This is a genomic window from Streptomyces sp. NPDC046716 (assembly GCF_040645755.1).
GTDB lineage: Bacteria > Actinomycetota > Actinomycetes > Streptomycetales > Streptomycetaceae > Streptomyces.
In genome coordinates, this window is sequence record NZ_JBEYYU010000065.1 from 1 (window position 1) to 44,884 (window position 44,884).

The 44,884-nt window shown below is 71.0% G+C and carries 43 protein-coding genes and 1 rRNA gene; 30 read left to right on the plus strand and 14 right to left on the minus strand.

From position 1 onward, the window contains the following. The first annotated feature begins 239 nt into the window (after positions 1–239). The 4 genes from ABZ930_RS34125 to ABZ930_RS34140 are packed head-to-tail and all read left to right on the plus strand — an operon-like array spanning position 240 to position 3,747. The gene (locus tag ABZ930_RS34125; protein WP_361556804.1) at positions 240–1,304 is read left to right on the plus strand and encodes a trypsin-like peptidase domain-containing protein; all 1,065 of its coding nucleotides are present in this window, start codon (positions 240–242) and stop codon (positions 1,302–1,304) included. Positions 1,305–1,345: 41 nt separating this feature from the next. Further along, on the plus strand, positions 1,346–1,519 hold the full coding sequence (locus tag ABZ930_RS34130; protein WP_361556807.1) for a hypothetical protein: 174 nt from the start codon (positions 1,346–1,348) through the stop codon (positions 1,517–1,519). A gap of 45 nt (positions 1,520–1,564) precedes the next feature. Then, complete coding sequence (locus tag ABZ930_RS34135; RefSeq protein WP_361556810.1) at positions 1,565–2,305, plus strand: response regulator transcription factor; 741 nt, start codon at positions 1,565–1,567, stop codon at positions 2,303–2,305. Further along, positions 2,302–3,747 carry a HAMP domain-containing sensor histidine kinase gene (locus ABZ930_RS34140; protein ID WP_361556813.1) on the plus strand — a complete coding sequence of 482 codons (1,446 nt, stop codon included), beginning with the start codon at positions 2,302–2,304 and terminating at the stop codon, positions 3,745–3,747. The genes ABZ930_RS34135 and ABZ930_RS34140 overlap by 4 nt, the downstream gene beginning before the upstream one ends. Before the next feature lie 3 nt (positions 3,748–3,750). Here ABZ930_RS34140 and ABZ930_RS34145 read toward each other — a convergent pair whose 3' ends face one another. The 5 genes from ABZ930_RS34145 to ABZ930_RS34165 all read right to left on the minus strand — a co-directional run bounded on the left by ABZ930_RS34145 (position 3,751) and on the right by ABZ930_RS34165 (position 10,409). Next, positions 3,751–3,948, minus strand: a complete 198-nt coding sequence (locus tag ABZ930_RS34145) for a hypothetical protein (RefSeq protein WP_361556816.1) — start codon at positions 3,946–3,948, stop codon at positions 3,751–3,753. Between the two features lie 31 nt (positions 3,949–3,979). Next, complete coding sequence (locus ABZ930_RS34150; RefSeq protein WP_361556819.1) at positions 3,980–4,564, minus strand: helix-turn-helix domain-containing protein; 585 nt, start codon at positions 4,562–4,564, stop codon at positions 3,980–3,982. 60 nt (positions 4,565–4,624) lie between these two features. Then, complete coding sequence (locus tag ABZ930_RS34155; protein ID WP_361556821.1) at positions 4,625–5,893, minus strand: DUF2993 domain-containing protein; 1,269 nt, start codon at positions 5,891–5,893, stop codon at positions 4,625–4,627. A gap of 82 nt (positions 5,894–5,975) precedes the next feature. Next, positions 5,976–8,486 (minus strand): hypothetical protein, encoded by a 2,511-nt coding sequence (locus ABZ930_RS34160; protein ID WP_361556824.1) that lies wholly within the window; start codon positions 8,484–8,486, stop codon positions 5,976–5,978. Between the two features lie 114 nt (positions 8,487–8,600). After that, a complete protein-coding gene (locus ABZ930_RS34165) occupies positions 8,601–10,409 on the minus strand; it encodes a bifunctional metallophosphatase/5'-nucleotidase (RefSeq protein ID WP_361556827.1) in 1,809 nt (602 codons plus the stop codon). Between the two features lie 137 nt (positions 10,410–10,546). Between ABZ930_RS34165 and mshD the strand changes: the two genes are divergently transcribed. From mshD to pstB, 13 genes are all read left to right on the plus strand, one after another. Further along, a complete protein-coding gene (mshD, locus tag ABZ930_RS34170) occupies positions 10,547–11,479 on the plus strand; it encodes a mycothiol synthase (RefSeq protein WP_361556829.1) in 933 nt (310 codons plus the stop codon). 138 nt (positions 11,480–11,617) lie between these two features. After that, positions 11,618–12,013 carry a GntR family transcriptional regulator gene (locus tag ABZ930_RS34175; protein WP_353947131.1) on the plus strand — a complete coding sequence of 132 codons (396 nt, stop codon included), beginning with the start codon at positions 11,618–11,620 and terminating at the stop codon, positions 12,011–12,013. After that, positions 12,010–12,903: an ABC transporter ATP-binding protein gene (locus ABZ930_RS34180; protein WP_361556832.1), complete on the plus strand. Its 894-nt coding sequence runs from the start codon at positions 12,010–12,012 to the stop codon at positions 12,901–12,903. Before ABZ930_RS34175 ends, ABZ930_RS34180 begins: the two co-directional genes overlap by 4 nt. Beyond that, on the plus strand, positions 12,900–13,910 hold the full coding sequence (locus ABZ930_RS34185) for a hypothetical protein (protein ID WP_361556835.1): 1,011 nt from the start codon (positions 12,900–12,902) through the stop codon (positions 13,908–13,910). Before ABZ930_RS34180 ends, ABZ930_RS34185 begins: the two co-directional genes overlap by 4 nt. Further along, the gene (locus ABZ930_RS34190) at positions 13,907–14,851 is read left to right on the plus strand and encodes a hypothetical protein (protein WP_361556838.1); all 945 of its coding nucleotides are present in this window, start codon (positions 13,907–13,909) and stop codon (positions 14,849–14,851) included. Before ABZ930_RS34185 ends, ABZ930_RS34190 begins: the two co-directional genes overlap by 4 nt. Before the next feature lie 85 nt (positions 14,852–14,936). Next, positions 14,937–15,917, plus strand: a complete 981-nt coding sequence (locus ABZ930_RS34195) for a hypothetical protein (protein WP_361556841.1) — start codon at positions 14,937–14,939, stop codon at positions 15,915–15,917. A 397-nt stretch (positions 15,918–16,314) separates the two neighbouring features. Then, positions 16,315–18,630: an RNA degradosome polyphosphate kinase gene (locus ABZ930_RS34200; protein WP_361556844.1), complete on the plus strand. Its 2,316-nt coding sequence runs from the start codon at positions 16,315–16,317 to the stop codon at positions 18,628–18,630. 88 nt (positions 18,631–18,718) lie between these two features. Further along, positions 18,719–19,645 (plus strand): CHAD domain-containing protein, encoded by a 927-nt coding sequence (locus tag ABZ930_RS34205; protein WP_361556898.1) that lies wholly within the window; start codon positions 18,719–18,721, stop codon positions 19,643–19,645. Next, entirely contained in the window at positions 19,642–20,109 is a 468-nt protein-coding gene (locus ABZ930_RS34210) for an NUDIX hydrolase (RefSeq protein WP_361556847.1), read from the plus strand. Before ABZ930_RS34205 ends, ABZ930_RS34210 begins: the two co-directional genes overlap by 4 nt. A gap of 220 nt (positions 20,110–20,329) precedes the next feature. After that, positions 20,330–21,463: a phosphate ABC transporter substrate-binding protein PstS gene (gene pstS / locus ABZ930_RS34215; RefSeq protein ID WP_361556850.1), complete on the plus strand. Its 1,134-nt coding sequence runs from the start codon at positions 20,330–20,332 to the stop codon at positions 21,461–21,463. A gap of 109 nt (positions 21,464–21,572) precedes the next feature. Further along, the gene (gene pstC / locus ABZ930_RS34220) at positions 21,573–22,580 is read left to right on the plus strand and encodes a phosphate ABC transporter permease subunit PstC (RefSeq protein WP_361556853.1); all 1,008 of its coding nucleotides are present in this window, start codon (positions 21,573–21,575) and stop codon (positions 22,578–22,580) included. Further along, positions 22,577–23,641, plus strand: a complete 1,065-nt coding sequence (gene pstA / locus ABZ930_RS34225; protein WP_361556855.1) for a phosphate ABC transporter permease PstA — start codon at positions 22,577–22,579, stop codon at positions 23,639–23,641. Before pstC ends, pstA begins: the two co-directional genes overlap by 4 nt. Before the next feature lie 46 nt (positions 23,642–23,687). Beyond that, on the plus strand, positions 23,688–24,464 hold the full coding sequence (pstB, locus tag ABZ930_RS34230; RefSeq protein WP_361556857.1) for a phosphate ABC transporter ATP-binding protein PstB: 777 nt from the start codon (positions 23,688–23,690) through the stop codon (positions 24,462–24,464). Between the two features lie 228 nt (positions 24,465–24,692). On the opposite strand, the gene ABZ930_RS34235 is transcribed toward pstB, so the two are convergent. Together ABZ930_RS34235 and ABZ930_RS34240 are read right to left on the minus strand one after the other, a co-directional pair. Further along, the gene (locus ABZ930_RS34235; RefSeq protein ID WP_361556859.1) at positions 24,693–25,691 is read right to left on the minus strand and encodes an inorganic phosphate transporter; all 999 of its coding nucleotides are present in this window, start codon (positions 25,689–25,691) and stop codon (positions 24,693–24,695) included. A 9-nt stretch (positions 25,692–25,700) separates the two neighbouring features. After that, on the minus strand, positions 25,701–26,321 hold the full coding sequence (locus ABZ930_RS34240) for a DUF47 family protein (RefSeq protein WP_111665497.1): 621 nt from the start codon (positions 26,319–26,321) through the stop codon (positions 25,701–25,703). 182 nt (positions 26,322–26,503) lie between these two features. Here ABZ930_RS34240 and ABZ930_RS34245 point away from each other — a divergent pair, with 182 nt between their 5' ends. Then, positions 26,504–26,848, plus strand: a complete 345-nt coding sequence (locus ABZ930_RS34245; RefSeq protein ID WP_353943795.1) for a metal-sensitive transcriptional regulator — start codon at positions 26,504–26,506, stop codon at positions 26,846–26,848. 40 nt (positions 26,849–26,888) lie between these two features. Here ABZ930_RS34245 and ABZ930_RS34250 read toward each other — a convergent pair whose 3' ends face one another. Next, positions 26,889–27,074 (minus strand): hypothetical protein, encoded by a 186-nt coding sequence (locus ABZ930_RS34250; RefSeq protein WP_361556861.1) that lies wholly within the window; start codon positions 27,072–27,074, stop codon positions 26,889–26,891. A gap of 119 nt (positions 27,075–27,193) precedes the next feature. Next, a complete protein-coding gene (locus ABZ930_RS34255; protein WP_361556901.1) occupies positions 27,194–28,042 on the minus strand; it encodes a hypothetical protein in 849 nt (282 codons plus the stop codon). Between the two features lie 178 nt (positions 28,043–28,220). Between ABZ930_RS34255 and ABZ930_RS34260 the strand changes: the two genes are divergently transcribed. Together ABZ930_RS34260 and ABZ930_RS34265 are read left to right on the plus strand one after the other, a co-directional pair. Beyond that, positions 28,221–28,385, plus strand: coding sequence for a hypothetical protein (locus ABZ930_RS34260; RefSeq protein WP_361556864.1), 165 nt, complete (start codon positions 28,221–28,223; stop codon positions 28,383–28,385). 97 nt (positions 28,386–28,482) lie between these two features. Next, entirely contained in the window at positions 28,483–30,054 is a 1,572-nt protein-coding gene (locus tag ABZ930_RS34265; protein ID WP_361556904.1) for an FAD-binding oxidoreductase, read from the plus strand. 73 nt (positions 30,055–30,127) lie between these two features. Here ABZ930_RS34265 and ABZ930_RS34270 read toward each other — a convergent pair whose 3' ends face one another. Both ABZ930_RS34270 and ABZ930_RS34275 read right to left on the minus strand, forming a co-directional pair. Continuing rightward, positions 30,128–30,850, minus strand: a complete 723-nt coding sequence (locus tag ABZ930_RS34270; protein WP_361556867.1) for a phosphatase PAP2 family protein — start codon at positions 30,848–30,850, stop codon at positions 30,128–30,130. A 193-nt stretch (positions 30,851–31,043) separates the two neighbouring features. Next, positions 31,044–32,054: a bifunctional lytic transglycosylase/C40 family peptidase gene (locus ABZ930_RS34275; protein WP_361556870.1), complete on the minus strand. Its 1,011-nt coding sequence runs from the start codon at positions 32,052–32,054 to the stop codon at positions 31,044–31,046. Positions 32,055–32,406: 352 nt separating this feature from the next. Between ABZ930_RS34275 and ABZ930_RS34280 the strand changes: the two genes are divergently transcribed. From ABZ930_RS34280 to ABZ930_RS34305, 6 genes are all read left to right on the plus strand, one after another. Beyond that, entirely contained in the window at positions 32,407–32,715 is a 309-nt protein-coding gene (locus ABZ930_RS34280) for a hypothetical protein (RefSeq protein ID WP_351455226.1), read from the plus strand. 214 nt (positions 32,716–32,929) lie between these two features. Then, complete coding sequence (locus tag ABZ930_RS34285; RefSeq protein ID WP_361556907.1) at positions 32,930–33,745, plus strand: hypothetical protein; 816 nt, start codon at positions 32,930–32,932, stop codon at positions 33,743–33,745. Then, positions 33,735–35,087, plus strand: a complete 1,353-nt coding sequence (locus ABZ930_RS34290) for a hypothetical protein (protein ID WP_361556874.1) — start codon at positions 33,735–33,737, stop codon at positions 35,085–35,087. The genes ABZ930_RS34285 and ABZ930_RS34290 overlap by 11 nt, the downstream gene beginning before the upstream one ends. Beyond that, positions 35,084–36,643 carry an SCO6880 family protein gene (locus ABZ930_RS34295; protein ID WP_361556876.1) on the plus strand — a complete coding sequence of 520 codons (1,560 nt, stop codon included), beginning with the start codon at positions 35,084–35,086 and terminating at the stop codon, positions 36,641–36,643. Before ABZ930_RS34290 ends, ABZ930_RS34295 begins: the two co-directional genes overlap by 4 nt. A gap of 15 nt (positions 36,644–36,658) precedes the next feature. After that, positions 36,659–38,077 (plus strand): ATP-binding protein, encoded by a 1,419-nt coding sequence (locus tag ABZ930_RS34300; protein WP_361556879.1) that lies wholly within the window; start codon positions 36,659–36,661, stop codon positions 38,075–38,077. Positions 38,078–38,079: 2 nt separating this feature from the next. Continuing rightward, positions 38,080–39,642, plus strand: coding sequence for a type IV secretory system conjugative DNA transfer family protein (locus ABZ930_RS34305; protein WP_361556882.1), 1,563 nt, complete (start codon positions 38,080–38,082; stop codon positions 39,640–39,642). On the opposite strand, the gene ABZ930_RS34310 is transcribed toward ABZ930_RS34305, so the two are convergent. Then, positions 39,639–40,292 (minus strand): TetR/AcrR family transcriptional regulator, encoded by a 654-nt coding sequence (locus ABZ930_RS34310; RefSeq protein ID WP_361556885.1) that lies wholly within the window; start codon positions 40,290–40,292, stop codon positions 39,639–39,641. The two genes, ABZ930_RS34305 and ABZ930_RS34310, sit on opposite strands and share 4 nt — an antisense overlap. Before the next feature lie 108 nt (positions 40,293–40,400). Between ABZ930_RS34310 and ABZ930_RS34315 the strand changes: the two genes are divergently transcribed. Continuing rightward, positions 40,401–41,879: an MFS transporter gene (locus ABZ930_RS34315; protein ID WP_361556888.1), complete on the plus strand. Its 1,479-nt coding sequence runs from the start codon at positions 40,401–40,403 to the stop codon at positions 41,877–41,879. Positions 41,880–41,904: 25 nt separating this feature from the next. Continuing rightward, complete coding sequence (locus ABZ930_RS34320) at positions 41,905–42,510, plus strand: NAD(P)H-dependent oxidoreductase (protein ID WP_361556891.1); 606 nt, start codon at positions 41,905–41,907, stop codon at positions 42,508–42,510. On the opposite strand, the gene ABZ930_RS34325 is transcribed toward ABZ930_RS34320, so the two are convergent. Continuing rightward, positions 42,507–43,052, minus strand: a complete 546-nt coding sequence (locus tag ABZ930_RS34325; RefSeq protein ID WP_361556894.1) for a GNAT family N-acetyltransferase — start codon at positions 43,050–43,052, stop codon at positions 42,507–42,509. The genes ABZ930_RS34320 and ABZ930_RS34325 overlap by 4 nt on opposite strands. Before the next feature lie 128 nt (positions 43,053–43,180). Between ABZ930_RS34325 and ABZ930_RS34330 the strand changes: the two genes are divergently transcribed. Beyond that, positions 43,181–43,588: a YciI family protein gene (locus tag ABZ930_RS34330; RefSeq protein ID WP_361556910.1), complete on the plus strand. Its 408-nt coding sequence runs from the start codon at positions 43,181–43,183 to the stop codon at positions 43,586–43,588. Between the two features lie 27 nt (positions 43,589–43,615). Continuing rightward, complete coding sequence (locus ABZ930_RS34335; RefSeq protein ID WP_361556912.1) at positions 43,616–44,755, plus strand: DUF6596 domain-containing protein; 1,140 nt, start codon at positions 43,616–43,618, stop codon at positions 44,753–44,755. A 47-nt stretch (positions 44,756–44,802) separates the two neighbouring features. Here ABZ930_RS34335 and rrf read toward each other — a convergent pair. After that, a 5S ribosomal RNA gene (gene rrf / locus ABZ930_RS34340) occupies positions 44,803–44,884 on the minus strand; the annotation flags it as partial.

Consider the following 44,884-nt stretch of genomic DNA (forward strand, 5'->3'; position numbering starts at 1 on the left):
GGGCCTCCGAGCATCGCTCGCAGTGGCGCAATCGGGCCCCTGAAGGCATGCGCTGCGCGCGCCTTCCCCTGCCCCTGAGCGAGCGCAGCTCGCTTCAGGGGCGCGGGGAACTGCGCGACCAGCCCCCACCGGGCCGCAGATCATCGACGGCCCGTCTTTATTTCGGGCAAACAGGGTTCTGCCGGGACTCTCAGGGCACGCTCAGGCGGCTCTCATGAACGCGGCTCAGGCTTACCGACATGACCGAGAGCTTCCGCCGCGACGGCGAGTACCCCCAGGGCCAGCAGCAGTCCCCGTACTCCGAGACCCCGCAGCAGAACCCCCCGCACTCCACCCCGGTGGACAGCGCCTGGCCGCCCCCTCCGGCCTACGAGCCGATCCCCCACCCGGAACCCGAACCCCGGGCCGGGAAGAAGCGGCTGCGCGGCCCGGTAGGGCTCCTCGCGGCGGTGGCCGTCGCGGCGGCAGTCGTCGGCGGCGGCACCGCGTACGCCTTCCAGGAGCTGACCGGCTCCTCCACCACGGCGTCCTCCTCGACCAGCACCAACGTCGTGCCCAGCAGCAAGAAGGGCACCGTCTCCGGAGTGGCGGAAGCGGTCAGCCCGTCGATCGTCGAGATCAACGCGACGCTGAGCAACGGCTCGTCGACCGGCTCCGGCGTCATCATCACCAGTGACGGCGAGATACTCACCAACAACCACGTCATCTCCGGCGCCTCCTCCGTGAAGGTGCAGACGAGCGACGGCAAGTCGTACACCGCCGAGGTCGTCGGCACCGACGCCAAGAAGGACCTGGCGCTGATCAAGCTGAAGAACGCCTCCGGCCTCAAGGCCGCGACGCTCGGCGACTCCGCCAACGTCGGCGTCGGCGACGAGGTCGTCGCGATCGGCTCTCCCGAGGGCCTGACCGGCACCGTCACCAGCGGCATCGTCTCCGCGCTCGACCGCGACGTCACCGTCTCCACGGACGAGGGCCAGCAGGAGCAGCAGCAGCAACAGCAGGGCGGCAGCGGTCAGTGGCCGTTCGAGTTCGGCGGCCAGGAGTTCAACGGCGACACCGGCTCGTCCACGACCACGTACAAGGCGATCCAGACCGACGCGTCCCTCAACCCGGGCAACTCCGGCGGCGCCCTGATCGACATGAACGGCAACATCATCGGCATCAACTCCGCGATGTACTCGGCCAGTTCGGACTCGTCCTCGTCGTCGTCGAGCGCGGGCAGCGTCGGCCTCGGCTTCGCCATCCCGATCAACACCGTCAAGGCCGACCTCGACTCGCTGCGCGCCGGGGGCTCCGACAGCTGACCCGCCACCGCGCCGAGCACCGACGAACAGGGAGAACCCTCATGATCAGTACCGTGCACCGTCACCCCGGGGCCACCACGGGCCCCGCCGACATCCGGCTCGCCCTCGCCGTCGCCTCGACGCTCTCCCCGCCGGTCACCCGGGCCCCCGAAGTGGCCCCCGCCGCGGCGCCCCGCCGGGTCGCACGCGGGCGCCGCGCCGCCGTGCGAGGCTGATGGTCCGCCGCAGTACTCAATCCCGTACGTAAGGAAGCCCACGCCATGAGCCCCGCCGAAGGCGACCGCGAAGACCGGCACCGCATCCTCATCGTGGACGACGAGCCCGCCGTCCGCGAGGCCCTGCAGCGCTCCCTCGCCTTCGAGGGCTACGGCACCGAGGTCGCCGTCGACGGCGCGGACGCGCTGGAGAAGACGGCCGCCTACCGGCCGGACCTGCTGGTCCTGGACATCCAGATGCCGCGGATGGACGGCCTGACCGCGGCCCGGCGGCTGCGCGCCACCGGTTCCACGACCCCGATCCTGATGCTCACCGCCCGCGACACGGTCGGCGACCGGGTCACCGGTCTCGACGCGGGCGCCGACGACTACCTGGTCAAGCCGTTCGAGCTCGACGAGCTCTTCGCCCGGGTCCGCGCGCTGCTGCGCCGCAGCTCGTACGCGTCGGCGGCGGGCGCTGACGGCCCCGACGACTCCGACGTCCTGTCCTTCGCCGATCTGCGGATGGATCTGGCGACGCGCGAGGTCACCCGCGGCGACCGCACGGTGGAACTGACCCGCACCGAGTTCACCCTCCTGGAGATGTTCCTGGCCCACCCGCGCCAGGTCCTCACCCGCGAGCAGATCCTCAAGGCGGTCTGGGGCTTCGACTTCGAGCCCTCGTCCAACTCGCTCGACGTGTACGTGATGTACCTCCGCCGCAAGACCGAGGCGGGCGGCGAGCCCCGGCTCGTGCACACGGTGCGGGGTGTGGGGTATGTGCTGCGATCGGGGAGCGCTGAGTGAACACCCTGGTCCGGCGGCTGCGCACCCTGCCGCTCAGGTCCCGGCTGGCGCTGCTGGTGTCGGTGGCCGTCGCGGTGGCGGTGGCGGCGGTGGCGGTGACGTGCTGGTTCATCACGCAGAAGCAGTTGGCCGAGCAGATGGACAACGACCTGCGGCACCAGGTCAGCTCGGTGAAGTCCGACCAGATCGTGGCCATCGCCCGGAGCTGTCAGTCCGGCTCCCCCTCGGACACCCGCTCCTTCCCCGGCCCGACCATCCAGGTGATCACCACCAGTGGCCAGGTGTGCACGTCGCAGGGTGACGCCAAGATCCCGGTGCAGTCGTCCGATCTGGCCGTCGCGGCCGGCACCGAGCAATCGGCCCTCCACACGACGGACGACGTGGACGGCAAGGCCATGCGGGTGTTCACCGTGCAGGTCGTCAACCAGGTCAACCAGGACCGGGTCCGGATTCCGGACACAGCGGTGTCGATCGCCAGCCCGATGGAACAGATCACCCAGCCCCTCACCACCCTCGCCTGGGTCCTCCTCGCCGTGGGCGGCATCGGGGTCATCGGCGCCACCGCGGCCGGGCTCTGGATCGCCCGGACCGGGCTGCGCCCCGTCGACCAGCTCACCGAGACGGTCGAACACGTGGCCGCCACCGAAGACCTGACCGTCCGTATCCCGGTGGAGGGCGACGACGAGATCGCCCGGCTTTCGGCCTCCTTCAACTCCATGACGGCGTCACTCGCCTCCTCGCGCGAGCTGCAACAGCAGCTCATCGCCGACGCGGGCCACGAGCTGCGTACCCCCCTGACCTCGATGCGGACCAACATCGAACTGCTCACCCGCAGCGAGGAGACCGGCCGCGCGATCCCCCCGGACGACCGCAAGGCGCTGATGGCGTCGGTCAAGGCACAGATGACCGAACTGGCCGCGCTCATCGGGGATCTGCAAGAGCTGTCGCGGTCCGGACTGAGCGGCACCGAGGGCCCCCTGAAGGTCGTCTCCTTCCACGAGACGGCCCGCCAGGCCCTGGAGCGCGCCCGGCTGCGCGGCCCCGAGCTGAAGATCGTCTCCGAGCTGGCCCCCTGGTACGTCCGGGCGGAACCGGCGGCGCTGGAGCGCGCGATCATCAACCTGCTGGACAACGCGGTGAAGTTCAGCCCGCCCGGCGGCACCGTAGAGGTCCGTCTGATGCGCGGCGCGCTGACGGTGCGCGACCACGGCCCCGGCATCCCGGCCGACGAACTCCCGCACGTCTTCGACCGGTTCTGGCGCTCTCCGACGGCCCGCGCGCTGCCGGGCTCCGGCCTGGGCCTGTCGATCGTGGCCCGCACCGTGGAGAGCTACGGCGGCGAGGTCACGCTCGCCGCGGCGGACGGCGGCGGCACCGTGGCGACGATGCGACTGCCCGGCGCGCCGACCCCGCCCCCGGACCAGCCGGCCGAAGCGCCCTAGCAGTCACGCGGGAGCGGGCGCCGTCCCCTTCGCCGGGGCGGCCAGCCGCAGCCCGACCTCGACGAGGGTCCAGCCGAGCCGGGTGCGCAGGGCGACGGGGTGCCGGTCCCGGACGGTGGCGGCCAGCCGGTCGGCGTCGGCCTCGGCGCGCAGGCCGGCGGCGCGGCCGTCGTGCAGGGCGAGATGGATCTCGGAGTGCATGGCAAAGCCTTTCGGTCCGTCGCTGCTGATGTCAGTCGCTGCTGATGGGGAACGTGTGCGTGTGGACGCGGACCCGCTCGGCCCGGGAGTCGTTCTCGGTGACGGCCAGATCGCGGTACTCGGAGACGAGGGCGTGCATCTTCTCCACCAGTTCCTCGGCGAGCTCCGGCGTGAGCCGCAGGGTGTCGCTGCTCATGTCCGCGGCCCGGGACCACTCCTCGGGCCAGGTGCGGCGGCTGCCGAGCCAGGTGGACAGATTGCGCATCTGCGACGTGGCGACCTCGTGCAGATAGAAGTCGGCGGCGCCGCGCACCTCCGGGTCCTGGTCCTCCAGCAGGGCGTTGTCGACGGTCAGGCCGCGATAGACCGCCCCCCACCACCGCTCCCGCCCCTTGCCCCGCTCCGGCACGTCCTCGACGAAGCCGTGCGCGGCGAGCTGGCGCAGGTGATAACTGGTCGCGCCGCTCGACTCGCCGAGCTTCTCGGCCAGTTGGGACGCGGTGGCCGGCCCGTCGAAGCGCAGGGCGTCGAGCAGCCGCATGCGCAGCGGGTGCGCGAGCCCGCGCAGCGAGCGGGCGTCGAGATCACGGACCTTGGGCGGGGTGGGCTCCTTCATGCGTACAAAGATAGCTATGCAAAGAAACCCTTGCAAGTGTTTCTTTGCAACTCCCCTCGGTCAGCCTCCGACCGACAGCCCCGCCCCCGACAGATCCACCCGGATCCCGCCCTTCTCGACCTTCACGTCCCGCAGCCGTACGTACCCGTGGTCGCCCGGCAGCCTGGGCAGCTGGAAGGCGAGCGAGAGGCGGTCGGCGAGTTCGGGGCGGGTGAGCTCGGTGAGGCCGTCGAGCAGACGGGGGTCGATGCCCAGCTTCTGGAGCAGCCAGGGGTTGTCCATGGCGATGTCGATGAGGTTCATCCCCATCACCTTCTTCACGAAGCGCGGGGACCCGGTCAGCTCGCTGAGCTTGTCGTCGCTGCGCTCGGCCTGCCGCACGGCGCTCGCGGGCACCCCGACGCGGTGCACGATCGCCGGGATGGACAGCATCCGGCGCGCCTTGTCGGTCTCGGCGGTGAGCCGGGCGACGGACTTGGGCGTCAGATGCAGGCCCTGGTCGGCGCCCGTGCCGGGCCGGTAGGTGGCGAGGTCGCCGATCGCGAGGCTCATGTTGTCGATGTCGGTGGAGATGCCGGAGGCGCCGAGCCGCTGGATCGTGGCGTCGGCGCGCACCTTCAGGTCGTGCCCGGCGACGGGCAGCGTGCCGCGCGCGAGGACCCGGTTGTCGCCGTGCCCATTGAAGGTGACCTGGGAGGCGCCGAGCTCACGGTTGAGGTCGGCGAAGCTGAGCAGCACCTCGCCCTGCATCCGGTCGACGGTCGCGCCGCTGATGCCGGTGAGCCCGTCGCCCTCGATGCGTACGTCCTGCGCGGTCGCCTGGACCTTGGCGAGGGTGATGCGGTCGGCGGCGACGTCGGGGACCGTCACCTTCAGCTCGTCCACGCGGCGGTCGGCGAGCTGGGTGAGGAAGGGGAAGCCCTGGATCTCGACCTCGGGCGCGGCCGTCAGCTTCAGCTCCTTCTTGAGCTGCTGGGCGGCGCGATGCTCCGCGTACAGGACGGCCCAGCGGTCGGCGAGGGCGAGGAACGCGGTGAGGACGAGGACCGCGACCACGCCCTTGACCGCGAGGGAGAGGCTGCCGAAGCGGCGCCGGCCGCGGCTGCGGTGGTCGGGCGGCGACCACTCCTCGTCGTCCCGGTACGCCGGGTCCTCGTGGAGGACGTCGTCGAGCGGGTTGTCGGCGCGCCGGTCGCCGTCGAGGTCGGCCAGTTCGTCGTACGGACTGGCGTACCGGCCGGGGGCGCCGGCCGGCTGCTCGGGAACCGATTCCTCCTGCCAACCATCAAACGGAACGCGGTCGTTGGATATGCGGTGGGGGGTACGCATCAGCCGATTTCACCATACGTACCGACCCCGTTCGCAAGCCGTGCACACCGCAGGCACGGTAACGCGCCACTTCAGCGCGGCCTCAGCGCCTCCGCCGACGCCGCGTCACCAGCACCGTGCCCGCCGCCACGAGCAGGGCGGCAGCCGTCGCCGACCACGCGGTGGGCCCGAAACCGGAACCGGTGTCGGCGAGTTCGCCACCGTGATCCTTGTCACCCGGCGGGACCGTCGGGGTGGACGGGACCGGCTGCGACGGAGTCGGAGGCGGCGTCACCGTCGGGGTCGGCGTGGGCGTCGGAGTGGGCGTGGGCGTCGGGGTGGGCGTCGGGGTCGCCGCCGCCCGGTCCGTGTTCGTCACCGTGCAGGTCACATCGGCGCCGGGTGCCACGGCCACCTCGGCGTCCGTCACCGGCACCGCGGCGCCCCCGGCTGACTCGCATGCCCAGTCCCCGGCGTCATATGCCTCCGGCCCATCCGATTCGGCGAGCGTGTACGTCCCGGCCTCGACCTCGGCGTTCGTCACCGCGTCCGCGCCGGTCACCCCGGAGAGGTCGTCGGGGCCGTCGGCGCCGAGCGTCCAGTCGGCCGGGGAAGCGGTGCCGCCGTGCTCGTTCACGACCTTCTTCACCAGGGTCAGCCGGGCTTTGCAGGTGACCTTGTTGAGAATCCCGAAGGTGTTGTGCTCCTCGGTGAGTTCGGCGCGGTACGGCAGCGCCTCGTCCGCCTCCGTGCCGTTGGCGTCGGTGACGCGACTGCCGGTCAGCGTGCAGGAGTCGGGCAGCGTCGTGGTCTCGGCGACGGTCGTGGTGTCGCCGACGGTGTAGCCCTCGCGGGCCGTGCCCCACGGCTGGGCCTGCGGGGCCGTGCCGGAGGGGCCGGTGAGGGTCGCCGCGGCGTCGAAGCCGTCGGGCCGGTCGGCGTGCTCGTAACGGGTGCCGTCGATGTCCCACACCTTGTCGACCCGCACATCGGCGGTCTGCGGTGGCTTGTTGTAGACGGTGCAGGTGACGGCGCCCAGGCTCGGCACGTCCACGGTGAAGGCGGGCGCCGCGGCGGTCCCGGTGTTCGTGACGGTTACGTCCGCGCCGGTGTCGAGGTTGGTGCACACCGCGTTCTTGCCGCCCTGGGTGACCAGGTCGTAGCCGCTGTGCTGCTGCTCGGCCACCGTCACGTCGGCGTGGGTGGTCCCGGCGGGATACGCGGGATGGAAGACGACACCGCCGGTGCCGTCGTCCTTGGTCGTCTCGCTGTCCGGCAGGCCCTCGATGCCCGCCGTGGTGGTGGACGCGTCGAACTGCCAGCCCGCTTCCGCGTTCTCGGCGCCGGTCACGTCCTCGCCCTTGTTGCCCGCGGGCACGATCTGCTTGATGACGGACAGCGTGCCCTCGCAGTGCGACAGCGCCAGGTCGTGCAGGGCCTGGCCGGCCGCCGCGAAGTCGTCGGTCTGGTAGTAGTCGGCGGTCGCCGTGTTGTCGCCGGTGAACGCCTCCTGGCCGGAGATCGCCCGCAGGTTGAGCCCGGAGATCCCCTCGACGCCCTTGCCGACGCCCACCGCGACGACCCGCTCGCCCTTCGCCTTGACGGCGTTGGAGGCGAAGATGCCGCCCTCGACGTCCGCGAAGTGGGTGTTGGAGCCGTCACCGGTGTACGGGTTGCTCCACCGCGTCGGGTTGCCGTCGGTCAGCACGATGACGAGGTCGTAGACCGGCGCGGCCTTGGCGACCGCGTACTGGGCCTGGTCCCAGTTGGTGCCCGAGCCCAGCGTCCAGTCCGCGTAGAGGGACTTGAAGGAGTCGGCGCCCGCCTTCGTGGAGACCGACATCAGGTCGGGGTGGTTGGCGGAGGTGCCGGTGGTCGGCGGCGAGGTCTTGTCGAAGGAGAACAGCGCCATCCGCGAGGGCGTCCCGCTCAGCGTGTCCGTCAACTGGTCGGTGGCCGCCTTGAGCTGCGGCAGCGCGCTGCCCACGGACGACGACAGGTCGAGCACGACGGCGACGTCGAGCCCGCAGGACTCGGGCAACGGCGGGTTCGTACGGGACTGCTGCCAGATGCCGCCCGAGGCGACGTAGGGGGTCGACGACCAGCTGGTGCTCTTCATGAAGTCGCCGGTCGAGCGGTACGTCTGCCCGTCCGCCAGGGCCGGCGTCCGGAACTGGTACGTCGACTCCACCGAGCCGGAGCCGCTGCCCTTGCCGGTGCGCAGCGTCGGATTGGTGTACCAGCCGGCGGGTACGCCCCCGGCGAGCTGCCGCACCCAGTACCGCTGCCCCTCGTTGGCCCCGCCGCCGCCCGTGTCCGGCACGGTGAAGCTGCAGTCGCCGTCCGCGTCGGAGGTGCACCGCGCCCAGGCGTCGGGCAGCGGCTCGGTGGCGGTCTCGCTCGCGTACAGGGCGAGCCGGACTCCGGCGAGCGGCGCCACCGTCGCGTCCCCGTTCCGGTCGCCGCCCGTCTTCACGGTGACGACGGACTCCCCGGCCGCGGGTGACGGCACGTCGGCTGCCACCTGGCCGGGCCAGGCGGCGACCGCGGTGAAGGTGAGCGCGGCCGCGGCGCCCAGGCCCCGCAGCCGCACCCCCCATGGACGGTGACGCATCATCAGACTCCCGGACGGCACGGACAGCAAGGACAGACCTTTGCCCGAATTTATCCGATAAGAGCCTTATGGCCGCCTATTTCGACGGGCGTGCCCCGTCCGCCTCTCGTACGGTCACTTCACGATCGTGATCCGGTCCGCCTTCGGCGGCGCGATCGGGTTCGCCGCGGAGGAGTTGGCCGTCAGGTAGTCGTTGAACGCCTTCAGGTCGTCCGCGCCGACCAGCGGGTTCTTGCCCGCGCCGAGCGCCGCGAAGCCGTCGCCGCCGCCCGCGAGGAAGGAGTTCATCGCGACGCGGTAGGTGGCGGCCAGGTCGATCGCCGCGCCGTTCAGCCTGATGGAGTCGGTGACGACGCGGGCCGCGCCGGACTTCGTCATGTCGAGCGTGTACGTGAGCCCGGCGGACGGCTGGAGGATCTTCGGCGAGGCCTCGTTCGAACCGCTGACCTGCTGCTGGAGCGCCTGCACGACCTGCGCGCCGGTGAGGTCGACCAGGTTGACCGTGTTGCTGAAGGGCTGCACGGTGAACGCCTCGCCGTAGGTGACGACCCCGTCGCCCTCGGCGCCGCTCGCCTTGTACACGAGGTCGGAGCGGACCCCGCCCGGGTTCATCAGGGCCAGGCTCGCCTTCGGGTCGAGCGACGTGGCGTGCGCGAGCTGCGCGTCGGCGATGAGGTCGCCGAGCGGCTCCTCCGGCGTACCGGCGCCGCGGCCCGCGATGTCCCCGGAGATGTAGCCGACGGCCTGGTTCGCGACGGGCGCGGCCAGCTTGTTCCACTTGCCGATCAGGGCCGTCATGTCGGCGGCCTTGTCCTGCGTACGGGACACGACGTGGTTCGCGGACTTCACGGAGGTACGGACGATGTCCTTGGTCCTGCGGTCGTAGGTCAGCGTGGTGTCCGTGTAGAGCTTGCCGTACGAGGACGCGGAGGTGACCATGCGCGGGTTGCCGGACGGGTCCGGGATCGTGCACACGTACGCGTTGTGCGTGTGCCCGGTGACCAGGGCGTCGACCTTCGGCGTGATGCCCTTGGCGATGTCCACGATCGGGCCGGAGACGCCGGAGCCGGCGCCCGCGGAGTCGCAGTCGTAGTTGTACGCGGACGAGGCCGGGGCGCCGCCCTCGTGGATCAGGGCGACGATCGACTTCACGCCCTGCTTGTCGAGGATCTTCGCGTACTTGTTGACCGTCTCGATCTCGTCGTGGAACTTCAGGCCCTTGACGCCGGATGCCGAGACGATGTTCGGGGTGCCTTCGAGGGTGACGCCGATGAAGCCGACCTTCACGCCCTTGTGCTTCCACACCCAGTAGGGGGCGAGCACCGGCTTGCCGGTCTTCTCGTTCGTCACGTTCGCGGCGAGGTAGGGGTAGTCGGCACCCTTGAACTTCTTGCCCGCCTCGTAGCAGCCGTCGGTGGGGTGGCAGCCGCCGTTCTGCATCCGCGCCAGCTCGGTGGCGCCCTCGTCGAACTCGTGGTTGCCGACGGAGGTGACGTCCAGGTCCAGCTTGTTCATGGCCTCGACGGTGGGCTCGTCGTGGAAGAGGCCGGACAGCAGCGGGCTGGCGCCGATCAGGTCACCGGCGGCGGCCGTCACGCTGTAGGGGTGGTTCTTGCGCGCCGTGCGCAGGGAGGTGGCCAGGTACTCGACACCGCCCGCGTCGACCTGCTTCGTCGTGCCGTCGGCCTGCTTCTCGGTGACCTGGCCCGACGAACCGGCCGGCGCCTCCAGGTTCCCGTGGAAGTCGTTGAACGACAGCAGCTGTACGTCCTGGTAGCGGCCGCCGCCCTGGCCGTGACCGTGGCCGTGGCCCCGGTCGTGGGCCGCGCTCGCGGGCATGGCGGCCATCAGCGCCCCCGCGGTGGCGAGGGTGGCGACGGCGCCGAGCGCGGTTCTCAGACGCCGGTTCGTCCTGGTGGGCATGGAGGATCCCCTTGGGTGCTCTACGAAGACTGCGACTGCCGGGCAGCCTAGGGTCAACGCGCGTAGCACAACAGGGGATTGCAGGTTACGAGCTGGTTGCCGACTCCCCGCGGGGCCCCCGCCGTACCCTCGTAACCATGACCACGGACCCCGCGAACATCCCCGATCCCGCCCTCCCGGGCCGCCGTATCGACACCCTGACCTCGCTCTCCGCCGAGCAGTCCGGCGCCGTGCTGGCCCTGCTCGCCGACGCGGCCCGCGCCGACGGCCAGCAGGCCGTGTCGGAGCAGGGACGGCTCCATCTGCGCGGCGAGCGCGACGGCGTCACGCATCTGCTGCTCTCGGTCGACGGGGGCCTGGTCGGCTACGCCCAGCTGGAGGACACCGACCCGGTGGAGGCCCCGGCGGCCGAGCTGGTGGTGCACCCGGCGCAGCGCGGGCACGGGCACGGGCGGGCGCTCGGCGCGGCGCTGCTCGCGGCGTCGGGCAAGCGGCTGCGGGTGTGGGCGCACGGCGGGCACAGCGCGGCGCGCCATCTGGCGCAGGTGCTCGGCCTGACGCTCTTCCGTGAACTGCGGCAGATGCGGCGGCCGCTGACCGATCTCGAGCTGCCCGAGCCGGCGCTCCCGGCGGGCGTCAGGATCCGCACCTTCGTGCCCGGCCAGGACGACGCGGCGTGGCTGGCGGTGAACGCGGCGGCGTTCGCCCACCACCCCGAGCAGGGCTCCCTGACCCAGCGCGACCTGGACGACCGCAAGGGCGAGCCGTGGTTCGACCCGCGCGGCTTCTTCCTCGCGTTCAAGGGCGAGGAACTGGTCGGCTTCCACTGGACGAAGGTGCACGCGGAGGAGCGGCTCGGCGAGGTGTACGTGGTCGGAGTCGCGCCCGAGGGCCAGGGCGGCGGCCTCGGCAAGGCGCTCACCGCGACGGGGCTGCGCCATCTCGCGGCGGCCGGGCTCCCGACGGCGATGCTCTACGTCGACGCGGACAACAAGGCGGCGGTGAGCGTGTACGAGCGGCTCGGCTTCACGACGTACGAAACGGATCTGATGTACCGAACCGAGTCATAACACCCGGGACCCGGCGCACATATCGGGCGAGGGGGCGGCGTCACTTGACGCCGCCCCCTCTCTTGCATCACCCTTTCACTACTTGATTAGTGAAAGGGGGGTACGCCAGTGGCCAAGGACGACCGGCCGGCCGCGCCGATGATCGAATTCCGCATCGACCGCCACAGCGGCGTCGCCACCTACCTGCAGATCGTCCACCAGACGGAGCAGGCGCTGCGGCTCGGCATGCTCGAGCCCGGCGACAAGCTGCCCACGGCCCGCGAGGTCGTCGAGGCGACGGCCATCAACCCGAACACGGTGCTCAAGGCGTACCGCGAGCTGGAGCGCGAGGGCCTCGTGGAGGCCCGCCGGGGACTCGGCACGTTCGTGCGCAAGTCCCTGGGCTCCGGCCCGGGCGACTCACCGCTGCGCAGCGAGCTGGAGGACTGGACGAGACGGGCGAGAGAGGCGGGACTGGACCGCGAAGACGTCGCGGCCCTGTTCACCGTCGCACTGGAAGCACACTTCAGCACCACCACCAAGGGGACTTCATGAGTACGGCGATCGAGGCGACGGGCCTCGCGAAGCGCTACGGCCGACTGGGCGCCGCGGCCCTCGACGACTGCTCGTTCCGGCTGCCCACGGGCCGGATCAGCGCCCTCGTCGGGCCGAACGGCGCGGGCAAGTCGACCCTGCTCTCGATAGCGGCCGGGCTGCTGCGGCAGAGCTCGGGAGAGCTGCGCGTGCTCGGCGCCGCCCCCGGCGAGAACCGCGCCAAGGTCGCCTATCTCCCCCAGGACAAGCCGCTGCACCCCCAGCTGTCCGTCGCGGACACCCTGCGCATGGGCGCCGAGCTGAACAAGGACCGCTGGGACGCGGCCTACGCGACCCAGATCGTCGAGGCCGGCTCGCTCGACCCGAAGGCGAAGATCCGCTCGCTCTCCGGCGGCCAGCGCACCCGCGTCGCCCTCGCCCTCGCCCTCGGCAAGCGCCCCGAGCTGATGCTCCTCGACGAGCCGATGGCCGACCTGGACCCGCTGGCCCGGCACGAGCTGATGGGCACCCTGATGGCGGACGCCGCCGAGCACGGCACGACCGTACTGATGTCGTCCCACATCGTCTCCGAGCTGGCCGACGCCTGCGACCACCTGCTGCTCCTGGGCGACGGCCGGATCCGGCTCGGCGGCGGCATCGACGACCTGCTCGGCGCGCACAGCCTGGTCACCGGCCGCGGCGAGCTGTCCGGCCACACCGTCATCGAGTCCCGCGCCTCGGGCCGCGGCGTCACCGCCCTGATCCGCAGGGACGGACCCGTGGGCGACGACTGGCAGGTGCAGGAGCCCTCCCTGGAGGAGCTGCTCCTGGCCCATCTGCGCGCCCCCGAGGCCCCGGCCCTGCTCACCCCGAGCACCGCGGCCGCGCACCGCTCGGCGGTGACCGCATGAGCACCACGCTGGACAAGCCCGCCACGACCTCCGGCAAGCCCCCGCTCCGGCGCACCCCGCCCGGCGCCGACGGCCTGGTCTGGACCGTGCTGCGGCTGCACCGCACCGCCCTGTGGGTGTGGACCGGTTACCTCGTCATCAGCGTCGGCCTGCTGCTGTGGCTGTGGGGCCCCGGCGCCTCGACGGCGCAGAAGGCCTTCGACGCGTTCGGGTACGCGGGGGCGCAGGACATCGCCTGGGACGGCAAGTCCGTCTCCCTGCCCTCCTTCGGCACCTCCTTCGACTCCCTCTTCTACGACCCGGCGACCCTCACCCAGCTGGCCACGGTCGCCGTCGCCGTCTTCGCGGCGGGCCCGCTGATCGCGCGTGAGCTGGAGACGGGCACCGCGCGCCTCGCCTGGACCCAGTCGGTCTCCCCGGCCCGCTGGCTCACCGCCAAGCTGGGCCTGCCCGCGATCGCGGTCACCGTCGGCACCGGCCTGGTCGTCGCCGTGTACGAGCGGGTGTGGCACTCCCACAACCATCTGCTGATCGCCGGGATCGGCCCGCGCTCCTACTACTTCAACATCGGCCCGGCGACGGTGGCGAACGTCCTGTTCGGCCTGGCCCTGGGCGTCTTCGCCGCGCTGGTGATCCGCCGCACGCTGCCCGCGATCGTCGTCGCCGGGACCGGCACCTATCTGGCCGGTGCGCTGCGCGCCAACTCCTGGCCCTTCCAGGGCGCTTACCAGCAGCCGGAGATCCCCGTGCACAACAAGGCGATCACCTCCACGGGCGCGGAGATCCCCGACCCCGGGTGCTATATGGACCAGAAGTGCCTCGCCGCGCACCACGTCACCGGCTTCGACCGGCACTACCTGCCCTCGCCGGACTTCTGGCCCCGCCAGCTCACCGAGACGGGCATCCTGCTCGCCCTCACCGTCGTGCTCGTCGCCGGAGCCTTCCTGGTCCTGCGCCGCTACCAGCCGAAGAAGTCCCGGCAGCTCCAGAAGGAGGCCACCGCGTGAGCACCCTCTCCCTGTCGCCCCGGTCGGGACTGACCTGGACCGTGCTGCGACTGCACCGCGGCAGCCTGTGGCTGTGGACCGCGTACGTCGTCCTTCTCGCGGGTGTGCTGCTGTGGGCCTGGGGGCCGGGAACCTCGGGGCTCGGCCTCGCCGGGGACTGCAACCCGGCGGTGGCCAACGAGTGCGTCGCGAAGGGGGCGACCGCGAGCAGCTTCCACTACGCCGTGTCGTTCGCGGACACCTTCCTCTCGCTCCTCCCGCCGGCCGTCGCCGTGTTCGCGGGCGGCGCCCTGATCGGGCAGGAACTGGAGCGCGGGACCGCCCAGTTGGCGTGGACCCAGTCCGTGTCACCGGTCCGCTGGCTGACCATGAAGCTGGCGCTGCCCGCCATGGCCCTGGTCACCGGCACCGCCCTGCTGGTGGTGCTGCGCCGCCAGGTCGCCGCGGCGGCGCCCGACCTCCCGCAGAACCGCTGGTTCTCCGGCGCCTTCGACGTCCTGGGCCCCGTCACGGTCGTGCTGCCGCTGCTGGGCCTCGCCTGTGGCGCGCTGATGGCGCTCGTCCGGCGGCGGTCGCTGGCCGGGGCCGGTCTCGGCCTGGCGCTCACCGTGGCACTGTCCGCGGCCGTCGCGCTGCTGCGGCCGTACCTGTGGCCCACCGAGACCCGGGTGGGCACGGTCGCGCAGAACTACCTCGAGTTCACCGGTGAGGTCATGAGCGAGGGGGCGGTCACCTCCTCCGGCGCGCACATCGCCGACCCGCTGTGCGTGGGCGACCGCGCCTGCGTCGCCGAGCACCACATCACCGGCTACTACCGCGAGGGCCACCCGCCCTCCCACTTCTGGCCCCTCCAACTGGTCGAGACGGGCGTGCTGCTGGCCCTGACCGCCCTGATCGTGTTCATCGCCTACCGCGTCCTGCGCAGGAGCGTCGCACGATGAGTTCCGTTCACCCCTGGTTCCCCGGCACCGTCCAGCCCGCCCCGGCGCTCCACGCGCCGCGGCCCCGCGGAAAGAGATCCGGCTCATGACCCAGACGCTCCCGGCACTCCCGCGCGGCCCACGCGGCCTGCGCACGCTGCGCCCGACCGGCACCGTGTGGGCGGCGCTCCGACTGCACCGGATCGCCCTGGGGGCCTGGTTCGTGGTGGTCCTGGCCACGACCGTCCTGCTGCTGTGGCTCCACGGGCCGGGGGCGGACGCGGCCGCGCGGCATCTGGCCGCCTGTGCCACCCCGCACTGCGAGCTGGCCGGGAGCGCATACGCCCGCTACGACCAACTCCTGCGACTGGTCGGCACGTTGATCGGCGCGACCCCGTACATCGCGGCGCTCTTCATGGGTGTCGTCTGTGTGGGGCGCGAACTGGAGCGCGGCACGGCGCAGTTGGCCTGGGTGCAGTCCGTCAGCCCGACCCGCTGGCTGGCCACGACGCTGGCCGTGCCCGCCGCCTGGTTCCTCGCCGGGACGGTTCCGCTGGTCGTCCTGCACCGGCTCGCGTGGGCGGCCGGGCCGAGCCCCCTCACCCCCTGGTACGACACGGACCTGTACGTCGGTACCGGTCCGGTCGCCCTCAGCCGGGTCCTGCTGGGCCTCGCCGTCGGCGCGCTCGGCGGAGTCCTCTTCCGCAAGGCGCTGGCCGGTGGCGTCGCCGGGGTCGCCGCGCTCCTGGTGACCGGCTGGCTGAGCACGCGGTACCGGGTCAGCCTGTGGCCCACGGTCACCGACCACGGCCGGACGCCACAGACCGGGCCCCCCGACGCGCAGGCACTCCGGTACGACGCGGTGACCAAGGACGGGGAACTCGTCACGAACAACATGGCCTGCGCCGACGCGGGAAACGGAGCGGAGCTCAAGCACTGCGCCCGCGGCTTCCAGGACTTCTCGGTCACCTACCACCCGTCGTCCCACTACTGGCCCCTCCAGCTGACGGAATCGGCACTGATCCTGACGCTGACCGCACTGGCCGCGGCGGCAGCCTTCACGATCCTCCGCCGCCGCACCCGGTAGCCGAGGGCCTGGGAGGTGGCCCCCTCCAGGGGAAGGCCGCGCGCAGCGCATGCCTTCAGGGGCGCGGGGAACCGCGCGAGAAGCCCCACCGGGACGCAGCCGAACGACAACCAGGCGATCACCGCCCCGCGCCGAGAACCCCGCCCCGCCGAACCCCGGCCCCCAATAGACGCCGGGGAGCCGCCCGCCCATATCCCGCACGTCATATCGCCGTAACCAGTGATTCAGACACGGTTGCGACCCTCACGGAATGCAGCCCCCCGCGTCGGACACCCCCTCTCCCCCGCCGGAACCCCCCACCCCGCAAGCGCCCACCCCCGGCAGGCTCCGCCTCGCCCCCGCGCTCAGCGACCTTCCCGGCGCGCCCGAGACCGTCTCCGCGCGGAAGAATGGGCCCATGAGCCAGCCGAACGCCGCCCAGGACCAGTCCGCAGCCGAGTCCGAGCCCTCCCCGGCCCCCTCGGCATCGCACCCGCAGCCCTCCGTGGGCTCCCTAGCCGCGCACCGCCCGCACCCGGTGGCCAGCGGCGACTACGAACGGTCGGCCGCGAAGCTGGCCGGCATCGTCGCGGACATCGACGCGGACCCGGACGACTACGAGGAGGACTACGCGAGCCAGGACGGCGCGGAGCTCCCCCAGGGCCGCTTCCTGGACCGGGAGCGCAGCTGGCTGGCGTTCAACGAGCGGGTCCTGGAGCTGGCCGAGGACCCGGCCACGCCCCTCCTGGAGCGGGCGAACTTCCTGGCGATCTTCGCGTCGAACCTGGACGAGTTCTTCATGGTCCGCGTGGCCGGCCTCAAGCGCCGCATCGCGACCGGCGTCGCCACCCGTTCGGCCTCGGGTCTCCAGCCCCGTGAAGTGCTCGAACTGATCTGGAACCGGTCCCGGGAACTCATGGCCCGGCACGCCGCCTGCTACCAGGACGAGGTCGCCCCGTCCCTGGCCGACGAGGGCATCCACGTCGTGCGCTGGAACGAGCTGACCGACAAGGAGCAGTCCCGGCTCTACACGCTGTTCATGCAGCAGATCTTCCCGGTGCTCACCCCTCTGGCGGTGGACCCGGCGCACCCCTTCCCGTACATCTCGGGCCTGTCCCTGAACCTCGCGGTCGTGGTCAGCAACCCGGTCTCCGGCCACCGCCACTTCGCCCGCGTCAAGGTCCCGCCGCTGCTCTCCCGCTTCCTGGAGGCGTCCCCGCAGCGCTACGTCCCCATCGAGGACGTGATCTCCGCGCCCCGGCACCTGGGCGAGCTGTTCCCCGGCATGACGATCGAGGAGCACCACATGTTCCGCGTCACGCGGAACGAGGACCTGGAGGTCGAGGAGGACGACGCCGAGAACCTCCTGAAGGCCCTGGAGAAGGAGCTGATGCGGCGCCGCTTCGGCCCGCCGGTGCGCCTGGAGGTCGAGGAGACGATCGACTCGGAGGTGCTCAGCCTCCTCGTCCGCGAGCTGAAGATCAGCGAGGCAGAGGTCTATCCGCTGCCCGGCCCGCTCGACCTCACCGGTCTCTTCTCCATCGCGGGCATCGACCGCCCGGAGCTGAAGTACCCGAAGTTCGTCGCGGGCACGCACCGCGACCTCGCCGAGGTGGAGTCGGCGTCGGCGCCCGACATCTTCGCGGCCCTGCGCGGTCACGACGTGCTGCTCCACCACCCGTACGACTCGTTCTCCACCTCCGTCCAGGCGTTCCTGGAGCAGGCCGCCGCCGACCCGGACGTGCTGGCCATCAAGCAGACGCTGTACCGGACCTCGGGCGACTCCCCGATCGTCGACGCGCTGATAGAGGCGGCCGAGGCCGGCAAGCAGGTCCTCGTCCTGGTCGAGATCAAGGCCCGCTTCGACGAGCAGGCCAACATCAAGTGGGCGCGGAAGCTGGAAGAGGCGGGCTGCCACGTCGTCTACGGCCTGGTGGGCCTCAAGACGCACTGCAAGCTGTCGCTCGTGGTCCGCCAGGAGGGCGAGTCGCTCGTCCGCTACAGCCACGTCGGCACCGGCAACTACCACCCCAAGACCGCCCGCCTCTACGAGGACCTGGGCCTGCTCACCGCGAACCAGGAGGTCGGAGCGGACCTCTCCGACCTCTTCAACCGGCTCTCCGGCTACTCGCGCCGCGAGACGTACCGCCGCCTCCTCGTCGCCCCCAAGTCCCTGCGCACGGGGCTGATCACGCGGATCGAGAAGGAGGTCCAGCACCACCGTGCGGGCCGCCCGGCGTACGTCCGCATCAAGGTCAACTCGATGGTCGACGAGGCGATCATCGACGCCCTGTACCGGGCGTCGCAGGCGGGCGTCCCGGTCGACGTGTGGGTGCGCGGCATCTGTGCCGTACGCCCCGGCGTCACGGGCCTGTCGGAGAACATCCGGGTCCGCTCGGTACTCGGCCGCTTCCTGGAGCACTCCCGGGTCTTCGCCTTCGGCAACGCCGGCGAGCCCGAGGTGTGGATAGGCAGCGCCGACATGATGCACCGCAACCTCGACCGCCGCATCGAGGCCCTGGTCCGCGTCGAGGACCCGGCCCACCGGGCCGCCCTCAGCCGGCTGCTCGAAACGGGGATGTCCGACTCCACCGCCTCCTGGCACCTGGGCCCGGACGGCAACTGGACCCGGCACGCGACCGATCCGTCGGACCCGGCCGGACGCCCCCTGCGGAACGTACAGGAGATGCTCATAGACGCCCGGAGGCGCCGGCGTGGCACAGCAACACCTTGAGCCCGGCGAGTCGTTCGGAACCGGTCCGCACCCCGGACCGGCCGACGGCCCGCGCGACGGAGCACCCACCGCACCGGAGGACGGCGACATTCTCGGGGCGTACCTCCAGGGGCAGGCGACCGAGTTCCTGCGCTCGCTGCGCCGGCACGGCGAGAGCGGCGCGGCGGGCGGCACCGCGGCCGACGCGGCCCGCACCCTGCGCCGCGCCGCCCGCCGGATCAGCGGCACCCTGCACACCTTCCGCCCGCTCCTCGACGCCGAGTGGTCGGACGAGCTGCGCCCCGAACTGGCGTGGCTGTCCGGCACGCTGGCGCAGGAGCACGCCTGCGCGGACCGGCTGGTCCGGCTGACCGAGGCCCTGCACCGGCTGACGTCGGCGGCCTCCGGCTCCACCGGCGCCCTGCCCCAGCAGGCGGCGGGCGGCTCGGCCACCGCCACCACCCTGGCCCTCGGCGCGGCCAAGGCGGCGGCGCTGCTCGACCGCCAGCTCACCCTCGCCAGAACGCGCGCCCACAGCGCCGCCCTGCAGTCCCTGGGCAGCCCCCGCTTCCACGCGGTGGCGGACCGGGTCGCCGTGCTCGCCAGCGAGGTGCCGCTGGCCACCGGCGGCGTCGCGCTGCCCAAGCTGGCCGGGGAGGCCGAGTCCCGCCTCGCCGAGGCGGTGACCGCCCTGCACCACACGGGCGGCCGGCTCCCCACCCCGTACAACCCGGACGCGGACGCGCCCTGGCACCACGTACGCCTCCTGCTGCGCCTGCACCGCTACGCGCAGGAGGTGCTGCCCGGCGCGGACCGGGCTCCCGTAAGGCTGACCGCCGCGGCGCACGCCCTGAACACGCACCGCGACGCCGCGGAGGCCGCGGCCGCGGCAGCGCACGCGGCGCGCACCCCGCGCATCGCCCCCGCCACGGCGTACGCCCTCGGCGTGCTCCACGCCGACCAGCGCCACCAGGTGGAGGCCGCCAGGAACGCGTTCGGAAAAGCGTGGCAGCGAGAGACGGTGGGAACCCCATGACCGTGCCCGACATCCCGGTACCCGACGGCCCCGAGAGCACTGACAGCGCTGACAGCCCCGACACCGTGCTGGCGGCGGGCTGCGTCCTGTGGCGCCGCGCCCTGCTCGACGACGGCCTGGAGGTCTGTCTCGTCCACCGGCCCAAGTACGGGGACTGGTCGCACCCCAAGGGCAAGCTCAAGCGCGGCGAGGCCCCGCTGGCCGCCGCGCTGCGCGAGGTGCGCGAGGAGACCGGCCACGAGTGCGCACCGGGCGCCGCCCTGCCCACGGTGCGCTACACGGCCCACGGCAGGCCCAAGAAGGTCAGCTACTGGGCGGCGGAGGCCACCTCGGGCGCCTTCCTGCCGAACAGCGAGGTCGACCGCATCCTCTGGCTCCCGCCCACGGCGGCCCGCAACCGCCTCACCCAGCCGCGCGACCGCAAGCTCGTCGACGCCCTTCTGGACGCGCTCCACGTGACGTGACGTAACCCCTCCGTGACCTAACCACACCGCCTGCTTAGGTTCACCCTCCGTTCACTCACGGCCATCGGTCACTTCACCTGATCTGCTTAATTTCGGCCTTACGCGGTGCGGCCCCGGCAACGGGAAGCACCTCACCGCTCGACTGACATTCCGCAGACTTTCGCACGCCGCCGCAGTGCCAGACACCCCGGCCGGCGGCTCCTGGAAGGAACATCCGAAGGTGAAGCTTCAGCGCAAGAACCGGCTCCGCGCCCTCTCCCTCGGCGCTCTCGCCGTCTCCGGCGCCCTGGCCCTCACGGCGTGCGGCTCGGACGACACGAACAGCGGCGGCGGCAGCAGCGCCAGCTCGTCCTCGAACGCCAAGAACAACATCGAGTGCAAGGACGCCAAGGGCCAGCTCCTCGGCAACGGCTCGTCGGCGCAGGCGAACGCGATCGACGCGTGGCGCCAGACGTTCTCGCAGGCCTGCTCGGGCGTGCAGATCAACTACAAGCCCGAGGGCTCGGGCGCCGGCGTGACCGCCTTCAACCAGGGCCAGGTCGCCTTCGCCGGTTCCGACTCCGCGCTCAAGCCGGAAGAGGTCGCGGCCTCCAAGAAGGTCTGCTCCGGCGGCCAGGGCATCGACCTGCCGATGGTCGGCGGCCCGATCGCCGTCGCGTACAACCTGGACGGCGTCGACAACCTCGTCCTGGACGGCCCGACCCTCGCCAAGATCTTCGACTCGAAGATCACCAAGTGGGACGACGCCGCGATCAAGAAGCTGAACCCCGACGCGAAGCTCCCCTCGACCAAGATCCAGGCGTTCCACCGCTCGGACGAGTCGGGCACCACGGACAACTTCACCAAGTACCTCAAGGCCACCGCCGCGAGCGACTGGAAGTACGAGGGCGGCAAGGCCTGGCAGGCCAAGGGCGGCCAGTCCGCGCAGGGCTCCTCCGGCCTCGCCCAGCAGGTCAAGCAGACCTCCGGCTCGATCACCTACGTCGAGCTGTCCTACGCCAAGGACGGCCTGAAGACGGTCGACATCGACACCGGCGCCTCCACCCCGGTCAAGGCCACCACGGAGAACGCCTCGAAGGCGATCGCCGACGCCAAGGTCGTGGGCACGGGCAAGGACCTCGCCCTGGAGCTGAACTACGCGACCAAGGCCGACGGCGCCTACCCGATCACCCTCGTCACCTACGAGATCGTCTGCGACAAGGGCAACAAGTCGGACACCCTCGCCGCCACCAAGTCCTTCCTGACCTACATGGCCAGCGAAGAGGGCCAGGGCGCCCTGTCGGAGCTGGGCTACGCCCCGATCCCGGCCGAGATCAACGCGAAGGTCCGCGAGACCGTCGCGAGCATCAGCTGACCCAGTGTGCGGGCCGCTCACCCCGGTGAGCGGCCCGCACCGTCCGGTGCACCGCCGCCAGAAGCTCCGTAGACCCCTCGGGTACGGGACTTCGCAGACCGGAGAACCCATGGACATCACCACGCAACCACCAGCGCCACCGGCGCCCACCGACCGCCCCACCACCGGCCAGGCCAAGCGCGCCGCCCGCGGCGCCACCCGCCCCGGAGACCGGGTCTTCCTCGGCCTCTCCCGCGGCGCGGGCATCCTGCTCCTGGTCGTCATGGCCGCGATCGCGGTCTTCCTGACCTACCGTGCCGCCCTCGTCCTCCCCGACAACGACGGCAACTTCCTCACGACGTTCGAGTGGAACGCGACGGCCCAGCCGCCCGTCTTCGGCATAGCCGTGCTGGCCTTCGGCACCGTCGTCACCTCGGTCATCGCCATGCTGATCGCGGTCCCGGTCGCCGTCGGCATCGCGCTCTTCCTCACGCACTACGCGCCGAAGCGGCTGAGCGGCACCATCGCCTACGTGATCGACCTGCTCGCCGCCGTGCCCTCGATCGTCTACGGCCTGTGGGGCGCCCTCTTCCTGGTGCCGCACCTGGAGGGCCTGTTCGGCTGGCTCGACGACTACTTCGGCTGGACCGGCATCTTCGCCTGGGAGGGTGGCGCGCCGCGCACCCTGCTCACCGTCGGCATCCTGCTGGCGATCATGATCCTGCCGATCATCACGAACGTCTCCCGCGAGGTCTTCAAGCAGGCCCCCCTGATGCACCAGGAGGCGGCCCTCGCGCTCGGCGCCACCCGCTGGGAGGTCATCCGCATGTCGGTGATCCCCTTCGGCCGCTCCGGCGTGATCTCGGCCTCGATGCTCGGCCTCGGCCGCGCGCTCGGCGAGACGATGGCCGTCGCCACGGTCCTCTCCCCCGACTTCCTGATCCACGCCAGCCTGCTCGACCCGGGCGGCGGCACCTTCGCGCAGAACATCGCCGCGAAGTTCGCCGAGGCCAACGACCAGGGCCGCGACGCCCTGATCGCCTCCGGCCTCGTCCTCTTCGTCATCACCCTGATCGTGAACGGCGCGGCCCGCATGATCATCGCCCGCCGCAAGGAGTACTCGGGGGCCAACGCATGAGCACCTCCACCCCTCTCGCGAAGCGCCCCGGCTCGCTCAGCGCCGCCCGCCTTCCCCGCTGGTTCCCCTGGATCGCGGCCGTCGGCTCGATCGCCCTCGGCTGCGCGATCGGGCTCGGCGCCGGACTGTCCAGCCACGTCCAGTGGGGCCTGCTCGCCGCCCTGGTCTTCGTCCTCGGCACCTACGCGATCGCCACCAAGGTCGAGGGCCGGCGCCAGGCGAAGGACCGGGTCGCGACCAGCATCATCTGGGTCTCCTTCATCCTGGCCGTGATCCCGCTCGCCTCGCTCGTCTACGAGACGGTCAAGCGCGGCGTGAAGGTGCTCGACCCGTACTTCCTGACCCACTCGATGGGCTTCGTCACCAGCTACCAGCCCGGCGGCGGCATCTACCACGCCATCCTCGGCACCCTGGAGCAGGTCGGCCTCGCCACCCTGATCTCGGTCCCGATCGGCCTGCTGACGGCGATCTACCTGGTGGAGTACGGCCGCGGCAAGCTGGCGAAGGCCGTCACGTTCTTCGTCGACGTCATGACCGGCATCCCGTCCATCGTGGCGGGCCTGTTCATCCTGTCCTTCTGGATCCTCATCCTCGGCTTCGGCTACTCCGGCTTCGCCGGCTCGATGGCCCTGTCGATCCTGATGATCCCGGTCGTGGTCCGCTCCACCGAAGAGATGCTCAAGCTGGTCCCGAACGAGCTGCGCGAGGCCTCCCTCGCCCTCGGCGTGCCGAAGTGGCGCACGATCCTCAAGGTCGTCCTGCCGACGTCGATCGGCGGCATCACCACCGGCGTCATGCTGGCGGTCGCCCGTATCGCCGGCGAGACCGCCCCGGTCCTCCTCCTGGTGTTCGGCAACCCGCTGATCAACTCGAACCCCTTCGACGGACCGCAGGCGTCCCTGCCGCTCTACATCTACGACCAGTACGCCAAGAGCGGCGGCAGCCAGGCGGCGTACGACCGCGCCTGGGCCGCGGCCCTGGTGCTGATCGCCTTCATCATGATCCTCAACCTCGTGGCCCGCGGCATCGCCCGCTGGAAGGCCCCGAAGACGGGCCGCTGACGCGGCTGTATTCAGCGACTCGAACTCTCGGAAGCGAAGTAATCCCATGGCCAAGCGAATCGACGTAAGCGGTCTCACCGCCTACTACGGATCCCACAAGGCGATCGAAGACATCTCCATGACGGTCGAGCCCCGCTCGGTGACGGCCTTCATCGGCCCCTCCGGCTGCGGCAAGTCGACCTTCCTGCGCACCCTCAATCGGATGCACGAGGTCACCCCCGGCGGCCGCGTCGAGGGCAAGGTCCTGCTCGACGACGAGGACCTGTACGCCTCCGCGGTCGACCCGGTCGCCGTGCGCCGCACCGTCGGCATGGTCTTCCAGCGCCCCAACCCCTTCCCCACGATGTCGATCTTCGACAACGTGGCGGCGGGCCTGAAGCTCAACGGCTCGTACAAGAAGTCGGAGCTCTCCGACGTCGTCGAGAAGTCGCTGAAGGGCGCCAACCTCTGGAACGAGGTCAAGGACCGGCTGAACAAGCCCGGCTCGGGCCTCTCCGGCGGCCAGCAGCAGCGCCTCTGCATCGCCCGCGCCATCGCGGTCGAGCCCCAGGTCCTGCTCATGGACGAGCCCTGCTCGGCCCTCGACCCGATCTCCACCCTCGCCATCGAGGACCTGATCGGCGAGCTCAAGGAGCGCTTCACGATCGTCATCGTGACGCACAACATGCAGCAGGCGGCCCGCGTCTCGGACCGCACCGCGTTCTTCAACCTCGCGGCGGTCGGCCAGCCCGGCAAGCTCGTGGAGATCGACGAGACGGAGCGCATCTTCTCCAACCCGTCGGTCCAGGCCACCGAGGACTACATCTCGGGCCGCTTCGGCTGATCCCCCTCCCCCGATCCCCTCGTGGCGCTGCATGGCGGTGCCGCCACGAGGAAAGAGAGAAGCCTGGCCCTCCAAAGGAGGGCCAGGCTTCTCTCGTCAGGGGCGCGGGGCGGATGCGCCCCGTCAGGGGCGCGGGGAACTGCGCGACCAGCCACGTCGAAGGCCGCGGACGCAACCACTCGTACACCGAGCAGACGCGTCCGCGGCTTTCCACAAACCCGGCAGAACCTAACCGAAGGCCAGCCAAATAATCCCGTACGAAGCGGCAGCGACCAGCGCTGCGGCCGGCATCGTGATGAACCACCCGATGACGATGTTCTTGGCGACACCCCACCGCACCGCGTTCACGCGCTTCGTCGCCCCGACACCCATGATCGCCGAGGTGATGACGTGCGTCGTGGAGATCGGCGCGTGGAACAGGAACGCCGAGCCGAACATGATCGACGCACCGGTCGTCTCGGCGGCGAACCCCTGCGGCGGGTCCAGCTCGATGATCTTGCGGCCGAGGGTCCGCATGATGCGCCAGCCACCCGCGTACGTGCCGAGCGACAGCATCACGGCACAGACGATCTTGACCCAGACCGGAATCGGGTCCTCGAACGTCTCGTGGCCGCCGATGACCAGCGCCATGACCACGATGCCCATGGTCTTCTGCGCGTCCTGGAGACCGTGGCCGAGCGCCATGCCGGCCGCCGAGACGGTCTGCGCGATACGGAAGCCGCGCTTGGCCTTGTGCGGGTTGGAGCGCCGGAAGAGCCACATGATGGCCGTCATCACCAGGTAACCGACGACGAGGCCGATCACCGGCGACGTGAACATCGGGATGACGATCTTCTCCCACACCCCGGACCAGTAGACGGTGGTGCCGCCCGCGAGAGCGGCACCCACCATTCCACCGAACAGGGCGTGCGAGGACGACGAGGGAAGCCCGAAGTACCAGGTGATGAGGTTCCACACGATGGCGCCGGCGAGGGCGGCGAACAGAATGCCCATGCCCTTGTCGCCCTCGGGGGTCGCGATGATCCCCTCACTCACCGTCTTGGCGACGCCGCTGCCGAGGAAGGCACCGGCGAGGTTCATGACCGCGGCCATGGCGAGTGCCGCACGGGGCGTCAGCGCACGGGTGGATACGGAAGTGGCGATGGCGTTCGCGGAGTCGTGAAAGCCGTTCGTGTACGTGAATCCGAGCGCGACGCCGATCGTCACGATCAGGGAGAAGGTGTCCATGAGCCGGCCTCAGGACTCCTTCACGGCGATGGTCTCCACCGTGTTGGCGACATGCTCGAACGCGTCGGCGGCTTCCTCCAGCACATCCACGATCTGCTTCAGCTTCAGCACCTCGATGGCGTCGTACTTGCCGTTGAAGAGCGTGGCCAGAAGCTTGCGGTGGATCTGGTCGGCCTGGTTCTCCAGACGGTTGACCTCGATCCAGTACTCGGTGAGGTTGTCCATCGTCCGCAGATTCGGCATGGCCTCGGCGGTCAGCTCGGCCGCCCGGGCCAGGACCTCGATCTGCTGCTCGACGCCCTTGGGCAGCTCCTCGACCTGGTAGAGGACGACGAGGTCGACGGCCTCCTCCATGAAGTCCATGATGTCGTCGAGGGACGACGCGAGGTTGTAGATGTCCTCGCGGTCGAAGGGCGTGATGAACGAGGAGTTCAGCTGGTGGAAGATCGCGTGGGTGGCGTCGTCACCGGCGTGTTCGGCTGCCCGCATCCGCTCCGCGATCTCGGCCCGGGCGGAGGAGTCCGCACCGAGCAGTTCCATCAGGAGCTTCGAGCCCGTGACGATGTTGTCCGCGGATGCGGCGAACATGTCGTAGAAGCTCGTCTCCCTGGGGGTCAGACGAAAGCGCACGTGGGGTCCTCGGGGTGCTCTGGATTGGGTCAGGCTGATGCTAGGCGCATCATCCGGCCACGGCTAACCGGCGTTCCCCCAGTGTCGCCCATCAGGCACAGTGATCAGCACGGGGTGCGGCAAATCGAGTACCATATACCCACCGGGGGTATACACGCAGGACAAACGGGAGGTCGGACACGATGACCACGGACGCTACAGAAGCAGAGCCCACGGCCGAGATCGTGACCGACCACGACCGCGGCATCCACGGCTACCACCACCAGAAGGCCGAACACCTCAAGCGCCTGCGCCGGATCGAGGGCCAGATCCGCGGACTGCAGCGGATGGTGGACGAGGACGTCTACTGCATCGACATACTCACGCAGGTCTCGGCCTCCACGAAGGCCCTGCAGTCGTTCGCGCTGCAGCTCCTGGAGGAGCACCTGCGGCACTGTGTGGCGGACGCCGCACTCAAGGGCGGCGAGGAGATCGACGCCAAGGTCGAGGAGGCCACGAAGGCGATCGCGCGACTGCTGCGCACCTGAGCCCGCGGGGCGGGCGACGACCCGAGGGCCGTCGCCCGCGTCAGTGCAGGTCGTCCGGGCTTTCGGGCAACGCCTCTGCGACCCGCAGCACCTCGTCGATCCGGTCCGCGCTGAGCCGTCCCTCGGAGACGGCGGAGGCCGCGATGATCAGCTCTCCACAGAGCTCGATCTCGGCGAGGGCGACGTAGTCCTGAACAGCCGTACCGCCCAGCGGAGCCACGCACATCACCCCTTCCGCGGTTGCCGACTCATGGAGTCGGCTTCCTAGAGTAGGCAGCCGTTCACGCCCGGCGCATGGCACGGAAGAACCATTTCCGCTCCCCCGGAAGCCCCCCGGGCGGACCACTAGGGCTCGGCGACCTTCCCCGCGAAGATGTCCTTCTTGTCCGGAAGCCGGACCTCCGCCGGCTTCCCGAACCCGTAGAGCAGCGTCGTCGAGGAGACGTCCACGTCCTTCTTCGGCTGCCCGGCCGCCTGCTGCTCGGCGAAGCTGAAGCGGTGCGTGATCTTCCGGATGAGTCCCTCGTCGTCCAGGTACACGTCGAAGGGCACCGGCGAACTGCCGAACCCTTTCACCGCCGCGGCCAGCGCCTTCCGGTTCCCCGCGGACACCGCCTTCGCGGCGGCGGCCAGATCGATCTGCCCCTTGTAGTGCCGGGTCGGCACCCCGGCGACATCAGCCTCTCCCGCGTACGTCACCTCCCGCGCGCCGCGCAGCAGTTCGGCGGCGGTGAGCGGATCGGTGGCGCCGCCGGTGACGAGGTTCCCGTCGTTGAGCGAGGCGGTGTCGAGCCGCACCCACTTGTCGGCGGGCACGCCCGCGCCCCGGTTCTTCATGTAGAGGGCGCCGGGCGCGAGGAGTTCGGTGATGGGCCGGTGCTCCTGGGCGCCGGCCGCGTCCTGCGGCAGCCGCACCCGGAGCTGCCCGAGCCCGGCCCGGTAGTCGTAGACGCCCTCGCCCCGGATGGTGACCCGGGTACCGCCGCTGGCCATCTGCATCGACGTCCGCGCCAGCGAACTGCCCTCACGGATCAGCCGGTCGGGAGCGTCCCGCACCGCCTTGACCGGGTCGCTCTCGCGGTCCCCCGCGCGCGCCCCGCCACCGCATCCGGCCGTACCCGCCACGACGCCCGCCAACGCGGCGGCGACCGCCGCCGCTCTGCGCGCCGACCGCGCCGACCGCGCCGGCCCCATCGGGCCCGCCGAGCCCGCCGAATGACCGTCCTGCTGCTGCACCATCGCTTGCCTACCCCCAAGCCTGTCCGTGCGTCGTGCGGCCCCTCTGTCGTTCCGGTTAACGACGAGTAGGGTCACCCGTCACGCGAACGGGGGGTTTACAGGAGGGTTCACACAAGCCCGCTACCGTGGCGCCGTGGATCGGCGACAGCAGGACCAGCAGCAGACGGACCACGCCACGACGGTCGTGGAACAGGGCAGATTCTGTCTCGCCCGCTGTACGTGCGGCTGGCGCGGACCGGCCAGAAGGGCACGCAGCAGGGCCCGTACGGACGCACAGGAACACGTCGACGCCGCCTGACGGCCCCGACGGGGTACAGGGAACCCACGGCTCCCGGTTCACGTCTCGTACCCCAGGGGCTACGGGAGGCGGAACGGACATGGGCAGGGGCACAGGCATGGAGCGGCGTACGTTCATGGCGGCGTCGGCGGCGGCACTCACGGCGACGGCGGCCTCGGCCTGCTCCTCGTCGTCGAGCGGCTCCCCGGCGGCATCGGCCTCGTCCGCCGCCACCTCACCGCTCCGGTCCACCAGCGCCACCGCCCGGGTGACGGCCGCGGCGAACCTGGACGCGCTCGCCAAGGACCTCGACGGCTCCCTGGTCCGCCCCGGCCAGGCCCAGTGGGCGGCGGCCCGCCAGCTGTACAACACCCGCTTCGACGACCTGAAACCGACGGCCGTCGCCTTTTGCGCGGGCCCCGACGACCTCCGGACGACGTTGGCGTACGCCCGCGCGCACAAGGTCCCGGTGGCGATACGCAACGGCGGGCACAGTTACGCGGGCTGGTCCTCCGGCGACGGCCGGCTGATCCTCGACGTGTCCCGCATGAAGTCGGTCCGCGCCTCGGGCGGCGAGGCCGTCGTCGGCGCCGGCGCGAAGCTCATCGACGTCTACCGGGCACTGGCCGCCAAGGGCGTCACGATCCCGGCGGGCTCCTGCCCCACGGTCGGCGTCTCCGGCCTGACCCTCGGCGGCGGCCACGGCGTCGTCTCCCGGGCCTACGGCCTGACCTGCGACAGCCTCACCGGCGCCACCCTGATCACGGCGGACGGCAAGGAACTCACCGCCGACTCCCGTACCAACAAAGACCTGTTCTGGGCCCTGCGCGGAGCGGGCAACGGCCAGTTCGGCGTCGTCACCGAGCTGCGCTTCAAGACCCACCCGGCCCCGCAGGCCGTCTCCGCGTACATGTCCTGGCCCTGGTCGAAGGCGGCCACCGTCCTCAAGGCGTGGCAGAAGTGGGGCCCCGACCAGCCGGACGAGATCTGGTCGTCCCTGCACGTGGCGAACGCGGCCGGGGGAAATCCCACCGTCTCGATCTCCGCGTTCTCCCTGGGCACGTACACCGAACTGCAGAACGCGGTGGACCGCCTCGCCGACGGCTCCGGCGGCCCCGGCCCGGCCTCCTCGGTCTCCCTCAAGCGGCACTCCTACGAGGAGGCGATGGAGATCTACGCGGGCTGCTCCGGCTTCTCCTCCGACGCCCAGTGCCATCTGCCCGGCGCCACCCCAGGCCGCTCCGCGCAGGGCGCGCTCCAGCGCGAGACGTACGCGGCGCACTCGGACTTCTTCGACCGGAACCTGTCGGACGCGGGCGTGCGCACGCTCCTGGGCCGGCTGGCGTCGGTCTCGTCGGGCGCCGGCTCGGTCGCCCTCACGGCGCTCGGCGGCGCGGTCAACCGGGTGGACCCGACGGCCACGGCGTTCGTCCACCGCCGCTCGCGGATGCTCGCGCAGTACATCGTGAGCTGGCGCGCGGGCACCTCCGGCACGACGGCCCGCGACTGGCTGAAAAGGACACACGACGCGATGCGCCCGTACGCGTCCGGATCGGCGTACCAGAACTACACGGACGCGACGCTGACCGACTGGAAGAAGGCCTACTACGGCGACGCGGCCACCCGCCTGACCAAGATCAAGAAGCAGTACGACCCGACGGGCTTCTTCACGTTCCCGCAAGCGCTGTGAAGCGCCCCGTCAGGGGCGCGGGGAACTGCGCGACCGGCCACGACGAGCGCGCACCCGGCGACGACACGGAACCCTAGGCGGCGAGATCCCGCTCCTCGGCACCGCCGGAGGCCCCTCGGGCCTCAGGAATCTCCAGGGCGGCCGGCGCCGCGGTCGGCGACCAGACCAGCCACGACACCCGCCGGGCCCGCCCGACGGCCCGCGCGACCGGCGTGATCAGCGCCGACGCGAGCGGCGAGAGCAGCAGCGCCACGGCCGTACCGAGCGCGAACCCCCCGACGACGTCCGTCGGATAGTGCACCCCCATGAAGACCCGGCAGAACCCCTCCAGAACGGCGAGCCCGATCGCGGCGAACCCGAGCCTGCGGTGAGCGACGAAGAGGGCCGCGCCCATGGCCATGGCCAGCGTGGCGTGGTCGCTGACGAACGAGAAGTCGGTCTTGCCGTCGACCAGAACGGTGAGCCCGTCATGGTCCCTGAACGGCCGCGGCCGCTCGACGAACCCCCGGATCGGCACATTGACGAGAACGGCGACGGCGGCGGCGAGCGGCGCCCACACGACGGCGGCGACCGAGGAGGCGGCGTCGTCGAGGGTCTCCCGCTTGCGCGCCCCCCACCAGGTCCAGAGCGCGACGAGGACGAGGCCGAGCAGAATCCCGTACTCGCCGACGAACTCCATCGTGCGGTCGAACCAGCCGGGCGCGTCCGCGGCCAGTCCGTTGATGTCGTAGAGCAGCGTGACGTCAGGGTTAGACCCGGAAGTCTCGAGTGCTGCGAGTGCCTCGAGTCCAGCCATAGCTCAGCGGCCCCTTCATCATCTGCGTGCTACCCGTGTCGGCCACCCCGTGGACTTCAATCGGTTCAGAAAGAGGAACGCACACCCTCACTCACTACGTTCCACGTTCCACCGAATGATCACGTAGACGTTATCGAAGAGAGACACGAACCCGCAGCTCAGAGCCTGGGGTTAACGCAGAGTTCCGGCCACGTCACACTTCCGGCGACGCACTGGGCACCGCTTTCGCGCCATCCTCCGTTACCCGGGTCGCACCGAAGTAATCAGGCGTGTCGACGGGGTCGAACCGGATCACGGCGCCCGGCCGCGGCGCGTCGATCATGAATCCGCCGCCGACGTAGATCCCGACGTGCCGGATGGCGCGGCTGTTGGTGAGGTCGTCGGAGAAGAAGACCAGGTCACCGGGGAGCAGCTCGTCCCGCTTGGGATGCGGTCCGGCGTTGTACTGGTCGTTGGCGACGCGCGGAAGGTCGATCCCCACGCTGGCGTACGCGGCCAGGGTCAGGCCCGAGCAGTCGAACCGCCCGTTCTGGTCCGCCGTCCCGTTCCCGCCCCACAGGTACTCGGTGCCGAGCTTCTTCTGCGCGTAGGTGATGGCGGCCGCGGCCTGCTGCGAGGGCTGCACCCGCCCGACGGGCCGGGCGAAGCTCTGCTCCAGGGTCGTGATGGTCTTCACGTAGTTCTGGGTCTCGCTGTAGGGCGGCACGCCCTTGTACTTGATGACGGCGTAGGCGCCCGCGTTGTACGAGGCGAGCATGTTCTTCGTGACGTCCCCCGGCACGTCCTTCACGTACGAGGCCAGCTTGCAGTCGTAGGAGGCGGCGGACGGGATGGCGTCGTTCGGGTCCCAGATGTCCTTGTCGCCGTCCCCGTCCCCGTCGACGCCGTGGGCGGCCCAGGTGCCCTCGATGAACTGCGCGATGCCGTACGCCTTCGCCGGCGACTTGGCGTTCGGGTTGAATCCGCTCTCCTGGTAGAGCTGGGCCGCGAGCAGCGCCGGATTGATGGCGGGGCAGAGATTGCCCCACTTCTGGACCAGCGACTGGTAGGCGGCCGGCACGGCGCCCTTGGCGAGTCCGACGGCGCCCTGCCCCACCCCGTTCGTGAGGTTTCCGGCCACCATGTACGTCCCCACGACGAGCAGGGTCACGAACCCGGTCCCTCCGGCGACCCCCGCGCCTGCGACGATCCACGCCTTACGCACCGTCAACCGCCCTTCGCCGCACGGGAGTCCACCGAGGTCACAGTGTAGGCGGGGAAGCCTCCCCCGCACCGGCGCCCGCGAACCGCTGGTGCGTCACGCCCCGCGCTCGCCCCGCCGGAGGCTCATTGCTCCACGTAATCGCACGTGATACACAGAGTGACCGTACGTTTCTTCGTATACGGATCCGTCCCACCGGCATCCCGCACACCACAAGAAACGTGAAACCGGAAAAACTCAGCCAAGGAATGGCGCCAAGTCGGCAGGCATGCGCGTTGTTCTGAGGAAGAATGGGTCTGACCTCTGCGCTGGGGCAGAGGCGACAGAACTACCCACTTGGGGCGGTGAGTTACACATGCTGCTGGCAGCCGAAAAAGGCGACATCACGACCATCATCGGCGGGATCGCCCCCGACTGGGGCCCGTTCGGAACGCTGGGCAACGAGGCACGCGTGATGGTCGAGGTCGTGATGGCCGTGGCCATCCTTCTCTGCCTGGGCATCGCGATCTGGGGCGCGGCCAAGCAACGGATCGGGGCGACGGCACTGCGCGACACCTTCAGCGCGGAGCAGGGCAAGGGCCTGATCATCGCCGGACTGACCGGGGTCTTCATCATCGGATCGCTCGGCACCCTTTTCACGATCGTGTACGGCATGGCCGTCTAGCCCGGCTCACGCGTCATCAGTTTCGGGCCGGCCGTGTTCGGTTACCTCTTCTTCACCCCTGTCCCACTTGTCCCGTCGTGCCCACCGACTGAGGTTGCGTCCCCCTGATGCCGAGTCACCACAGCCCGCCCGCGCGGGAACCAGCACAGCTACCGTCATACGTGGCGTTGGCGTATGCGGCGGTTCAGCACAAGGTTGAGGGGGCGTGCCCGGAATGAGTCTCGACGGCCGGCAAGGGGACGACGACCTCTACGGCGGCACCGGCCAGACCCGGACGCGGCTCCCGGAGGGGCCCGACGGGTACGGGGGCGGGCGCAGACCGGGCCGTTCCCCGTCCCGGTCGCTGGTCACCGTGGTGGGAGTCGTGGTGCTGCTCATCGCGGCCATCGCGTTCGCGAACCGGGGCGGTGACGACGACACGTCCTCCGCCGCCAAGGGAACCTCCACCTCCGGCGCGGGCTCCTCCCCCACGTCCCCGACGGGCACGAAGCCGGTGGGTTCGGGGTTCGCCCATGATGAGCAGGGGGCGCAGTCGGCTGCCGCCAATTACGCGGTGCAGCTGGTCTCCGCCGACATCCTCAAGCCCGCTCAGCGGTCCGCCATCCTCCAGCAGGTCTTCGTCTCCGACCGGGTCGCCGCACTCCAGGACCAGTTCGACAAGGCCTATTCGAAGGACTTCCTGGCCAAGGTCGGCCTGGACGCGGACGGCAACGCGGCCTCCGGCCAGACCTACGTGTCCCGTACGGTCCCGGTCGGCACCAAGACGTCCGCCTACTCCGCCGCCGCCGTGACCGCCGAGGTCTGGTGCACCGGTGCCTTCGGCACCGCAGGCGAGGGCTCGACCAACCCGGTGACCAACGACTGGTTCACCCTGACCCTCAAGCTGCGCTGGGCCGACGGCGACTGGAAGGTCGAGAGCTTCTCCCAGAAGGACGGCCCGACCCCGGTCAACGGCGACAACAAGGTCTCCTCGGCCGACGACATCACCAAGGCAGTCGAGGAGTTCGGAGGGTTCACGTATGCCCGGTAGCCGTCTCGCCCTCAAGCTCACCGGCTCCGCCGTCGCCGTACAGACCGCGGCCGTCCTCTTCTCGTCCCGGGCCGTCGCGGCCCCGGACGACAACTGCGACCTCATCGTGGGTCCCGCCAAGCAGTACTGCCAGCGCGGCAGGAGCGGATCAGGGTCCGGCGGCACCAGTGGCACCCTCCCCGACAACACCACCAACCCCCTGGACCCCCTCTCCAGCCTCGCCAAGGGCTGCGCCGACGCCGCCGCCTGGACCGTCGACAAGCTGAGTGAAGCCGTGCAGAAGACGGCGCAGGTGGACTTCACCAACGAGAAGTTCCTCCAGCAGTACGCCGTCGTGTTCGCCGCCTCGACCATCCTGACCATCGTCCTGTGGCTGATGGCCGTGGCCAAGCGCGCCGTACGCGGCGTCCCCCTCAGCACGGCGCTGTCCGAGGCCGTCGGCTTCCTCTGGCTGACGGTGCTGGCCTCCGCGTTCACCCCGCTGATCCTCTACACGATCGTCTCCGCGACGGACGGCGTGACGGACGTGCTGGCGAAGGCGACGGGCAATCAGACGGACGCGTTCTTCGGCACGTTCTCCGAAGCTCTGAAGAAGGGCGACGACATCGGCGGCGGCCCGATCATGCTGATCGTGGTGTCGCTGGTGTCCATCGTCGCGGCCGGCGTGCTGTACCTGGAGCTGTACCTGCGCGCCGTCCTGCTCTACGTGGGCGCGCTGCTCGGCGTCGTCGTGTACGCGGGCCTCGTCGACAAGAACCTGTGGGGCCATGTCCGCCGCTGGGTCGGGATCATGGTCGCCGTCATCCTGGTGAAACCGGTCATCGTGATCGTCCTCGGCCTGGCCGGAGCGCTGTCCACCAGCGGCGGCGGCCCGGACTCGCTCGCCGCGGTGGTCTCCGGCCTCGCCATCATCCTGCTCGCCATCTTCGCCAGCGGCATGATCTACCGCTTCGTCCCCGGCTTCGGCGACGAGATGGCCAACGTGCGCAAGAACCGGATCATGCAGGGCGCGGAGGGCAAGGCGGCCGCCGCGTTCACCTCGCCCGCCGCGCTCGTCTCCCAGGGCATCAAGACCCACAGCGCCCGCCAGGACGGCGGAGGCTCGGGCGGTGGGGGCGGCGCCGGCCAGGCCCGTCCCGCCAACCCCGTGTCCGGCGGGGTGGCCGCGCACAGCACGCGGCAGGGCGCGGCAGGGGGCGGCGGCGGAACTGTCCCCTCCGCCGCACCCCCGCCGCGCACCAGTCCCACGAACACCCCGCACGCCGGCAACCGCGGGGGCAACACCGGCTCTACCGGATCCACCAGTAACAACGGCAATCGGCAAGGAGGTGCAGGGCGTTGACGACCCAGTCCCACGTGTCCCCTCCGGTCACGCCCCGCCGTACATATCTGATCGGCCGCGCGCGGCCGAACGCGATCGTCGGCAGGAACCGCGAGTCGGGAGAACTCTTCCTGATCATCGCGGGTGCCTTCCTCGGCATGATGTGCGGACTGCTCGTCCCCGTTCTGTCCCTGCGCATCGTGCTGCTCATGGGCTTCCCGCTGCTCGCCCTGGCCGCGGTCTACGTCCCGTACAAGCACCGCACCTTCTACAAGTGGTTCGAGATCAACCGCAGCTACAAGCGGCAGCTGAAGCGCGGCTCCGCCTACCGCTCCGGGGCCGGCGAGGCCGGCGTCCGGCTCGACGGCCGGGAGGTCGAGATCGGCCCGCCGCCCGGCATCGGCCGGCTGACCTGGCTCGCGGCGCCGTTCGGACCCGACGAGATCGCCGTCCTGCTGCACGCGGACCGGCGCACGGTGACGGCGGCGATCGAGATCGAGGGCCCGGGCGTCGGCCTGCGCGACTCCGAGGACCAGGAAGCCCTCGTCGACCGCTTCGGCACCCTGCTCAAGCACGTGGCGAACGGCGACGGGTTCGTCACCCGCCTCCAGATGCTCGCCCGCACCCTGCCCGCCGACCCCGACGCCCACGCCAAGGACGTCTCCGTCCGCGGCGACGAGCGCTCCCTGGGCTGGCTCCAGGAGTCGTACGACCAGCTCCAGTCCATGGTGTCGACCAGCAGCGAGCAGCACCGCGCGTACCTGGTGGCCTGCATGCACTACTCGCGCGAACTGGCCGCCGAGGCCAACGCGATGGCGCGCGCCTCACGCCCCAAGGCCGGCAAGAAGGTCGACCGGGACGCGGGGCTCGCCGTCGTCATGGCGCGCGAGCTGACCGACATCTGCTCCCGGCTGCAGGAAGCCGACATCCGCGTACGCCAGCCGCTGGGCCAGGGCCGGCTCGCCTCGCTCGTGCACTCCATGTACGACCCGGACCACCCCATCGACCACATCCAGGCGATGACGAAGCGCAACGCCTGGCCGGCCGAGCTGGACGCGATGGAGCCCACCTACCTCCAGGCGAAGACGCGCGAGTCCTCGACGCGGGCGCCGTGGTGCCATGCCACGGCCTGGGTGAAGGAGTGGCCGATGACGCCGGTGGGCGTCAACTTCCTGGCCCCGCTCCTCGTCCACACGCCCGACGTCATCCGCACCGTCGCCGTCACCATGGACCTCGAACCCACCGAGGTCGCCATCGAGCGCATGCTGACCGAGAAGACGAACGACGACGCGGAGGCGTCCCGCGCCGCCAAGATGAACCGGACCGTCGACCCGCGCGACATCGCCGCCCACGGCCGTCTCGACCAGCGCGGCGAGGACCTGGCGAGCGGCGCGGCGGGCGTGAACCTCGTCGGCTACATCACCGTGTCGTCCCGCAACCCGGACGCTCTCGCCCGCGACAAGCGCACCATCCGCGCCTCCGCCGGGAAGTCGTATCTGAAGCTGGAATGGTGCGACCGCGAGCACCACCGGGCGTTCGTGAACACCTTGCCGTTCGCCACCGGCATCCGACGGTAGAGGGAGAGCACGCTCATGCGGGATCCGTTGTCGATGCTCACGGACGCCTTCACCTCCTTCCTGTTCGGGAAGGTGGAGACGACCCGGCTGCCCGTGCGGACGTCGACGGGGCAGGCCCAGGCGGTCTATCTGCCGACGGCCGCGCCCGGACTCGGCGACTCGGGCGTGATCATCGGGCGCGAGGTGTACTCCGGCAAGGGGTACATCTACGACCCGTTCCAGCTGTACGGACAGCAGCTCCCGGCCCCCCACTGGCTGGTCCTCGGCGAGTCCGGGAACGGCAAGTCGGCGCTGGAGAAGACGTACGTCCTGCGGCAGCTGAGATTCCGCGACCGCCAGGTCGTGGTCCTCGACGCACAGGGCGAGGACGGCGTCGGCGAATGGAACCTGATCGCGCAGGAGCTGGGGATAACTCCCATCCGGCTCGACCCGACGGCGGCCCTCGACATGGGCATCCGCCTGAACCCGCTCGACCCCGCGATCACGACGACGGGCCAGCTGGCGCTGCTCCGCACGATCATCGAGGTCGCGATGGGCCACGGCCTGGACGAGCGCTCCGGCTTCGCTCTGAAGGTCGCGCACGCCTACGTCAACGAGACGATCGTCGAGCGCCAGCCCGTCCTGACCGACATCGTCGAGCAGCTGCGCCACCCGGAACCCGAGTCGGCGGAGGCGATGAACGTCGCCATAGACGACGTACGCGCCTGGGGCCTGGACGTCGCGCTGGTCCTGGACCGACTCGTCGACGGTGACCTGCGCGGCATGTTCGACGGCCCGACGACGGTCGGCATCGACCTCGACGCCCCGCTCATCGTCTTCGACCTGTCCCACATCGACCGCAACTCCATCGCGATGCCGATCCTGATGGCGATCGTCGGCGTCTGGCTGGAGCACACCTGGATCCGCCCCGACCGCAAGAAGCGCATCTTCCTGGTCGAAGAGGCCTGGCACATCATCAACAGCCCGTTCGTGGCGCAGCTGTTCCAGCGCCTGCTGAAGTTCGGCCGCCGACTGGGCCTCTCCTTCGTCGCGGTCGTCCATCACCTGTCGGACGTGGTCGACGGTGCGGCGGCGAAGGAGGCGGCGGCGATCCTGAAGATGGCCTCGACCAGAACGATCTACGCGCAGAAGGCCGACGAGGCACGCTCGACGGGCAGAGTCCTCGGCCTGCCGCGCTGGGCGGTGGAGATCATCCCGACCCTCACCCCCGGCATCGCGGTCTGGGACGTCAACGGCAATGTCCAGGTGGTCAAACACCTGGTCACCGAGACCGAGCGCCCCCTGGTCTTCACCGACCGCGCCATGACCGAGTCCTCCGACGAACGCCTGGACGACGACGACGCCATGCGCGCCGCCGAACTGGAGGCGGAGGAGCGGGCGGCCGCGTTCGTGGAACAGCGACTCGGCGACACGTCCGAGTCCACGGTGGCGTGACGATGGCACAGGACGACAGAGAGCGGGAGCGGGAGCGGGGCATCCCGGACGGCCTGCTGATCGGCGTACTGGCGTTTCTGCTGGGCATGACGATCCTGGTGTGGTCGGCGACGGGCCTGGCGGGCCGCTTCGCGAAGGGCGCGTGGCCGGACGAGGTGACGTTCGCCCACACCCCCCTGGCGATGCGTCACCTGATCGGCGAGCCGCACGACATCACGGGCGCCTGGCCGAACACCCCCGACGAACAGCTCTCGGGCTACGGCCTGTTCTGGGGCCTGTTCATCGGCCAGGTGATGATCCTCCTGGTCCTGACGGTCTTCGCGGCGGGCACCCTGGCAAGGTGGCGGGCGGTCCGCAGACAGACCCGCGCCAAGGCGGCGTACGAGAAGCCCCGCAAGGGGCGCGGGGAACTGCGCGAGAAGCCCGACGAACCGGCACCCGTTCCCACCCCCGACACCACCCCCCTGGAGTCGCCGGGGGCGAAGCCCCCGAGGTCGGGACGGGAAGGGGAGGAGGGGGCGACCCCCAAAACCCCAGCCACCCCCGAACCCGCACCCTCACCAGAACCCGCACCCGCACCCGCACCCGCACCCGCACCCACCCTCATCGCCGCCACCCCCCTGCCGGCCCCCCGCACCCCCCTCCACCTGGGCCCCCCGTCCCACCGCCACCCCCTGGCCATCGAAGCCGTACGCGAGGCATCGGGCCCGGCCCTGGTCATCACCTCGGCCCCCACGGTCTGGCAGGAGACGAAGGACGCCCGCGCCAAACTCGGCCCGGTCCTCCTCTACGACCCCACCCACCTGTGCGACACCCCGGCCCGCCTGCACTGGAACCCGGCAGCGGGCTGCGAGAACCGCGCGACGGCGGCAGACCGCGCCATCGCCCTGCTCGCCCCGATAAGGCCGACGGCCAGACTCGACTCGGCGCTGGCCGAGACGGCCGACACCCTGCTGCGCAGCTACCTGCACGCGGCGGCGGTCGAGGGCAAGCCGTTCCGCCACGTCCACCGCTGGGCCCAGGGCAGCCAGGTCCAGGAAGCCGTCCGCATCCTGCGGACCAACCCGAAGGCCACCTCGGGCACGGCGGGCGAACTGGAGGCGGCGCTCACCGCCCACCCCGAACGCCGGGACATGGCGCAGGAGTTGACGGCCCGCGCGCTGTCCTCCCTCTTCACCGTGCACATCCGCGACGCCTGCACCCCGAACCGAACTGATGCGCTGACGCTGGATTCCTTCATCGCCGAAGGGGGCACGCTCTATGTGGTGGGTGAACCCATCGAGGACCCCAAGGGAAATCCCGGTGCGATGCCCCTTCTGACGGCCCTCGCCGCAAGCGTGGTCGAGCACGGCCGCCGCATGGCCGAACGGTCACCTGCCGGCCGGCTCGACCCACCAATGACGCTCGTCCTGGACGACGTCGCGGCAGTGGCTCCCCTTCCCCAACTGCCGGAGCTGCTGACCACCGGAGCGGACCGGGGCATGGAGACCCTGGCCCTGCTCCGGTCCCGTGAGCAGGGCCGCACCCGCTGGCCGGACGCCGAACTCCCGCTCCCTCTCCCCTAGAACCCGGCGGCGCCGAAGAGCTTCAAGAAAGCCCGCACCCCGCTCTCCACCCGGGCGTCGATCTCCGCACCGGACATCGGCACGGCCCCGAAGAACGTGTCCACGGTGACGGACCCGGCGATCAGCAGGGTGAAGTAGCGCGCGGCCTCGGCGGAGTTGCCCTCGTCCACGGCCAGCAGCCCCGCGACGCCCAGCCGCACGAGCGCGGCCCGCACCGCCTCGCGCACGGCCCGCGGCCCGGTGCCCTGCCACTCCTGGATGACGTCGCCGGGCAGATGCGTCCCCTCGGCGATGACCTGCCGGACGAGGAGCATGTGGTCGGCGTGTTCACCGCGCCGCCCCATCCACTCCCGCGCGAGGGCGAGCAGATCCGCCTCGATGTCGGTGACCTTGCCCAAGTGCCGCTCGATCAGGGTGACATGGGCGGCGGTGACGGCGGCGGCGCTGTCCAGCAGGGTCTCCCGGAAGAGGTTCTCCTTGCCGCCGAAGTGGTTGTAGAGGGTGCGCGTGGAGACCCCGGCCTCGGCGGCGATCTCGTCGATGCCCGCCCGCGAGTAGCCCTCGCGCCCGAACACGGTGCGGGCGCCGCGCAGCAGCGCCCGCCGCTTCTCGAGCGTGCCCCTGCGCACTCCTGCCGCCTGCTCCGCCATGCTCCGCTCCTCCGCTCGTCTCCACCCTAGGCCGTATCCGGCCTAGGTCCCCCGGCCTAAGTACAACGACCGTTGCACTTACTACAACCACGGTTGTACTTTACGTTCATGGCACCCGACCCCCAGTTCCGGGCGGCCCGCGAACCCGGCGGCACCCGCCCCGTCCCGACCCTCCTCGTCGTCCTCCTCGGCATGCTCACGCTCCCGATGGCGATGTCCGGCACGACGGTGGCGCTCCCACGCATCGGCGCCGCCCTGGACGCCTCCGGCGTGGCACTGAAATGGGTCGTCGTCGGCTACTTCCTCGCCGCGTCCGCGTGCATGCTCGTCGCCGGCTCGCTCGGCGACCTGTACGGCCGCCGCCGGATCCTCACGGCGGGCGCCGCGCTCTACACGGCGGGCACCCTGGCCTCGGCCACCGCCCAGCACATCCTGCTCCTGGACGCGGCCCGGATCCTGTCCGGCGTCGGCGCGGCCGGGGTCATGGCGAGCGGCGGTTCACTCCTCGCGGCCACCTTCACCGGCCCGGCCCGCACCCGTGTCTTCGCCTCACTGGGCACCACGGCGGGCCTCGGCCTCGCCCTCGGCCCGACCTTCTCGGGCTGGCTGGTGGACGCCCTCGGCTGGCGCGCCACGTTCCTGTCGTACGCGGTCGTGGGCGCCGTCATCCTCACCGGTACGCGCCTGCTGGGCGAGTCCCGCGCCGAGGTGCGGCCACGGGTCGACCGGGCGGGCGCGGCCACCTTCATCGCGGGCTTCGCGCTGGCCCTGTTCACCGTCACCCAGGGCGCGAAGGCGGGCTGGAACTCTCCGTGGACGCTGCTCCCGGCGGCGGCCGCCGCGGTCCTGCTGACGGCGTTCGTCCGGGTCGAGCGGGGGCTGGCCCGCTCCGGCCGGGGCCGCCCGATCCTGGACCTGCGGCTGGCCAGGAACCCGGCCTTCGCCGGCTGGGCCGTCGGCTCCTTCGCGCTGGGCGCGGGCACGACGGGCGTGCTCACCTTCCTGCCGACCTACCTGCAGGGCGTGAACGGGACGACGGCGAGCGCCGCCGGCCTGACCCTGCTGCTGATGACGGTCCCGGTCCTCGTGCTGCCCCCGCTCGGCGCCCGCCTGGTCAACCGCGGTGTCCCGGCCCGCCGGCTGCTGGTGCTGTCCCTGCTGCTGATCGCGGCGGGCAACGCCTGGCTGACCACGCTCCACCCCGGCATCCCCGTCCCCGCGCTGGCGGGCCCGCTGCTGACGATCGGCGCCGGTCAGGGCCTGTCCATCGGGATCATCGACGCCCAGGCCATGTCGCTGGTCGCCCCGTCCGAAGTCGGCATGGCCTCGGGCTTCCTCAACACGGTCCGCGGCGCCACCGGCGCCCTGACCCTGACGGTCTTCGGCGCCCTGCTCCTCACGACAGAACTCACCAGAGCCTGGCACCTGACGCTGTGGACGGTAACGACGTCAACGACAGCCCTGGCTGCCCTGGTCCATGCACTACTGCGCCCCACCGCTGTGGGCAGGCGTTCCGCCCGGAGGAACGGGTGGGCACAGCCCCCGTCGCAGAGCACTGCTGAAGCAACCCCAACGACAACCCGCTGAAAACCCATCTCAGGGAGACAGAAAAGTGACGACCACCAAGCCCCAGCCCACGAACCCCCCGCTCCGCGTAGCCGTCATCATCGGCTCGCTCCGAGAGGGCCGCATCGCCCCGACGGTGACCGACTGGTTCACGGCCCAGGCCACCGAGCACGCCCCCACGACCCACTTCGACATCATCGACGTGGCAACGCTGAACCTCCCGGAGACCCACCCGTCCTGGGGCCACGAACGCACCCCGGAACAGGCCGAACTGGCGTCCCGCATCGAGCACGCCGACGCCTACGTGATCGTCACCCCGGAGTACAACCACAGCTTCCCGGCCCACCTGAAGCACCTGATCGACCTCCACCACACGGAGTGGCGGGCCAAGCCCGTCGGCTTCGTCAGTTACGGGGGTGTCGCCGGCGGCCTGCGCGCGGTCGAACAACTCCGCCTGGTCTTCGCCGAACTGCACTGCGTGACGGTCCGCGACAGCGTCAGCTTCCACCGGGTGACCCCCGCCCACTTCGCCGCCGACGGCCCGGCCCACGACCCCGAGGGCGCACCCGGCGCCGCGAAGGTGCTGCTCGACCAGTTGGACTGGTGGGCCCACGCCCTGCGCACGGCCCGCGCCGAACGCCCGTACAATTAGCCCTTTTCGAGCACCATCTCGTACTCGACCTTGGAAGGGTCGTCCGGCTTCGGGACGACCCTTCCGGTGCGTACGAAGCCGAACTTCCGGTAGAAGCCCTCGGCCCGCACGTTGTCCTGGTGGAAGTGGAGCCGCACCCGGCCGAGCCCGTCCAGCGAGTACGCCCACGAGGACGCCGCCGAGAACAGCTCCGGGGTCACCCGGCCGCCCCGGGCCTCGGGACGCACGTAGACGCCCACGATGTGCGCCTGCCGTTCCTCGACGATCCGCCCGAAGAAGTCCTCGGTCCCGGCCTCCTCGACCAGCGCGACCAAGGTCCCCAGCCACCGCCCGCTGTCCGCGACCGCCACGAACTGCCGCGCCGTCGTCCCGTGCGAGGCCCCGGCCGCCCGGTCGCGCCAGAACGAGTCCGGCTTGCCGAGCGCCGCCTCGTACGTCTCCAGGAACGCGATGGCCGCCACCTCGTCCCGCAGCGCCTCCAGCCGCAACTCCTTCACGGCCGCCCACTCGTCGGCCCGCACCGCCCGCACCACGAAGTCCATGGCCGCACTCTAGAGTCGCCGGACACCCGCCGGAAAAAGAATTTCCGCGCCGATGTCGAGAACCCGCGGCCGGCTCCGTCCCTGCTATGAACGCAAGCGAACCGCACCGGCACACCGAGGAGACCGTCATGGCCAAGTATCTGCTGCTGAAGCACTACCGAGGCGCCCCGGAACCCGTGAACTGCGCGCCCATGGACCAGTGGACGCCGGAGGAGGTCACGGCCCACATCGCCTACATGCAGGACTTCGCGGCCCGCCTGGAGAAGAGCGGCGAGTTCGTCGACGGCCAGGCCCTCGCCCCGGAGGGCACCTGGGTCCGCTACGACGGTGAGGGCCGTCCGCCCGTCACCGACGGCCCGTTCGCCGAGACCAAGGACCTCATCGCCGGCTGGATGGTCATCGACGTCGACACGTACGAGCGTGCGGTCGAGCTGGCCGGGGAGCTGTCGGCGGCGCCGGGCGCGGGCGGCGAGCCGATCCACGAGTGGCTGGAGCTCCGCCCGTTCCTGCACGCCCCGCCCACCATCACGGAGTAGCCCCCGCTCATGGACTCCCCCGACTCACTGGACGAGGCGCGGCTGCGCGGCCTCACTCCGGGTGTACTGGCCGTCGTCGTCCGCCGCGGCGCAGATTTCGCGGCGGCCGAGGACGCGGTGCAGGACGCCCTGGTGGAGGCGGTCCGCTCCTGGCCCACCGAACCGCCCCGGGACCCCCGGGGCTGGCTGATCACCGTGGCCTGGCGCCGCTTCGTCGACGCGACCCGCGCGGACAGCGCCCGGCGCCGCCGGGAGGACCGCGTCGACGAGGAACCTCCCGCGGGCCCGGCCCCCACCACCGACGACACCCTCCAGCTCTACTTCCTGTGCGCGCATCCCTCCCTGACGCCGTCGTCGGCGGTGGCGCTCACCCTGCGCGCGGTGGGCGGCCTCACGACCCGCCAGATCGCCCGGGCCTACCTGGTCCCGGAAGCGACGATGGCCCAGCGCATCAGCCGAGCCAAGCGCACGGTCTCCGCCGCCCGTTTCGACAGGCCCGGCGATGTGTCGACGGTCCTGCGCACGCTGTACCTGGTCTTCAACGAGGGTTACTCCGGCGATGTCGACCTCGCCGCCGAGGCCATCCGTCTCACCCGGCAGCTCGCGTCGACGATCGACCACCCCGAGGTGGCGGGCCTGCTCGCCCTGATGCTGCTCCATCACGCCCGGCGCCCCGCCCGCACGACGGCTGACGGCAGTCTGGTCCCGCTGGCCGACCAGGACCGCACCCGCTGGGACACGTCGATGATCGCGGAGGGCATCGGCATCCTCCAGGCGGCTCTGGCCCGCGACCGCCTCGGCGAGTTCCAGGCCCAGGCGGCGATCGCGGCCCTGCACGCGGACGCCTTCACCGCCGAGGAGACGGACTGGGTGCAGATCGTCGAGTGGTACGACGAACTCGCCGCGCTCACGGACAGCCCGGTCGTCCGTCTGAACCGCGCGGTGGCCCTGGGCGAGGCCGACGGCCCGCACGCGGGTCTGGCCGCCCTGGCCGAACTGGACGCTTCCCTGCCCCGCCACACAGCGGTGGCGGCCTACTTCCACGAGCGCGCCGGCGACCGCGCCGCAGCCGCCCGCCTCTACGCGGAGGCCGCGCAGCTCGCCCCGACCGTGGCCGAACGCAATCACCTGACCCGCCAGGCGGCCCGTCTGAATTCTTGCCCGTAAACGCAGAAAACCCCCGTGCCAATGGCACGGGGGCTTTCTCAAAATTTGTTCGGCGGCGTCCTACTCTCCCACAGGGTCCCCCCTGCAGTACCATCGGCGCTGTAAGGCTTAGCTTCCGGGTTCGGAATG

What these genes read in the sequence shown, in the direction of transcription:
- ABZ930_RS34125 (WP_361556804.1), top strand. Translation starts at nt 240, where the DNA reads ATGACCGAGAGCTTCCGCCGCGACGGCGAGTACCCCCAGGGCCAGCAG.
- ABZ930_RS34130 (WP_361556807.1), top strand. Translation starts at nt 1,346, where the DNA reads ATGATCAGTACCGTGCACCGTCACCCCGGGGCCACCACGGGCCCCGCC.
- ABZ930_RS34135 (WP_361556810.1), top strand. Translation starts at nt 1,565, where the DNA reads ATGAGCCCCGCCGAAGGCGACCGCGAAGACCGGCACCGCATCCTCATC.
- ABZ930_RS34145 (WP_361556816.1), bottom strand. Translation starts at nt 3,948, where the DNA reads ATGCACTCCGAGATCCATCTCGCCCTGCACGACGGCCGCGCCGCCGGC.
- ABZ930_RS34150 (WP_361556819.1), bottom strand. Translation starts at nt 4,564, where the DNA reads ATGAAGGAGCCCACCCCGCCCAAGGTCCGTGATCTCGACGCCCGCTCG.
- ABZ930_RS34155 (WP_361556821.1), bottom strand. Translation starts at nt 5,893, where the DNA reads ATGCGTACCCCCCACCGCATATCCAACGACCGCGTTCCGTTTGATGGT.
- ABZ930_RS34160 (WP_361556824.1), bottom strand. Translation starts at nt 8,486, where the DNA reads ATGCGTCACCGTCCATGGGGGGTGCGGCTGCGGGGCCTGGGCGCCGCG.
- ABZ930_RS34165 (WP_361556827.1), bottom strand. Translation starts at nt 10,409, where the DNA reads ATGCCCACCAGGACGAACCGGCGTCTGAGAACCGCGCTCGGCGCCGTC.
- mshD (WP_361556829.1), top strand. Translation starts at nt 10,547, where the DNA reads ATGACCACGGACCCCGCGAACATCCCCGATCCCGCCCTCCCGGGCCGC.
- ABZ930_RS34175 (WP_353947131.1), top strand. Translation starts at nt 11,618, where the DNA reads ATGATCGAATTCCGCATCGACCGCCACAGCGGCGTCGCCACCTACCTG.
- ABZ930_RS34180 (WP_361556832.1), top strand. Translation starts at nt 12,010, where the DNA reads ATGAGTACGGCGATCGAGGCGACGGGCCTCGCGAAGCGCTACGGCCGA.
- ABZ930_RS34185 (WP_361556835.1), top strand. Translation starts at nt 12,900, where the DNA reads ATGAGCACCACGCTGGACAAGCCCGCCACGACCTCCGGCAAGCCCCCG.
- ABZ930_RS34195 (WP_361556841.1), top strand. Translation starts at nt 14,937, where the DNA reads ATGACCCAGACGCTCCCGGCACTCCCGCGCGGCCCACGCGGCCTGCGC.
- ABZ930_RS34200 (WP_361556844.1), top strand. Translation starts at nt 16,315, where the DNA reads ATGAGCCAGCCGAACGCCGCCCAGGACCAGTCCGCAGCCGAGTCCGAG.
- ABZ930_RS34210 (WP_361556847.1), top strand. Translation starts at nt 19,642, where the DNA reads ATGACCGTGCCCGACATCCCGGTACCCGACGGCCCCGAGAGCACTGAC.
- pstC (WP_361556853.1), top strand. Translation starts at nt 21,573, where the DNA reads ATGGACATCACCACGCAACCACCAGCGCCACCGGCGCCCACCGACCGC.
- pstA (WP_361556855.1), top strand. Translation starts at nt 22,577, where the DNA reads ATGAGCACCTCCACCCCTCTCGCGAAGCGCCCCGGCTCGCTCAGCGCC.
- pstB (WP_361556857.1), top strand. Translation starts at nt 23,688, where the DNA reads ATGGCCAAGCGAATCGACGTAAGCGGTCTCACCGCCTACTACGGATCC.
- ABZ930_RS34235 (WP_361556859.1), bottom strand. Translation starts at nt 25,691, where the DNA reads ATGGACACCTTCTCCCTGATCGTGACGATCGGCGTCGCGCTCGGATTC.
- ABZ930_RS34245 (WP_353943795.1), top strand. Translation starts at nt 26,504, where the DNA reads ATGACCACGGACGCTACAGAAGCAGAGCCCACGGCCGAGATCGTGACC.
- ABZ930_RS34250 (WP_361556861.1), bottom strand. Translation starts at nt 27,074, where the DNA reads ATGTGCGTGGCTCCGCTGGGCGGTACGGCTGTTCAGGACTACGTCGCC.
- ABZ930_RS34255 (WP_361556901.1), bottom strand. Translation starts at nt 28,042, where the DNA reads ATGGGGCCGGCGCGGTCGGCGCGGTCGGCGCGCAGAGCGGCGGCGGTC.
- ABZ930_RS34265 (WP_361556904.1), top strand. Translation starts at nt 28,483, where the DNA reads ATGGAGCGGCGTACGTTCATGGCGGCGTCGGCGGCGGCACTCACGGCG.
- ABZ930_RS34270 (WP_361556867.1), bottom strand. Translation starts at nt 30,850, where the DNA reads ATGGCTGGACTCGAGGCACTCGCAGCACTCGAGACTTCCGGGTCTAAC.
- ABZ930_RS34280 (WP_351455226.1), top strand. Translation starts at nt 32,407, where the DNA reads ATGCTGCTGGCAGCCGAAAAAGGCGACATCACGACCATCATCGGCGGG.
- ABZ930_RS34285 (WP_361556907.1), top strand. Translation starts at nt 32,930, where the DNA reads ATGAGTCTCGACGGCCGGCAAGGGGACGACGACCTCTACGGCGGCACC.
- ABZ930_RS34290 (WP_361556874.1), top strand. Translation starts at nt 33,735, where the DNA reads ATGCCCGGTAGCCGTCTCGCCCTCAAGCTCACCGGCTCCGCCGTCGCC.
- ABZ930_RS34300 (WP_361556879.1), top strand. Translation starts at nt 36,659, where the DNA reads ATGCGGGATCCGTTGTCGATGCTCACGGACGCCTTCACCTCCTTCCTG.
- ABZ930_RS34305 (WP_361556882.1), top strand. Translation starts at nt 38,080, where the DNA reads ATGGCACAGGACGACAGAGAGCGGGAGCGGGAGCGGGGCATCCCGGAC.
- ABZ930_RS34310 (WP_361556885.1), bottom strand. Translation starts at nt 40,292, where the DNA reads ATGGCGGAGCAGGCGGCAGGAGTGCGCAGGGGCACGCTCGAGAAGCGG.
- ABZ930_RS34315 (WP_361556888.1), top strand. Translation starts at nt 40,401, where the DNA reads ATGGCACCCGACCCCCAGTTCCGGGCGGCCCGCGAACCCGGCGGCACC.
- ABZ930_RS34325 (WP_361556894.1), bottom strand. Translation starts at nt 43,052, where the DNA reads ATGGACTTCGTGGTGCGGGCGGTGCGGGCCGACGAGTGGGCGGCCGTG.
- ABZ930_RS34330 (WP_361556910.1), top strand. Translation starts at nt 43,181, where the DNA reads ATGGCCAAGTATCTGCTGCTGAAGCACTACCGAGGCGCCCCGGAACCC.